Annotated in this window: 48 protein-coding genes, 1 tRNA gene, 1 other RNA gene and 1 pseudogene (1 of these 51 only partly in view); 24 read left to right on the top strand and 27 right to left on the bottom strand. The window is 64.8% G+C overall.

Going from position 1 to position 54,497, the window contains the following annotated elements; genetic code table 11:
* The first annotated feature begins 385 nt into the window (after positions 1–385).
* The 3 genes from ATB98_RS08805 (at position 386) to ATB98_RS08795 (ending at position 3,315) form a co-directional block, all read left to right on the top strand.
* The gene (locus ATB98_RS08805) at positions 386–1,540 is read left to right on the top strand and encodes a DUF262 domain-containing protein (RefSeq protein ID WP_066872077.1); all 1,155 of its coding nucleotides are present in this window, start codon (positions 386–388) and stop codon (positions 1,538–1,540) included.
* Between the two features lie 80 nt (positions 1,541–1,620).
* Complete coding sequence (locus tag ATB98_RS08800) at positions 1,621–2,409, top strand: YdcF family protein (RefSeq protein WP_066872074.1); 789 nt, start codon at positions 1,621–1,623, stop codon at positions 2,407–2,409.
* A 270-nt stretch (positions 2,410–2,679) separates the two neighbouring features.
* A complete protein-coding gene (locus tag ATB98_RS08795; protein WP_066872072.1) occupies positions 2,680–3,315 on the top strand; it encodes a trimeric intracellular cation channel family protein in 636 nt (211 codons plus the stop codon).
* Between the two features lie 47 nt (positions 3,316–3,362).
* On the opposite strand, the gene irrA is transcribed toward ATB98_RS08795, so the two are convergent.
* A complete protein-coding gene (irrA, locus tag ATB98_RS08790) occupies positions 3,363–3,785 on the bottom strand; it encodes an iron response transcriptional regulator IrrA (protein ID WP_066872069.1) in 423 nt (140 codons plus the stop codon).
* Between the two features lie 379 nt (positions 3,786–4,164).
* On the opposite strand from irrA, the gene fabA reads away from it, so the two are divergent.
* The 3 genes from fabA to fabI are packed head-to-tail and all read left to right on the top strand — an operon-like array spanning position 4,165 to position 6,765.
* Entirely contained in the window at positions 4,165–4,680 is a 516-nt protein-coding gene (fabA, locus tag ATB98_RS08785; RefSeq protein ID WP_066872066.1) for a 3-hydroxyacyl-[acyl-carrier-protein] dehydratase FabA, read from the top strand.
* A gap of 53 nt (positions 4,681–4,733) precedes the next feature.
* Positions 4,734–5,954 carry a beta-ketoacyl-ACP synthase I gene (gene fabB, locus ATB98_RS08780; RefSeq protein WP_066872064.1) on the top strand — a complete coding sequence of 407 codons (1,221 nt, stop codon included), beginning with the start codon at positions 4,734–4,736 and terminating at the stop codon, positions 5,952–5,954.
* 4 nt (positions 5,955–5,958) lie between these two features.
* Positions 5,959–6,765 carry an enoyl-ACP reductase FabI gene (fabI, locus tag ATB98_RS08775; RefSeq protein ID WP_066872061.1) on the top strand — a complete coding sequence of 269 codons (807 nt, stop codon included), beginning with the start codon at positions 5,959–5,961 and terminating at the stop codon, positions 6,763–6,765.
* A 266-nt stretch (positions 6,766–7,031) separates the two neighbouring features.
* Here the strand turns inward: fabI and ATB98_RS08770 are convergent, their stop codons facing one another.
* The 10 genes from ATB98_RS08770 to rimP all read right to left on the bottom strand — a co-directional run bounded on the left by ATB98_RS08770 (position 7,032) and on the right by rimP (position 20,691).
* Entirely contained in the window at positions 7,032–8,048 is a 1,017-nt protein-coding gene (locus tag ATB98_RS08770) for a class I SAM-dependent methyltransferase (protein WP_066872058.1), read from the bottom strand.
* A 206-nt stretch (positions 8,049–8,254) separates the two neighbouring features.
* Positions 8,255–10,408 (bottom strand): polyribonucleotide nucleotidyltransferase, encoded by a 2,154-nt coding sequence (pnp, locus tag ATB98_RS08765; protein WP_066872055.1) that lies wholly within the window; start codon positions 10,406–10,408, stop codon positions 8,255–8,257.
* 409 nt (positions 10,409–10,817) lie between these two features.
* Positions 10,818–11,087, bottom strand: a complete 270-nt coding sequence (gene rpsO, locus ATB98_RS08760; protein WP_066872052.1) for a 30S ribosomal protein S15 — start codon at positions 11,085–11,087, stop codon at positions 10,818–10,820.
* 192 nt (positions 11,088–11,279) lie between these two features.
* Positions 11,280–13,004, bottom strand: coding sequence for a sensor histidine kinase (locus ATB98_RS08755; protein ID WP_066872050.1), 1,725 nt, complete (start codon positions 13,002–13,004; stop codon positions 11,280–11,282).
* A 342-nt stretch (positions 13,005–13,346) separates the two neighbouring features.
* Positions 13,347–14,282 carry a tRNA pseudouridine(55) synthase TruB gene (gene truB / locus ATB98_RS08750; protein WP_066872047.1) on the bottom strand — a complete coding sequence of 312 codons (936 nt, stop codon included), beginning with the start codon at positions 14,280–14,282 and terminating at the stop codon, positions 13,347–13,349.
* A gap of 9 nt (positions 14,283–14,291) precedes the next feature.
* Positions 14,292–14,699 (bottom strand): 30S ribosome-binding factor RbfA, encoded by a 408-nt coding sequence (gene rbfA / locus ATB98_RS08745; protein WP_066872044.1) that lies wholly within the window; start codon positions 14,697–14,699, stop codon positions 14,292–14,294.
* A gap of 224 nt (positions 14,700–14,923) precedes the next feature.
* Complete coding sequence (gene infB, locus ATB98_RS08740) at positions 14,924–17,593, bottom strand: translation initiation factor IF-2 (protein ID WP_066872041.1); 2,670 nt, start codon at positions 17,591–17,593, stop codon at positions 14,924–14,926.
* Positions 17,594–17,698: 105 nt separating this feature from the next.
* Positions 17,699–18,406: an RNA-binding protein gene (locus ATB98_RS08735; RefSeq protein WP_066872037.1), complete on the bottom strand. Its 708-nt coding sequence runs from the start codon at positions 18,404–18,406 to the stop codon at positions 17,699–17,701.
* Positions 18,407–18,411: 5 nt separating this feature from the next.
* Positions 18,412–20,028, bottom strand: coding sequence for a transcription termination factor NusA (gene nusA, locus ATB98_RS08730; protein ID WP_066872034.1), 1,617 nt, complete (start codon positions 20,026–20,028; stop codon positions 18,412–18,414).
* Between the two features lie 45 nt (positions 20,029–20,073).
* A complete protein-coding gene (gene rimP, locus ATB98_RS08725) occupies positions 20,074–20,691 on the bottom strand; it encodes a ribosome maturation factor RimP (RefSeq protein ID WP_066872031.1) in 618 nt (205 codons plus the stop codon).
* Between the two features lie 315 nt (positions 20,692–21,006).
* Here rimP and ATB98_RS08720 point away from each other — a divergent pair, with 315 nt between their 5' ends.
* The 3 genes from ATB98_RS08720 (at position 21,007) to ATB98_RS08710 (ending at position 24,785) form a co-directional block, all read left to right on the top strand.
* Positions 21,007–22,635, top strand: coding sequence for an MFS transporter (locus tag ATB98_RS08720; protein ID WP_066872028.1), 1,629 nt, complete (start codon positions 21,007–21,009; stop codon positions 22,633–22,635).
* Between the two features lie 268 nt (positions 22,636–22,903).
* The gene (locus ATB98_RS08715; RefSeq protein WP_084435379.1) at positions 22,904–24,295 is read left to right on the top strand and encodes an HD domain-containing protein; all 1,392 of its coding nucleotides are present in this window, start codon (positions 22,904–22,906) and stop codon (positions 24,293–24,295) included.
* Positions 24,282–24,785 (top strand): hypothetical protein, encoded by a 504-nt coding sequence (locus ATB98_RS08710; RefSeq protein ID WP_066872022.1) that lies wholly within the window; start codon positions 24,282–24,284, stop codon positions 24,783–24,785. The genes ATB98_RS08715 and ATB98_RS08710 overlap by 14 nt, the downstream gene beginning before the upstream one ends.
* 87 nt (positions 24,786–24,872) lie before the next feature.
* Here the strand turns inward: ATB98_RS08710 and ATB98_RS08705 are convergent, their stop codons facing one another.
* The 5 genes from ATB98_RS08705 to ffs all read right to left on the bottom strand — a co-directional run bounded on the left by ATB98_RS08705 (position 24,873) and on the right by ffs (position 29,266).
* On the bottom strand, positions 24,873–26,165 hold the full coding sequence (locus ATB98_RS08705) for a lytic murein transglycosylase (RefSeq protein ID WP_066872113.1): 1,293 nt from the start codon (positions 26,163–26,165) through the stop codon (positions 24,873–24,875).
* 10 nt (positions 26,166–26,175) lie between these two features.
* On the bottom strand, positions 26,176–26,781 hold the full coding sequence (gene recR / locus ATB98_RS08700; RefSeq protein ID WP_066872019.1) for a recombination mediator RecR: 606 nt from the start codon (positions 26,779–26,781) through the stop codon (positions 26,176–26,178).
* Between the two features lie 103 nt (positions 26,782–26,884).
* Positions 26,885–27,208, bottom strand: a complete 324-nt coding sequence (locus ATB98_RS08695; protein WP_066872016.1) for a YbaB/EbfC family nucleoid-associated protein — start codon at positions 27,206–27,208, stop codon at positions 26,885–26,887.
* Positions 27,209–27,265: 57 nt separating this feature from the next.
* Complete coding sequence (locus tag ATB98_RS08690) at positions 27,266–29,125, bottom strand: DNA polymerase III subunit gamma/tau (protein ID WP_066872013.1); 1,860 nt, start codon at positions 29,123–29,125, stop codon at positions 27,266–27,268.
* A gap of 43 nt (positions 29,126–29,168) precedes the next feature.
* Positions 29,169–29,266, bottom strand: an RNA gene (ffs, locus tag ATB98_RS08685) — signal recognition particle sRNA small type.
* A 184-nt stretch (positions 29,267–29,450) separates the two neighbouring features.
* Here ffs and ATB98_RS08680 point away from each other — a divergent pair.
* The 4 genes from ATB98_RS08680 (at position 29,451) to ATB98_RS08665 (ending at position 32,015) form a co-directional block, all read left to right on the top strand.
* A complete protein-coding gene (locus ATB98_RS08680; protein ID WP_066872010.1) occupies positions 29,451–29,891 on the top strand; it encodes an HIT domain-containing protein in 441 nt (146 codons plus the stop codon).
* 2 nt (positions 29,892–29,893) lie between these two features.
* Positions 29,894–30,874, top strand: coding sequence for an NAD(+) diphosphatase (gene nudC, locus ATB98_RS08675; RefSeq protein ID WP_066872007.1), 981 nt, complete (start codon positions 29,894–29,896; stop codon positions 30,872–30,874).
* Positions 30,875–30,880: 6 nt separating this feature from the next.
* Positions 30,881–31,573, top strand: coding sequence for a helix-turn-helix transcriptional regulator (locus ATB98_RS08670; RefSeq protein ID WP_066872004.1), 693 nt, complete (start codon positions 30,881–30,883; stop codon positions 31,571–31,573).
* Positions 31,574–31,646: 73 nt separating this feature from the next.
* Positions 31,647–32,015 (top strand): VOC family protein, encoded by a 369-nt coding sequence (locus ATB98_RS08665; protein ID WP_066872001.1) that lies wholly within the window; start codon positions 31,647–31,649, stop codon positions 32,013–32,015.
* A 123-nt stretch (positions 32,016–32,138) separates the two neighbouring features.
* On the opposite strand, the gene ATB98_RS08660 is transcribed toward ATB98_RS08665, so the two are convergent.
* The 3 genes from ATB98_RS08660 to ATB98_RS08650 all read right to left on the bottom strand — a co-directional run bounded on the left by ATB98_RS08660 (position 32,139) and on the right by ATB98_RS08650 (position 34,276).
* Positions 32,139–32,276 (bottom strand): DUF1127 domain-containing protein, encoded by a 138-nt coding sequence (locus tag ATB98_RS08660; RefSeq protein ID WP_066871998.1) that lies wholly within the window; start codon positions 32,274–32,276, stop codon positions 32,139–32,141.
* 378 nt (positions 32,277–32,654) lie between these two features.
* Positions 32,655–33,509 (bottom strand): prephenate dehydratase, encoded by an 855-nt coding sequence (locus ATB98_RS08655; RefSeq protein WP_084435377.1) that lies wholly within the window; start codon positions 33,507–33,509, stop codon positions 32,655–32,657.
* Between the two features lie 14 nt (positions 33,510–33,523).
* Positions 33,524–34,276 (bottom strand): 3-deoxy-manno-octulosonate cytidylyltransferase, encoded by a 753-nt coding sequence (locus ATB98_RS08650; RefSeq protein WP_066871995.1) that lies wholly within the window; start codon positions 34,274–34,276, stop codon positions 33,524–33,526.
* 156 nt (positions 34,277–34,432) lie between these two features.
* Here ATB98_RS08650 and ATB98_RS08645 point away from each other — a divergent pair, with 156 nt between their 5' ends.
* Both ATB98_RS08645 and ATB98_RS08640 read left to right on the top strand, forming a co-directional pair.
* Positions 34,433–35,065 carry a c-type cytochrome gene (locus ATB98_RS08645; protein ID WP_066871992.1) on the top strand — a complete coding sequence of 211 codons (633 nt, stop codon included), beginning with the start codon at positions 34,433–34,435 and terminating at the stop codon, positions 35,063–35,065.
* Between the two features lie 298 nt (positions 35,066–35,363).
* Positions 35,364–36,461: a branched-chain amino acid aminotransferase gene (locus tag ATB98_RS08640; RefSeq protein ID WP_066871989.1), complete on the top strand. Its 1,098-nt coding sequence runs from the start codon at positions 35,364–35,366 to the stop codon at positions 36,459–36,461.
* 202 nt (positions 36,462–36,663) lie between these two features.
* Here ATB98_RS08640 and ATB98_RS08635 read toward each other — a convergent pair whose 3' ends face one another.
* A complete protein-coding gene (locus ATB98_RS08635) occupies positions 36,664–37,608 on the bottom strand; it encodes an AEC family transporter (protein WP_066871986.1) in 945 nt (314 codons plus the stop codon).
* A gap of 148 nt (positions 37,609–37,756) precedes the next feature.
* Between ATB98_RS08635 and ATB98_RS08630 the strand changes: the two genes are divergently transcribed.
* From ATB98_RS08630 to otsA, 4 genes and pseudogenes are all read left to right on the top strand, one after another.
* Complete coding sequence (locus tag ATB98_RS08630) at positions 37,757–38,023, top strand: BON domain-containing protein (protein ID WP_066871983.1); 267 nt, start codon at positions 37,757–37,759, stop codon at positions 38,021–38,023.
* A 69-nt stretch (positions 38,024–38,092) separates the two neighbouring features.
* Positions 38,093–38,536 (top strand): annotated as a pseudogene (locus ATB98_RS08625) (SRPBCC family protein).
* A gap of 69 nt (positions 38,537–38,605) precedes the next feature.
* On the top strand, positions 38,606–39,403 hold the full coding sequence (gene otsB, locus ATB98_RS08620; protein WP_066871980.1) for a trehalose-phosphatase: 798 nt from the start codon (positions 38,606–38,608) through the stop codon (positions 39,401–39,403).
* A 46-nt stretch (positions 39,404–39,449) separates the two neighbouring features.
* Positions 39,450–40,823, top strand: coding sequence for an alpha,alpha-trehalose-phosphate synthase (UDP-forming) (gene otsA / locus ATB98_RS08615; RefSeq protein WP_066872106.1), 1,374 nt, complete (start codon positions 39,450–39,452; stop codon positions 40,821–40,823).
* Positions 40,824–40,832: 9 nt separating this feature from the next.
* Here the strand turns inward: otsA and ATB98_RS08610 are convergent, their stop codons facing one another.
* Positions 40,833–41,741 carry a LysR family transcriptional regulator gene (locus ATB98_RS08610; RefSeq protein WP_066871976.1) on the bottom strand — a complete coding sequence of 303 codons (909 nt, stop codon included), beginning with the start codon at positions 41,739–41,741 and terminating at the stop codon, positions 40,833–40,835.
* A gap of 150 nt (positions 41,742–41,891) precedes the next feature.
* Here ATB98_RS08610 and ATB98_RS08605 point away from each other — a divergent pair, with 150 nt between their 5' ends.
* Positions 41,892–43,346 carry an MFS transporter gene (locus ATB98_RS08605; RefSeq protein ID WP_066872103.1) on the top strand — a complete coding sequence of 485 codons (1,455 nt, stop codon included), beginning with the start codon at positions 41,892–41,894 and terminating at the stop codon, positions 43,344–43,346.
* Positions 43,347–43,409: 63 nt separating this feature from the next.
* Here ATB98_RS08605 and ATB98_RS08600 read toward each other — a convergent pair.
* Positions 43,410–43,499: transfer RNA gene (locus tag ATB98_RS08600), tRNA-Ser, on the bottom strand.
* A 304-nt stretch (positions 43,500–43,803) separates the two neighbouring features.
* On the opposite strand from ATB98_RS08600, the gene ATB98_RS08595 reads away from it, so the two are divergent.
* The 3 genes from ATB98_RS08595 (at position 43,804) to ATB98_RS08585 (ending at position 46,135) form a co-directional block, all read left to right on the top strand.
* Complete coding sequence (locus tag ATB98_RS08595) at positions 43,804–44,121, top strand: hypothetical protein (RefSeq protein WP_066871973.1); 318 nt, start codon at positions 43,804–43,806, stop codon at positions 44,119–44,121.
* A 49-nt stretch (positions 44,122–44,170) separates the two neighbouring features.
* Positions 44,171–44,848 carry a peptide-methionine (S)-S-oxide reductase MsrA gene (gene msrA / locus ATB98_RS08590; protein WP_066872100.1) on the top strand — a complete coding sequence of 226 codons (678 nt, stop codon included), beginning with the start codon at positions 44,171–44,173 and terminating at the stop codon, positions 44,846–44,848.
* A gap of 294 nt (positions 44,849–45,142) precedes the next feature.
* Positions 45,143–46,135 carry a BMP family lipoprotein gene (locus ATB98_RS08585; protein WP_066871970.1) on the top strand — a complete coding sequence of 331 codons (993 nt, stop codon included), beginning with the start codon at positions 45,143–45,145 and terminating at the stop codon, positions 46,133–46,135.
* Positions 46,136–46,237: 102 nt separating this feature from the next.
* Here ATB98_RS08585 and ATB98_RS08580 read toward each other — a convergent pair whose 3' ends face one another.
* Positions 46,238–46,447: a SlyX family protein gene (locus ATB98_RS08580; protein WP_084435383.1), complete on the bottom strand. Its 210-nt coding sequence runs from the start codon at positions 46,445–46,447 to the stop codon at positions 46,238–46,240.
* A gap of 424 nt (positions 46,448–46,871) precedes the next feature.
* Between ATB98_RS08580 and purU the strand changes: the two genes are divergently transcribed.
* Positions 46,872–47,726 (top strand): formyltetrahydrofolate deformylase, encoded by an 855-nt coding sequence (gene purU, locus ATB98_RS08575; RefSeq protein WP_066871967.1) that lies wholly within the window; start codon positions 46,872–46,874, stop codon positions 47,724–47,726.
* A 205-nt stretch (positions 47,727–47,931) separates the two neighbouring features.
* On the opposite strand, the gene ATB98_RS08570 is transcribed toward purU, so the two are convergent.
* The 4 genes from ATB98_RS08570 to ATB98_RS08555 form a co-directional block, all read right to left on the bottom strand.
* A complete protein-coding gene (locus ATB98_RS08570) occupies positions 47,932–48,567 on the bottom strand; it encodes a TetR family transcriptional regulator (RefSeq protein WP_066871964.1) in 636 nt (211 codons plus the stop codon).
* Positions 48,568–48,619: 52 nt separating this feature from the next.
* Complete coding sequence (locus ATB98_RS08565) at positions 48,620–51,757, bottom strand: efflux RND transporter permease subunit (protein ID WP_066871961.1); 3,138 nt, start codon at positions 51,755–51,757, stop codon at positions 48,620–48,622.
* Between the two features lie 10 nt (positions 51,758–51,767).
* Positions 51,768–52,967: an efflux RND transporter periplasmic adaptor subunit gene (locus ATB98_RS08560; RefSeq protein ID WP_066871958.1), complete on the bottom strand. Its 1,200-nt coding sequence runs from the start codon at positions 52,965–52,967 to the stop codon at positions 51,768–51,770.
* A gap of 282 nt (positions 52,968–53,249) precedes the next feature.
* Positions 53,250–54,497, bottom strand: the 3' portion of a protein-coding gene (locus ATB98_RS08555) for an FAD-dependent oxidoreductase (RefSeq protein ID WP_066871955.1). It continues 276 nt past the right edge of the window; only the last 1,248 of its 1,524 coding nucleotides appear in the window; its start codon lies beyond the right edge, outside the window; the stop codon is at positions 53,250–53,252.

The following is a 54,497-nucleotide window of genomic DNA, read 5'->3' as shown; positions in this document are numbered from 1 at the left end:
GTATTACGCCATGCTGGACGAGCCAGCCATGGCCGCATAACTTAAACCAACCGGCCTCCGGCAAACCCGGCGCGGTTCAATAGCGGTCTCTTTCAGAGATATTGGCAATACGTCTTATCGACTACCTACGCCTTCAACGACCTAAGCCGGTTCACGGAACCGAGCCACGCGGAACGACTCAAGGATCAGCTGCTCCGTCGAGGTATGATATTCACCAAGTATCTTCCAAAAGGCGAGTTACGCGCCGAGACGCTTAAATTCTTGAATTCCCTGAGCGTGCAACATCGGTCGCTTTTCAAATCAATCACGCTGGCGATCTATGTAAATGAGTACTCTTTTTGTTGGAAGCAAGGATCGGCGCTCGATCATATCGTAGGTGAAAGTCATGCAAAATGAACTTAAATACCAAGTGAGGTCCAGGGAAATTGGAGATCTCATCGCAATGTTGCGTAGCGGGCGACTAATAATATCGCCTTACTTTCAGCGTAATTTGGTTTGGCGGGAAGCCCACAAACACGACTTCATAGACACCATTCTGTCGGGATTACCGTTTCCGCAGATATTCTTGGCACGCGGCCCAATCGACGTAAACACGATGACTGCCTACACGTGCGTCGTAGATGGACAACAGCGGTTGAGTGCAATTAGGGAATTCGCGGCTGACGCTTTCCCGGTGAATGGTCGTTACTTTTCCCAGTTGGAGAACGAGGAAAAAACGGCGTTCATCAAGTATGAAGTACCTGTGATTGACTTTGATCTTGATGCAGGAGATTCGCGCCTTAAGGACGTCTTCAAACGTCTTAATCGCACGTTCTATTCGCTGTCCACGATTGAGCGCATCGCTACAGAGTACAGCGCTTCTGAATTTCTCCTTTTAGCTCGGGTTTTGTGTGGGGACATCTCCTCGCCAGAAACCGCCCAGGAGGAAATGCAGGCAGCACTGGATGTATTCGACGCAAACGAGTTGCCGGACGCGAAAGATGACGTGGACGCGAATTCCTTCCTACGGGACCCCGGTATTTCGGAAGAAAAGTGGGATTTTCTTATGACGAGAGTGGGGGGTGACTTTGCCCGCGTCATGGCTGAGCACGACGTTTTCTCGCCCTATGAGTATCAACGTAAAGTACCACTTATGTTTGTTCTCAACGTGATGGCAACTATTTTAGGAGGATACTACGGTCGAAATTCAAAGGTAAAGGAGTTTCTTGAAACGTATTCGGAGAGTTTTGAGGAAGCCGACGAGGTTCTCGAAAAAATGAACCGCGTGGCTCGGATCATTGAAGAATTCAACCTGCCACAACGTAGTATCTGGTGGAACAAGGCGAACTTCTTCTCCATGGTTTGTGAGCTCGCATTTTTGGATAACAGACTTGCGAACCTGGATACGGCAGATACAAGGGAAAAACTGCTTGCTTTCGAAGCCGATCCTCCGAGGGAATTCCAAATCGCTGCTCGAGAAGCCGTGAACAATCGGCCCGAGCGGGTTTTACGAGGGGACGCCTTTAGGGATCTTCTGGTATTTCCAACCGCTGGCACCTGAGGTTTTGCAAGCTCGGAGAATGATCTTGACATTTGGCTTCGCGAACTCATAGCCAACTTAGCAGAAGAGTTTTGGACCCCATGTTTCTCGCCTCCAAGATCTTCTGGCTCGTCGCTCAGCCGCTGTCCCTCGCCTTCATGAGCGTACTCATCGGCGTGCTGCTGATCTTCGCCCGGTTCCGCCGCAGCGGCGGTGTCTTCGCCTCGCTCGGGCTCGTCGTCCTCTTCGTCACCCTCTTCACCACCGCCGGCTCCTACTTCCTGCAGATCCTTGAAAATCGCTTTCGGCGTCCCGCGCCGGAGCCGGCGGAGCTCTCCTGCATCATCGTGCTCGGCGGCGCCTTCGAGAATGTGGTGATCGCCAGCCGGGGCGGGATGGAGTTCAACCAGGCGGCGGAGCGCTTCGTCGAGACCTTGCGGCTCGCCCGGGCTTATCCAGCCGCACGCATCCTCGTTTCGGGCGGCGACGGGTCGTTGAGCGGGCTCTACGAGGGCGATGCGCAGGCGTCGGAGGGGTTCTTCAAGACCTTCGGCATCGGCGCCGATCGGCTGATCCGCGAGGGAGAATCGCGGACGACCTTCGAGAATGCGCTCTATACCCGTGATCTGCTCGCCAAGCACCGGATGGAGCGCTGCGCGCTCGTCACATCGGCCTATCACATGCCGCGCTCGGTCGCGCTCTTCCGCGCCAATGGCATCGAGGTCCTGCCCTGGCCGGCGGATTATCGGACGAGCGGCAAGGTGCGGCTCGGCTTCGATTTCACCCAGCCCTCGCTCAATGCGCAACTGGCGACGACCGCCGCCAAGGAATGGACCGGGCTTCTCGCCTATTATCTGCTCGGCCGGACGCAGACGCTGCTGCCGAGATAGGGGCGGCCGTTGTGGCCCGACGAGGCGCCCCCTCATCCGCCTGCCGGCACCTTCTCCCCGCAGGCGGGGCGAAGGGATACGCGGCCGCCTCTGGCGTCCCCTCTCCCCGCCAGAACGGGTCAGAACGGAGAGAGAGCGGGGCGAGCGCTTCGCCTCGAGCGGTGACACATATGCTTGCAAGGCAAGGCGTGCCCCGGACTTATTCCCGCCATTGCGCTAAGGATCGCGGATCGCGCCGAGCCTCTCGGCGCAGTCCAGAGCGGAGCGTCCATGCCGATCCTTGAAATCCTCGACTATGCCGGCGTCGCCGTGTTCGCGGCGACCGGAGCGCTTTCGGCCTCTCGCAAGCAGCTCGACATCATCGGCTATCTGTTCCTCGCCTCCGTCACGGGCATCGGCGGCGGTACCATGCGCGATGTGGTTCTCGGCGCGACGCCGGTCTTCTGGGTGCGGAACCCCGCCTATCTCATCGTCTGCGCTTCGGCCGGGCTTTTGATGTTCCTGACCGCGCACCGCTTCGAATCGCGCTACCGGATGCTCGTCTGGCTCGATGCGGTCGGCCTCTCGGCCTATTGCGTGATGGGTGCGGCCAAGGGGCTGGCGGCGACCGGCTCGCCGACCGTGGCCGTCGTCACCGGCATGCTGACGGCGACCTTCGGCGGCATCCTGCGCGACCTGCTCGCCGGCGAGCCGTCGGTCCTGCTGAGGCCGGAAATCTACGTCACCGCCGCGCTCGTCGGCGCCAGCGTCTTCGTCTGCGCGACGATCGTCGGCATGCCGCTGGCCGCGACCTCGGCGCTGGGCGTCGTCACCGCCTTTGCCGTGCGCGGCGGCGCGCTTCGATACGGCTGGACGCTGCCGACCGGCAAGGCCGGCCCCGGCCGCGACCCGAGCGACGTGATGTGACGAGGGTTCCGAGTGTTACGAAGCCTGACGCTCCGCTGCCCGAACGATCAGCGCTCGGACTTGCGGCGCAGGCGGATCACCACGTCGACATGGGAGATCTCCATGCCGGCGGGCGGCTCGGGGAGATTGTCGATCTGGATGTTGCTCACCGGAATGTCGAGGACCTCGTTCTGCCCCTCGATGAAGAAGTGGTGGTGGTCCGAGACGTTGGTGTCGAAATAGGTCTTGGCGCTCTCGACGGCGAGAACGCGGATCATGCCGGCTTCGGTGAACTGGTGGAGGGTGTTGTAGACGGTCGCGAGCGATACCGGCACGCCGGCGGCGACGGCTTCCTCATGCAGTTCCTCGACCGTCAGGTGGCGGTCGCCCTTGGCGAAGATCAGGTCGGCGAGCGCCACGCGCTGGCGCGTCGGGCGCAGGCCCGAGTTGCGCAGCCTTTCCTGCGAGGACATGTCCGTTGCTTTCGTCATGCGCAGCCCGTTCCGATATTCCTGCCGAAATCCCTGGATTATCTGTCTGCGATATAACTTCTGGCGCCGGCGCTTTCAATAGATTCCGGTCCTCCAACGGCCGCAAACGCCTGAAAATCGGCCCAAAGCAGGGGAAGGGCGGCATTTAACTCTGGTCGCCGCCACATTCATACTGTAAGCGACGGCAAAGCGATGTCGCCACGGAGAGCGGGAGGCGAGGCGTCCGGCGGGGGTTTTTTCGCCGGCATTCCGCCCTACTTGGAAGAGATCACGAACTGCAGCCGGCACGGTAGCCGCGGATACAGGCTACGCTTCAATTCAGACCGAACTTGCTCTAAAGCAGTTCGCAGAACACGTACTATCGGGGAAGCAACCACTGATGACCACCAGGCAATCCAGCTTCAGCTATGAGGAAATCCTGACCTGCGGCCGAGGCGAAATGTTTGGCCCCGGCAATGCGCAGCTGCCGCTGCCGCCGATGCTGATGTTCAACCGCATCACCGAGATTTCCGAAACCGGCGGCCCGCACGACAAGGGCTATGTCCGTGCCGAGTTCGACATCACGCCGGACCTCTGGTTCTTTCCCTGCCATTTCATGGGCGACCCCGTCATGCCCGGCTGCCTCGGCCTCGACGCCATGTGGCAATTGACCGGCTTCTTCCTCGGCTGGCTCGGCGAGCCCGGCAAGGGCCGGGCGATCTCGACCGGCGAGGTGAAGTTCACCGGCATGGTGACGCCGAAGACCAGGCTGGTAGAGTACGGCATCGACTTCAAGCGCGTGATGCGCGGCCGCCTGGTCCTCGGCATCGCCGACGGCTGGATGAAGGCCGACGGCGAGACGATCTACAAGGCCACCGACCTCAGGGTCGGCCTCTTCCAGGAAAAGGCCGACTGAACGGCGGGCCCTCTGTCCCCGCACGGATCCAATCGAAGAAAAGGTCATCTACCATGAGACGGGTTGTTGTAACGGGCCTCGGCATCGTTTCCTCGATCGGCAACAATGCCGACGAAGTCACCGCGTCGCTGCGCGATGCGAAGTCCGGCATCACGTTTTCGCCTGATTTTGCCGAACACGGCTTCAGGTGCCAGGTCTGGGGCGCACCGACGCTCGACCCGACCGATCTCGTCGACCGCCGCGCCATGCGCTTCCTCTCCCAGGGCGGCGCCTGGAACCACGTGGCGATGAAGCAGGCGATCGCCGATGCGGGGCTCGAAGCCTCCGACATCACCAACGAGCGCACCGGCATCATCATGGGCTCGGGCGGCGCCTCGACGCGCGCTATCGTCGAAGCCGCGGAGATCACCCGCAAGAACAACAGCCCCAAGCGCATCGGCCCCTTCGCGGTGCCGAAGGCGATGTCCTCGACGGCGTCGGCCACGCTTGCGACCTGGTTCCAGATCCACGGCGTCAACTACTCGATCTCGTCGGCGTGCTCGACCTCGGCGCACTGCATCGGCAATGCCGCCGAGATGGTCCAGTGGGGCAAGCAGGACGTGATGTTCGCCGGCGGCCATGAGGATCTCGACTGGACCATGTCCAACCTCTTCGACGCGATGGGCGCGATGTCGTCGAAGTACAACGACACGCCCTCTTCCGCCTCGCGCGCCTATGACGTCAACCGCGACGGCTTCGTGATCGCCGGCGGCGCCGGCGTCGTCGTGCTCGAGGAACTGGAACGCGCGAAGGCACGCGGCGCCAAGATCTATGCCGAGATCGTCGGCTACGGCGCGACCTCCGACGGCTACGACATGGTCGCCCCCTCGGGCGAAGGCGCCGTGCGCTGCATGCGCCAGGCGCTCGCGACCGTGAAGGGCGACGTCGACTACATCAATACCCACGGCACCTCGACGCCGGTCGGCGACCAGAAGGAGATCGGCGCGATCCGCGAGGTCTTCGGCGGGAAGATACCGCATATCCAGTCGACCAAGTCGCTGACCGGCCATTCGCTGGGTGCGGCCGGCGTGCAGGAATCGATCTACGGGCTGTTGATGATGCAGGCCGGCTTCATCGGCGAAAGCGCGCATATCAGCGAGCTCGACCCGGAATTCGAAGGCGTGCCGATCGTGCGCAAGCGCATCGACAACGCCAAGATTGACACGGTCCTGTCCAACTCCTTCGGCTTCGGCGGCACAAACGCGACGCTCGTCTTCCAGCGCTATAACGGATAACACGATGAACGGACTGATGAACGGAAAGCGCGGCCTCATCATGGGTGTCGCCAACAACCATTCTATTGCCTGGGGAATCGCGAAGGCGCTTGCCGCCGAGGGCGCCGAGCTTGCCTTCACCTACCAGGGCGAGGCTCTCGGCAAGCGCGTCAAGCCGCTCGCGGCCGAGGTCGGGTCCGACTTCGTGCTTGCCTGCGACGTCGAGGACATCGCCTCCGTCGATGAAACGATCGCCGCGATTGCCGAGCGCTGGGGCAGGCTCGACTTCATCGTCCACGCCATCGGCTTCTCCGACAAGAACGAGCTCAAGGGGCTCTACGCGGATACCACGCGGGAGAATTTCAGCCGCACCATGGTGATCTCCTGCTTCTCCTTCACCGAGATTGCGAAGCGCGCGGCCGAGTTGATGAGCGACGGCGGCACGATGCTGACGCTCACCTATGGCGGCTCCGTCCGCGTGATGCCGAACTACAATGTCATGGGTGTCGCCAAGGCGGCGCTCGAAGCCTCGGTGCGCTACCTCGCCGCCGATTACGGCCCGCGCGGCATCCGCGTCAACGCGATCTCCGCCGGCCCGATCCGCACGCTCGCCGGCGCCGGCATTTCCGACGCGCGCGCCATGCTTTCCTGGCAGCAGAAGAACTCGCCGCTCCGCCGCACCGTCACCATCGAGGACGTCGGCAGCTCGGCACTCTACCTGCTCTCGCCCCTTTCGCGCGGCGTCACCGGCGAGATCCATTACGTGGACTCCGGCTACAACATCACCTCGATGCCGACGCTCGAGACGCTGCGGATAGCCGACGCCGAATAGCGAGAAAGAAGACCCCTCCCCAGCTCCTCCCCACAAGGGGGAGGGGCTTGCCGCCGCGGCATGCGCCGACATTCTTTCGCACAATTCGATTTCGCGGGAAGCGGGATGCGCTCACATGCGTTCGCGCCGCCGCTCTATCTCTTGTGTTCGCCAGGTGATCCCACCTGACTGCAAATGCTCGGTCAAACTCGAATGAGGCGGTGCGGCAGATCAAGCCCCTCCCCCTTGTGGGCCCTTGTGGGGAGGGGTAGCGCCCTATCCCAATCTCAGCGCTTCGCCCAGAGCACCTTGAAGCGTGCGTTGCGGCAGGTCTCGCCGCTTTCCTTGAAGTTTTCGGCCAGCACCTGCTCGTAGGGCAGGCCGCGATTGGCGACCAGCATCACCCGGCCGCCGTGCTTGAGCGCCTTGGCGGCGGCCTTGATCATCGCCGCTCCGAGCGCCGGCTCGGCGGCATGGCCCTCATGGAAGGGCGGGTTCATGACGATCAGGTCGTATTTGTCCCGCGTCTCCTCGGCCGTCAGGTCGTGCCAGTAGAAGCGGGCGGGCGTCGAGGGGGCGTTCGCCGCCATGTTGGCGCGCGCAGCCTCGAGGGCCGTGTAGTCCGCCTCGAACAGGTCGATGCCCTTGAGCTTCGGCGCGGCCTCGGCGAGCTTCACCGAGAGATAGCCCCAGCCCGCGCCGAAATCCGCGGCATGGCCGGTGAAATCGCTGGGCAGACGCGAGGCGAGCAGTTCCGAGCCGGCATCGACTCGGTCATGCGAGAACATGCCGGGCGCCGCCTCGAAGAGGCCGTCGACGCGCACCGGAACCTTCGCGAGCTTCGCCACGGCCTCGGAAACGTCTTCAGGACGTGTGAACCAGAAGGCGACGCCGTGATATTTGGGGAGCGAATCCCCCTCCCAGCCGAACTTGCCAATCTTCTTGCGCAGCGGCAGGATGCCGTCCTCCTTGCCGCCCGCGACCATGACCAGGGCGCCCGCGCGGGTGCGCTTCAACGCCTCGGCGATGCGGTCCTCATTTTCGCCCTTGTGCTTGCCGCAGAGCACCAGCGCCGCGTCGTAGCCCTCCCCGGCGGCGACCGGCGCCACCTCGGCGCCAGCGCCCTGCAGGGCTCGATGGAGGGACTTCAGCGGCTGGACCGCGGAGAGCGACGCGGCAAAGCCCTCGGGCAGCCGGTAGCCCGCCTCGGCGCCCAGAAAGAGCACCCGCCCGCCCTCGCCCGGCGGATCGACGATGCCGGTGGCAAAGGGGTGGAACAGGGTTTTCAGCGCGTCGCGGCTCATGGATCCATTTCCGTCGTTCGGAAGAATCCCTCCCCAACCCCTCCCACAAGGGGCGGGGCTTCGTTGACGCGGCCGCTCGTTCCTCAATCAACGGTGCCGCATGCGCGGTCGTCGCGATTGCCACGGAGGGCGAGGCGCAAAAAGCCCCTCCCCCTTGTGGGGAGGGGTTGGGAAGGGGTGTTTTCGGAGCAGGGGTGGCTTGCGGCTTACTCGGCCGCTTCGCCACCGTCCTTCTTCTCGGCCTTCTCGGCGGCGATTTCCTTGCCGGTCGCCTGGTCGACGACCTTCATGGAGAGGCGGACTTTGCCGCGCTCATCGAAGCCCATGAGCTTGACCCAGACCTTGTCGCCTTCCTTGACGACGTCCGTCGTCTTGGCGACGCGCTCGGAGGCGAGCTGCGAGATGTGGACGAGGCCGTCGCGGGCGCCGAAGAAGTTGACGAAGGCGCCGAAATCGGCGGTCTTGACGACCGTGCCCTCGTAGATCTGGCCGACTTCCGGCTCGGCGACGATCGAGTGGATCCACTTGCGGGCCGCTTCGATCTCCTTGCCGGAGGCCGAGGCGATCTTGACCGTGCCGTCGTCCTCGATGTTGATCTTGGCGCCGGTCTTCTCGACGATTTCGCGGATGACCTTGCCGCCGGAGCCGATGACTTCGCGGATCTTGTCGACCGGAATATTCATGACTTCGATGCGCGGTGCGAATTCGCCGAGCTGGCCGCGGCTCTCGGAGATCGCCTTGGCCATCTCGCCGAGGATGTGGACGCGACCGGACTTCGCCTGATCGAGCGCGACCTTCATGATCTCCTCGGTGATGCCGGCGATCTTGATGTCCATCTGCAGCGAGGTGACGCCCGCCTCGGTGCCGGCGACCTTGAAGTCCATGTCGCCGAGGTGATCCTCGTCGCCGAGAATGTCGGAGAGGACGGCGAAGCGGTCACCTTCCTTGATCAGGCCCATGGCGATGCCGGCGACGGGCTTGGCGATCGGCACGCCGGCGTCCATCAGCGCCAGCGAGGTGCCGCAGACGGTCGCCATCGAGGAGGAGCCGTTCGATTCGGTGATCTCGGAAACGACGCGCAGCGTGTAGGGGAACTGCTCCGCCGTCGGCAGCATCGGGTGAATGGCGCGCCAGGCGAGCTTGCCGTGGCCGATTTCGCGGCGACCCGGCGAGCCGAGGCGGCCCGTTTCACCGACCGAGAAGGGCGGGAAGTTGTAGTGCAGCATGAAGTTTTCCTTGTACATGCCGGTCAAGGAATCGACATACTGCTCGTCTTCGCCGGTGCCGAGCGTGGCGACGACGATCGCCTGCGTCTCGCCGCGGGTGAAGATCGCCGAGCCGTGCGTGCGCGGCAGGAGGCCGACTTCGGCAACGATCGGGCGGACCGTGACGAGGTCGCGGCCATCGATGCGGCTCTGCGTGTCGAGGATGTTCCAGCGGACGATCTTGGCCTGCAGGTGCTTGAAGACCGCGGCGATCTCTTCCGCCGTATGCGCCGGGTTCTCGATGCCTTCCGGCAGGAAGTGTTCCTTCACCTTGGCCTTGACCGCATCGACGGCGGCATAACGCGCGGTCTTCTCGGTGATCTTGTAGGCTGCGCGCAGGTCCTGTTCGGCAATCGCCAGCATGGCCTGCTCGAGAGCGGAGGAATCTTCCGGCTCGAATTCGCGCGGCTCCTTGGCGGCGACTTCGGCGAGCTTGATGATCGCGTCGATTACCGGCTGGAAGCCCCTGTGGCCGAACATGACGGCGCCGAGCATGGTGTCCTCGGCAAGCTCCTTGGCTTCCGATTCGACCATCAGCACGGCGTCCTGGGTGCCGGCGACGATGAGGTCGAGCGCCGATTCGTCCATTTCGTCGATATGCGGGTTCAGGACGTATTCGCCGTTGATGTAGCCGACGCGGGCGCCGCCGACCGGGCCCATGAAGGGGACGCCGGAAAGCGTCAGCGCAGCGGAGGCGGCAACCATCGCGACGACGTCCGGATCATTCTCGAGGTCATGCTGCATGACCGTGATGATGACCTGGGTGTCGTTCTTGTAGCCTTCCGGGAAGAGCGGGCGGATCGGCCGGTCGATCAGGCGCGATACCAGCGTCTCGTTTTCGCTGGGGCGGCCCTCACGCTTGAAATAGCCGCCCGGGATCTTGCCGGCCGCATAGGTCTTTTCCTGGTAGTTGACGGTCAGCGGGAAGAAGTCCTGGCCGGGCTTCGGCGCCTTGGCCGAAACCACCGTGGCGAGCACGACCGTCTCGCCGTAGGTGGCGAGGACGGCACCGTCTGCCTGACGGGCGATCTTGCCGGTTTCGAGCTTGAGCGGACGCCCAGCCCATTCGATTTCTACCTTGTGGGTCTCGAACATGTTCTGTCCTTCGTGTGCGGCAGACCTTCCGCGGCTCATGAAGCGCGGACGATCTCGAAACCGCCTGGTGTGGCGCATCACGGGCAAGACAACGGGAGGCTTCAAAAAGAACCGGCCGCTTAACCGCATGCCGCACTGCCCGCGGCAGCCGCTCCGGCAAGCAGGCGCCGAAGCACCCTGCAATCCTGCCCCATGACGGGCCATCGGTTGATCCGCGATCCCGGCCCATCCGGTCCGCTGGACGGCTCCCCCGCTCATCGCGCCTTCGGCGCCCCTGGGGAGAGACAAACGATCGGGCGACCAAGCGCCCGTGAAAGTGCTGCAGCGACGTTTCGCGTGCCAGACGCGTGGGCGCTGCATTTAGAAGAAAAGCCGGCGGACCGCCGAAGCGACCCGCCGGACAAGTCGTTTAGCGACGGATGCCCAGGGCACCGATCAGCTTGGTGTAGCGCGCTTCGTCTTTCTTCTTCAGATAGTCGAGGAGCGAGCGACGGCTGGAAACCAGCGCGAGAAGACCACGGCGGGAATGGTTGTCCTTCTTGTGGTCCTTGAAGTGTTCGGTCAGGTTGTTGATCCGTTCCGTCAGGATCGCAACCTGTACTTCCGGAGAACCGGTGTCGCCTTCGGCGGTTGCGAATTCCTTGATGAGCTGCGCCTTGCGCTCGGCAGTGATCGACATCGGATGATCCTTTCGTCTCGAGGATTTTGAGGGTCGCCGGCAGCCGGGATGTCGTCCAGCCGCGGCCGTTCACGCGAAGAGGCGGCGCCTTTCGCTGGCGTGCCTATAGCCGAAACCGATCCAAAAGGAAAGGGTCATGAAAAAGGGGCAAGTTTGCGCCGGGCGCCCGGCGCCCGGCCGCCCGACATTTCGCTACCGCGCCTCGCGATCCGGCGACGCTTCACGCTCGCCGGCGCGCGGCACGCGGATGCACCATTCGATGCCGTCCGGATGCATCGTCCTTTCAAGCTCAGCGTGGAGCGCCTTGCCGAGCATGCGCTCGAGCACGACGGTTCCGAAGCCCCGGCGGGCCGCTTTCGCCGTCCGGGGAATGTCCGCGCCGGCCTCGCGCCAGCAAATCTCGATCGCGCCCGCCGACAGCGACCATTCGAGCGTGATCGTACCCTGTGCATTGGCGAGCGCCCCATGCTTGATGGCATTCGTCGCCAGTTCATGGAGCACCATGCCCAGCGTCTGCGCCATCTGCGCGTCCAGCCGCAGGTCGGGGCCGGAGAGGACGACGCGATCGGGGTCCTCCGGCATGAAGGGCTGAAGCTGGTTGCGCGCAAGCTCGCGGAAGTCGACACCGAGGGTCGCGTTGGCGATCATCAGGTCGGTCGAGCGGGCAAGCCCCGAGAGGCGCTTGTTGAACGCCTCGACGAAATCCGTGGTGTCCTCCGCCGCATTGGCAGATTGCGTCAACATCGACTGGATGACGGTGAGCTGGTTCTTGGCGCGATGCACGACCTCGCGCATCAGCAGGCGGATTTCTCCCTCGGCTTTGGCACGGGCGGTCGCGGCGCGTGCCAGCTCCGCCGACACCGCCTCGACTTCCGTGATCATGTAGCGGCGGGCCTCGACCGGCTCGCCGGCGCCAAGGCGGCGGGCGTCCATGGCGAGCAGCCGGACGCCTTGCGTGAGCAGCCGCGCAATCGTCAGCGAACCGGCGACGGCGATGCCGGCAAAGAGGAGGCCGCCGAGCGACAACCACAGAAACGACCAGCGCACCGGCGCGTCGATGATCTCGCGCGGGGCCCAGGCGATGATGCGCCAGCCGGTAACCATCGAGAATTCGGCCGCCACACGGTAGCTCACGCCGTTTTCCCGGACATTGCCGACGCCGATGCTGAGCGGCGGAAGCTTATCGAGAAAAAACGGGGCGCCGGTCTTCACGGCCGCGTCCGACGAGAGGATCACCTTGCCCTCGCCGTCGATGAGCGCTGCTTCCCACCCGGGCGGGAGGGTCGCCGGATTGACGGCCTTGGCCATGGTGGCGGCATCCTGGGTCAGGCCGAGGATATAGGACGCGCCACCCGCGGGCCGGACCGGCAGGTAGACGCCGAAGACCCAGCGCCCTTCCTCACGGCCGAAGAACACGCGTGAAACCAGAGGCCCCTTGCTGTTGAAGGCAAGCTCGATCGTTTTCGGATCCCCGGCGGGCCCGAGCGGCGTGCCGAAGGGGAGGCCCGTGTTCAACCTTTGCCGGAGATCGCGATCGATGACCACCAGATCGGCACCCGTGCTCGCCAGCGCGACGGAGGCGTGATCGTAAAGCGCCTGCATGTCGCCGCGCTCCACGACGCCGGACGTCGACAGCACCTTGAGCGTCGTCAGCTTGCCCTCGACCTCGCGCTCGACGATGCGCGTGACGGAGCCGGTCGAGGCCTTGAGCAACGCGTTGACGACCTCTTCCTGCGCATCGACGTTGCGCTTGAGGATCACGAGGGAAAAAATGAAGGGGGGAACGATCGCGACCAGGAGCAGCGAGAGCAGATAGAAGCTGAACGGCCGCCGGAGATAGTGGCGGACGAATCTGGCGGCGGCCTGCAGGCCGCCGGGCGGAGCGCTTTCCAGTTTCTTCCCTGTCACCTCGTCCACCGGGGCTGCCTTTCGCGTCGTCACGCTGCCAGCGACATCCGCCTGTGCCCCTCATCCGCCCGCCGGCTTCACAGCACAAGTATACGCCGCCTGTGCCGGATATAGCGACCTTAAAGCGAAACGCCACCCTTAGGCGCGTCGCAATTTCACAGGGCACGACAACAGTCCATTGCCGCCCAGCGGTTGCAGAAGAGAGCGAAAAGCGGCATCCGCCACCCCCGGTTACGCTGCTGTGGTGCACCGGGAATGAACGCATGGGACGGCTTGAAGTTCTCGTTTTCGTGCATGCCGCTGCCGAAAAACGCTGCACACTTTTGGGACATGCATGAGCCAGCGGCGCGATCAGCTGCCGGCAAACACCCGCTTCGGCCGGAACTCGCCCTCCGCGACCTCGCCGATCGCGACGAGCTTGCCCCGGGCGGTGGCGTAGGCCTCGGGCGCCGGCAGCGGCGCGTCGCGGCCGCGCAGGATGATCGGATTGCCCATCCTCAGGCGGTGCGCCTGGTCGTCGTTGACGGCGACGTGCGGCAGGTCGGAGAGGGCCTCGCCGGTGTCGATCAGGAACGCGTCGAGCGCAGCGAGCCGTTCGGCATCGTCCTCGATCTTCTCCAGGGCGACGAGATCGGCGAGCGGCACCATGTCCTCCTCGCCGAAGGGCGCGACGAAGGTGCGGCGGAGCGACGCGATGTGCCCGAAGCAGCCGAGGTCGCGGCCCATGTCGCGGGCGAGCGAGCGGACATAGGTGCCCTTGCCGCATTCGATCTCGAAATGGGCGAGATGCGGCGTCGCGCCGATCAGCGCCAGGCGGAAGACCTCCACCTCGCGGGCCGGAATCTCGACGGTCTCGCCGTCGCGGGCAAGATCGTAGGCGCGCTCGCCGTCGATTTTGATAGCCGAGAACTGCGGCGGCACCTGGCTGATCACGCCGGTATATTTCGGCAGCAGCGCCCGGATCGCCTCCTCGCCCGGACGCTCGGACGATGAGCGGACGACGTCGCCTTCGAGGTCGTCGGTCGAGCGCTCCTCGCCCCAGGCGACGGTGAACTCATAGATCTTGCGGCCATCCATCACATAAGGAACGGTCTTCGTCGCGTCGCCGAGCGCGATCGGCAGCATGCCGGAGGCGAGCGGGTCGAGCGTGCCGGCGTGGCCCGCCTTCTGTGCCTTGAACAGCCACTTGATCTTGGAGACGGCCTCGGTGGAGCCGAAATCGAGCGGCTTGTCGAGGATCAGCCAGCCCGAGATCGGCCGGCCCTTGGGTTTGCGCGGTTTGGACATGGATCTTTCTTATTCTTCGTCGCCGCCATCGCGATCGAGGTCGCGGCTGACTTCCGGCGAGCGCAGGAGCTCGTCGATCTTCTGGTAGTTTTCGAAGCTGGTATCGTCGCGGAAACGGACGTCCGGCATGTATTTCATCTGCCGGAGCTGCGGCCCGAGCCGGCCGCGGATGAACTTGGCGTTCCGGTTCAGCGCCTCGATCACCGAGGCATGGTCGGCGACGCCGAGCGGCGTCACATAGGCCGTGGCGATCTTGAGATCGGGCGACATGCGCACCTCCGAGATGGAGATCACCGTCTTTTCGATCAGCGGATCGCGCACTTCGCCGCGCTGCAGCACCTGCGTGATCGCGGCGCGCACCTGTTCGCCGACGCGCAGCATGCGCTGGGACGGGGCGGAGGATGTGGATCTGGTCATGATGCTTGTCCTGGACCGCCACGATCCCGGTTCAAGATCGCTTCGGTCGGTTCCCTACAGCGCCGCGCTTCCTATCAGACGCGCAAAGGTCGCCGTAGCACTTTGATTTGCAGAGACGCGGGATGGGGCGACGCGAAAACCGCTTACGCCCTCCCATCCCGCTCCTAAAAAACGAGCGCCGGAACTGATCCGGCGCCCGCACAATCTCATTTGCGGGATCGGGCTTACAGCGTCCGCGTCACATGCTCGACGCGGAAGCACTCGATCGTGTCGCCGGGACGGATGTCCTCGTAGTTCTCGAAGGCCATGCCGCATTCCTGGCCGGACTGGACTTCGGAGACCTCGTCCTTGAAGCGCTTGAGCGTCTTGAGCTTGCCTTCGTGGATGACGACGTTGTCGCGCACCAGGCGGACGCCGACGCCACGCTCGACCTTGCCCTCGGTGACGCGGCAGCCCGCGACCTTGCCGACCTTGGTGATGTTGAACACCTCCAGGATCTCGGCATTGCCGAGGAAGGTCTCGCGCCGCTCGGGCGAAAGCAGGCCGGACATCGCCGCTTTAACGTCATCCACCAGATCGTAGATGATGTTGTAGTAGCGGATTTCGATGCCGGAGCGCTCGGCCGCATCGCGCGCCTGCTTGTTGGCGCGCACGTTGAAGCCGATGATCGCCGCGTTCGAGGCCTCGGCGAGCGAGATATCCGACTCGGTGATGCCGCCGGCGCCGGAATGGACGATGCGCGCGCGCACCTCGTCCGTCCCGAGCTTCTCGAGCGCACCGGCGATCGCTTCGATCGAGCCCTGCACGTCGCCCTTGATGACCAGCGGGAACTCCTTCAGGCCGGAGGCCTGGAGCTGGCTCATCATCTGCTCGAGCGAGCCGCGCGAGCCGGACTGGCGCGCGACCATCTTCTCGCGCGCAAGCCGCTGGCGGTATTCGGAGATCTCGCGCGCACGGCTTTCGTTCTCGACGACGGCAAACTTGTCGCCGGCCGCCGGCGTGCCGGAAAGGCCGAGAACCTCGACCGGCATCGAGGGGCCTGCTTCCTTGACGTGTTCGCCCTTGTCGTTGACAAGCGCGCGCACGCGGCCCCACTGGTCGCCCGCGACGATGATCTGGCCGGGCGTCAGCGTGCCCTTCTGGACGAGAACGGTGGCAACCGCACCGCGGCCGCGGTCGAGCTCGGCTTCCACCACCGTGCCTTCGGCGGTCCGGTTGGGATTGGCCTTGAGGTCGAGGATTTCGGCCTGCAGCAGGATCGCTTCGAGCAGCTTGTCGAGGTTGGTCTGGTTCTTCGCCGAAACCTCGACGTCGAGGACCTCACCGCCCATGGATTCGACGAAGACCTCGTGCTGCAGCAGCTCGGTGCGGACCTTCTGCGGGTTCGCCGTCGGCTTGTCGATCTTGTTGATCGCCACGATGATCGGCACGTTGGCCGCCTTGGCGTGGTTGATCGATTCGATCGTCTGCGGCATCACGCTGTCATCGGCCGCGACGACGAGGACGGCAATGTCCGTCGCCTGGGCGCCGCGGGCGCGCATCGCCGTGAAGGCGGCGTGGCCGGGCGTGTCGATGAAGGTGATCTTTTGGCCGTTCTGCTCGACCTGGTAGGCGCCGATATGCTGGGTGATGCCGCCCGCTTCGCCGGCGACCACATTGGCGTGCCGGATCGCGTCGAGCAGCGAGGTCTTGCCGTGGTCGACGTGGCCCATGATCGTCACGATCGGCGGACGCGGCACCATGTTCTCCTCCACGTCGGCGACGTTGAAGATGCCCTCTTCGACGTCCGACTCGGAGACGCGCTTGACCGTATGACCGAATTCGCCGGCGATGAGCTCGGCGAGGTCCGCATCGATCAGGTCGCCCGGCTTCATCATCTGACCTTCCTTCATCAGGAACTTGATGACGTCGACGGCACGTTCGGACATGCGCTGCGACAGTTCCTGGATCGTGATGGTCTCCGGCAGGACGACCTCGCGCGAGATCTTCTCGCGGGTTTCCTGCATCTGGCTGCGCTTGAACTTCTCCTGGCGGCGGCGCATGGCGGAAAGCGAACGGCCGCGCTGACCGCCGTCCTCGTCGACGGCAGCCGTCAGCGTCAGCTTGCCCTGGCGGCGGCCTTCGTCGCCCTTGGCGCGGGGCGCAGGCTTTGCCGGCTCGGGACGCGTGACCTTGCCGCGCGCCGGCCCGGCTCCGCCGCGCGGGCGCTCATCCTCCTCCTCCTGACCGCGGCGACCGCGAAGGGCCGCCCCGGGAGCAGCCGGCGCCTGGGGCGCCGCGGGCGCCGGACGGGCGGGCTGCGGACGCGCCTCGGCACGGCGCTCGGCAACGACCGGACGCTCTGCCTCGACCGTTTCTTCGGCCCTCTCCGCTTCGACGACGGCCGGCCGCGCGGCCTCCTCGGCGGCGCGGCGAGCGGCCTCTTCCTTCTCGCGTGCGATGCGTTCTTCTTCCTCGCGACGGCGGCGGGCCTCCTCTTCGGCGCGGCGCTTGGCCTCCTCGGCATCGCGCACCTGGGCTTCGGCCAGTGCGCGGCGGCGGGCTTCCATCTCGCCGGCCGAGAGGTCGTTGAGCACGACGCCGACGCGGGGCCGGTTCTGCTCGGCACGCGGCTGGTGCGGCTGCGGCTGCGGCGCCGGGCGCCCCGACGGCTGCGGCGGAACCGGCCGCTGCTCGGCCGGCCGGGCGGCAGGCGTCGCGCTCACCGGCGTGATCGGCCGCTCGTCCTTGTGCCGGGTCAGGCCGCGTGTCTTCTTGGTTTCGACCACGACCGCCTTGGTGCGACCGCGGCCCATGTCCTGGCGCACTGTCCCCTGCTGCACCCCGGAGGGCTTGAGGGTCAGCGTCTTCTTGCCCGCTACGCTGAGAGTCTTGTCGTCTTTGCTGTCGGTCATTCCGTTCCGTTCCTAGCGATCAGGGCCGGATACGAAACTCCTGACCCCGTCTTCCAAATTGTCTCAAACGACGCTCGCTATGCCGGCCGCTGCCGGTGACGCGCGTCATTGCTGTGGCTTGTCAGCGCCGCTTTCGGCCCGGACCGGGACGGATCCTCGGTACTTTTCGAGCATGATTGCGCGCTTCACTACACCTTCACCCGCCTGCCCCGCAAGCGCTGCGGCATGGATAAAGGCATTACTTCCCAAAAGTCCCTCCATTTCCGCCGCCGTGAAGGGGCGGAAGGCGGGTATCTCCGTTTCGTCGTCGCTCACGAAGCTCATCGCCTTGCGAGCCTGGTCAATCTTGCGCACGCCGTCGGCGGCGGCATCGATCGCATGGAAGACGGCGAGCGCCGCGAGACCCCGCACCGCCTGTTCCGTCTTCGTCGCGCCGGAGACGAACTGGCCCGCCTTGCGCGCCATGTTCATCATCCCGGCAAGCTGCTCGGCGAGCAGCCGCTCCACCTCGCCGGCAAGCGCCGCATCCGCCTTGACGTCGGCCCTGAGCGCGCGGGCGAAGAGCTTCTTCGCCACCGCCTTCTCGACCAGCCGCCGCTCTGCCCCGACCCAGCAGCCGCGCCCGGGAAGCTGCCGCTTCAGGTCCGGAACGACACGTCCGTCGGGTCCGGCAACGAAGCGGATCAGCTCATCGGGGGAGCCGTTCTGGCGCGTGACGATGCAGGTCCGGCTCGCCGCGCTCCGGTCCTTCGGCCCCCTGTCCGAGGGCAGGGTGTCCGAAGGAAGCGCACCGGCTTCGGTTTCCATGATCATCGCGATCAGGCGTCCTGATCCGCGCCTTCAGCGACGTCGAGCGGCTCTTCCTGCTCCTCGTTCCTCGCAAGATCCTCTTCCGTGATCCAGCCGGCCGCCAGCCGCGCCTGGACGATCATCGCCTCGGCCTCTTCACGGGTGACCTCGAGCTTCGAGAAAATGCCCTCGAAGCGCTTGGTCTCGCCGTCCTTGCGTTCGGTCCAGCCGACGAGATCGTCGGCGGCGCAGCCGGCGAAATCCTCGACCGTCTTGATGCCTTCCTCGCCGAGAGCCACCAGCATCTGGCCGGTGATGCCCTCGATCTGGCGCAGCTCGTCGGCAACGCCGAGTTCCTTGCGCCTCGCGTCCATCTCCGCCTCGATCTTCTCGAGATACTCGCGGGCGCGGGTCTGGATCTCGGTGGCGGTCTCCTCGTCGAAGCCCTCGATCGAGGCGATCTCGTCGAGTTCGACATAGGCGAGCTCTTCCACCTGGGCAAAGCCCTCGGAGGCAAGCACCTGGCCGACCATCTCGTCGACGTCCAGCGCGTCCATGAAGAGCTGGGTGCGCTCGTTGAATTCCTTCTGGCGGCGCTCGCTCTCCTCCTGCTCGGTCAGGATGTCGATATCCCAGCCGGTAAGCTGCGAAGCGAGCCGGACGTTCTGGCCGCGGCGGCCGATCGCCAGCGAAAGCTGCTCGTCCGGAACCACGACCTCGATACGCTCGGCATCCTCGTCGAGGACCACCTTGGTCACTTCGGCCGGCTGCAGCGCATTGACGATGAAGGACGCCGGATCGGGCGACCACGGGATGATGTCGATCTTCTCGCCCTGGAGTTCGCCGACGACCGCCTGGACGCGCGAGCCGCGCATGCCCACGCAGGCGCCGACCGGGTCGATCGAGGAATCGTTGGAGACGACGGCGATCTTGGCGCGCGAACCCGGGTCCCGGGCGACCGACTTGATCTGGATGATGCCGTCGTAGATTTCCGGCACTTCCATGGTGAAGAGCTTGACCATGAACTGCGGATGGGTGCGCGACAGGAAGATCTGCGGCCCGCGCTGCTCGCGGCGGACGTCGTAGACGAAGGCGCGGACGCGGTCGCCGTAGCGCATGTTCTCGCGCGGGATCATCTCGTCGCGTCGGATGATGCCTTCGCCACGGCCGAGATCGACAATGACGTTGCCGTATTCGACGCGCTTGACGGTGCCGTTGACGATCTCGCCGACGCGGTCCTTGAATTCCTCATACTGGCGATCGCGCTCGGCCTCGCGCACCTTCTGGACGATCACCTGCTTGGCGGATTGAGCGGCGATGCGGCCGAAATCCATGGGCGGCAGCGGGTCGGCGATGAAGTCGCCGAGCTTGGCGTCCGGGTTGCGGTCGCGGGCAAGCTCGAGCGGGATCTGCGTCGAGTAGTCCTCGGCGTGTTCGACCACTTCGAGAAGGCGCTGGAGACGGATTTCACCGGTCTTCGGATTGATGTCCGCACGGATGTTCGATTCCGAACCGTAGCGCGAGCGAGCCGCCTTCTGGATCGCATCGGCCATCGCCGCCAGAACGATCTCGCGGTCGATCACCTTTTCGCGGGCGACGGCATCTGCGATCTGCAGAAGCTCAAGCCGGTTAGCACTGACTGCCATATCTTGTCTCCGTCTGTTGCAGAGGCCACGAAGGCGCCTTCTGCCTTATTCGATGTCCTTGTCTTCGTCTTCGAAGTTTTCGTTGGCGGCACGCGCAGCCTTGGCCTTCTTGTCGGCCGTGAGCGCATCGCGGATCAGGTCATCCGTCAGGATCAGCCGCGCTTCCGAAAGGGCGGTGAACGGAACGGCGACGGTCGCCTCCTCGCCATAGGCAGGCTGGTCGCGCTCGAGGCTGAAACCCTCCTCGGTGACCGCCACGATCTTGCCGCGGAACCGCTTGCGCCCCTCGACCATGACCGAGGTCTCGCACTTCATCAGATGGCCCTGCCAGCGGATGAAGTCGGAACGGCGCACCATCGGGCGATCGATGCCCGGCGACGATACTTCGAGATGATACGCCTTGTCGATCGGATCTTCCACATCGAGGACCGGCGAGATCGCCTTCGAGACTTCCTCGCAATCCTCAACCGTCATGGTGCCGTCGTTGCGCTCGGCCATGATCTGCAGCGTCAGGCCGTTCTGGCCGGACATGCGCACGCGCACCAGGCGGAAACCCATCTGCACCAGCACCGGCTCGATGATGTCGGCGATGCGCCGGTCGAGACCGGTCTCGGTGATCAGCCGCGGTTCATTCTGATTTTCAGCCGTTGTCGGATCGGACAAACGCTCGTCTCCTCATCGGACCGGCTAATAAAAAAGAGCGGGTCCTTCCGGCCCCACTCTTCATCTACCGATCAAGAATTTGAGGCTCATATACGCTTCATCGCCGGAAATTGCAAGGCTTGTGGCGGCGATGCGCAATCGGCCGGACCTTTGCCGCACGTCTCCTTCAATCGACCAAGATTCAAGGACAAGGAGATTGAGCAATTCAGAGCGCCACAGCGGGCCCGATCGCAAGTTTCAGCGGCTGGCGCATCGCATTTCGAGGTTTATAACGAGAGCACCCCGGCTTCATCGTCAAATGAAAGAGATCACGAGGTGACGAACCGCATTTCGCCGCTGGCCCCGTTCAGAAACGACATCTTCCGAACCATCTGGATCGCAAGCCTCGCCTCCAACTTCGGCGGATTGATCCAGGCGGTCGGTGCTGCCTGGCTCATGACCTCCATCTCGCAATCGGTGAACATGGTGGCGCTGGTGCAGGCGTCGACCTCGCTGCCGATCATGCTGTTCTCGCTCCTGTCTGGCGCGCTCGCCGACAATTTCGACCGGCGGCGGATCATGCTTACGGCGCAGGGCTTCATGCTCGCGGTCTCGGCGCTGCTGACGGTCTGCGCCTATTTCGGGCTGGTGACGCCGTGGCTGCTGCTTGCCTTCACCTTCCTCATCGGTTGCGGCACCGCGCTCAACAACCCGTCCTGGCAGGCTTCGGTCGGCGACATGGTTCCGCGCGACGACCTGCCGGCGGCGGTCGCGCTGAACAGCATGGGCTTCAACATCACCCGCAGCGTCGGCCCGGCGATCGGCGGCGCGATCGTCGCGGCCGCCGGTGCTGCGGCCGCGTTCGCCGTCAACGCGCTCAGCTATTTCGCGATCCTGTTCGCGCTTTTCCGCTGGCGGCCGGCCGTTCAGGAGAGCCGGCTGCCGCGCGAAACGCTCGGCCGCGCCATCTCGGCGGGCCTGCGCTACGTGGCGATGTCGCCGAATATCGCCAAGGTGCTCATGCGCGGCTTCGCCTTCGGGCTTTCGGCAAGCGCCATCCTGGCACTCCTGCCGCTCGTCGCCCGCGATCTCGTCGGCGGCGGGCCGCTCACCTATGGCATCATGCTCGGCGCCTTCGGCCTCGGAGCGATCGGCGGCGCGTTGCTGAGCGCACGGCTGCGGGAGTTTCTCTCGAGCGAGGCGATCGTGCGGCTCGCCTTCGCCGGCTTCGCCCTCAGCGCGGCGGTCACGGCGACCAGCTCGGAGGCCTGGCTCACCTCGCTCGTGCTCACCGTTTCCGGCGCCTCATGGGTGCTGGCGCTGTCGCTCTTCAACACCACCGTGCAGCTTTCCACGCCACGCTGGGTGGTCGGCCGGGCGCTCTCGCTCTACCAGACCACGACCTTCGGCGGGATCGCCGGCGGCAGTTGGCTCTGGGGCGCGGCGGCCGAGGAATACGGCGCCGCCAATGCGCTCTTCGGCTCCTGTCTCCTGATGCTCGCCGGCATTGCCATCGGCTTGCGGTTTTCGCTGCCGGAATTCAAGTCGCTGAACCTCGATCCGCTCAACCGCTTCAACGAGCCGCTGCTCGAGCTCGACCTCAAGCCGCGCAGCGGCCCGATCGTCGTGATGATCGACTACGATATCGCCGAGGAGGACATCCCGGAATTCCTGAAGACTATGGCGGAACGGCGCCGCATCCGCATCCGCGACGGGGCGGGGCACTGGGCGCTGATGCGCGACCTCGAGAACCCGACGACCTGGACGGAAACCTATCACGTGCCGACCTGGGTCGAATATGTCCGCCACAACCAGCGCCGCACGCAGGCGGATGCGGCCGTGGGCGACAGGCTCACGGCGCTCCACCGCGGCGAACAGCCGCCGCGCGTCCACCGCATGATCGAACGGCAGACGATCGTTCCGGGGCACTACGAGCGCTACAAGCGGCCGGTGGAGATGCATTGAGGGCGGGCACGAAATAACCTGGCGTTCAGTATCGGAGTCGCGTGCCGGTTGCTGCCGCTCGTGGTTACAAGCCGGGAGTTCCGGTGACGGCCCGAAGCGGAAGTCCAAGCATCGCGATCATCCGTTGGATGAGGTATCGGGGAGCGCTGGCTGCCGCGGATTTGCTAAAGGAATGATCGCAACCACAGACTTAAATGCATTTTAAGAGCGAATCAGGGAGAATTTCACTTGAAATCGAAACCGGAACAAACTAGGAACAAATCTGATTATGAGACAGCGAATTCGTGATCCGCTGCATGATCTCATCGAATTCGATACCGAGCGAGACGAGTTCGAAGGGGTTCTTTGGAAGGCCATCCAAACGAAACCTTTTCAACGGCTTCGACGTGTGAAGCAGCTTGGATTTTCCGATCTGGTCTATCCAGGTGCAACGCACTCGCGGCTGGCCCATAGTATCGGAGTATTCCACACCGCGCGCATGTTGATGGACGTCATCGGCAGGCACGTGCCTAAGGTAGAAGTTTCTAAGATGCGACAGGCGCTTGCTGCTGCTTTGGTGCACGACCTCGGGCACGGACCCTTTAGCCATGCCTTCGAGAGCGTCGGGAAGCGCCTTGGCCTGAAGATGGCCGACCACGAACATGTTAGCGACGTCCTCATCCGCGATAGCGAAGTCGCAACGGTTCTAAATGAACTCGGAAGCGGTTTCGCAAATGACGTGGCCGATATCATTCGCGGGCGTGGCAAGAAAAACGTCTACAGAGCGGTGGTTTCGAGCCAGTTCGATGCCGATCGTCTCGATTATATGCGCCGCGATCGTCTGATGACGGGGACGCAGCACGCAGGAATCGATTTCAAGTGGCTGATCGCGAATCTACAGATCGCCAGCGTACCTTTTGGTGTTGACGAATCCTCGATTGGCGAGATCGAAACCTTCGTCCTGGGGCCCAAAGCAATTTTCGGCGCTGAGGCTTATGTTCTTGGTCTCTTCCAACTCTACCCGACTGTCTATTTCCACAAGGCAACCCGTGGCGCTGAGAAGATTTTTGGCGAGTTGCTCTACCGAACAATCATGCTTATTCAAAATGATAGCTTGGATGCAACTGGGCTGCCGAACAACCATCCGATAGTCCGGTTTGCCAGGCACCCTGACGATGTGGAGTCCGCACTCGGTCTCGATGACACTTCTGTGTGGGGGGCTTTGCCGCTCATGTGCGAAGCAAGAGATGGTGCGATCGCCAGCCTCGCTCAATCGCTGAGGTATAGAGAATTGGGGAAATGCGTAGATATTCGAGAGAGGGTCGCGCACGCTATTGAAGACTCAGGTAAGGCCGACGATGAGATCGATGCATGCTGCGCAAAAATTAAGGAAAAGCTGACCGATTGGCTAGGAAGGCAGGATGCGAATATGCCACCAATCCACCTGGATGAGGCCCAACGGTCGCCTTACAAAGTGGTCGAGGAGACACAGGGGCCGCTTGATCGGATCAACATTTATACTAATGGCGGAAAGCTCGTGGATCTGAAGCAACGATCAGCCGTCGTCGCTGCTGTGAAACCGTTCAAACTGTTCAGAGTTTATTGCCAGCGGAGTGACATGGAAACGCAGAAAGTCGTCAACGCAATAGTTGATGGGGAGATCGGCAATGCGAGACAGTGAAAAGGTCAAAAGTATTATTAGAGATGCTGGGGGCCGTATAGTTGGACGCACAAAGCTCCAGAAGGTTTCCTTTTTTCTGGAGATGGCTAGCCTCGGCGACGGTTTTCGATTTAAGTACAAGCATTACGGTCCATTCAGCGAGGAACTCGCGACTGCGACCGAAGATGCAGTGGCGTTGAGAAATGTTTGCGAGAAAGTTTACCCTGCCTCATGGGGTGGCTTCTATTCAGATTTTTCGCTCGCCGCCCCTGAGGCACCGAACGGTCCGCCGGAGCGTCTGAAACTCGCGAGGACGGCTGCTGAAGCCGACTCGGTAGAGCTGGAGCTCGCCGCAACAGCACTTTTCCTGTCGGCCGAATTCGAGGATCCATGGGCGGAGACAGCGAGGCGCAAACCGGAGAAGGCGGATGGAGATCGTCTTTCCAAAGCGAAAGAACTATATCGCAGACTTTACGCCGTAGTGCCCAGCAGGCTCCCTGCTATCGTGTGAAGAGTAACGGCCGGCAAAGTAATAATACAGCCGCCTAATGGTGGCACTGGCCGACCTCCGCTCCTGGCGCGAAGCTGCCGTCCGGGATCAGCGCAGCTTCGCCTTCAGCGAAGCATCCGGAAAGCAGGTCGGCGCCAGGCCGTTCTTCGCCTGCCAGTCGCCGAGCGAGCGGCGGGTCTTGTAGCCGGGCAGGCCGTCGACCTTGCCGACGTCGTAGCCGATCGCGACGAGGGCCTTTTGCATGCCGAGCACGTCGGAGCGCAGCATCTTGCCGACGTCGCCCCACGCGCCGCGGAAGGGGCCGGCGCCGGCGGCGATGCGGTCGGCGAGGTTGCCGATATAGAGCGCGTAGAGATCGGAATTGTTGTATTCCTTGATCACGTAGAAGTTCGGCGTGACGATGAACTGCGGCCCGTGGATGCCGGCCGGAACGAGCATCATGCCCGGGGCCGCGCCTTCGCCCGCCGGAAAGGGCTTGCCGGAGACACGGCCGATCCCCATGCCTGCCCAATCGGCGATGGGGCGGGCGAGGTCCGGGCCTTCCTGGGCGCAGGAGACGCCTGCCGGGATCGCCACCTCGAAGCCCCAGTCGCGGCGGCCCTGCCAGCCTTTTTGGGCCAGATAGTTGGCGATCGAGGCGAGGCTGTCCGGCACGGAGTTCCAGATGTCGCGGCGGCCGTCGCCGTCGAAGTCGACGGCATATTTCAGGAAGCTCGACGGCAGGAACTGCGGCTGGCCCATGGCGCCGGCCCAGGAACCGCGCATCTCCGCCTCCTTGATGTCGCCGCTCTGCAAGATCTGCAACGCCGCGACCAGTTCGTGGCGGAAGAGCTCGGGACGGGTGGACATGAAGGCCTTGGTCGCCAGCACGTCCATGATCGGATGCGGGATCTTCGCCCGGCCGAAGCCGGATTCCTTGCCCCAGATGGCGAGAACGATCGGGCCCGGAACGCCGTAGGTCCTCTCGATCCGCTTCAAGGTCGAGGCGTGGGCGGAGGCGAGGCTGCGGCCGGTCGCCGCCAGGCCCTGCAGGCGCTTTTCCGAGAAATAGGAGCCGGGCGAGGAGAACTCGGCCTGGCTCTGCTTGCGCGCCTTCGGCTTCGGGAACCCCGGCGGCGCGAGGTCGGGCAGGTCCCAGTTGAGCTTCACGCCGGCAAAGGCCGCCTTGAAGGCGGCGCTCGATATGCCCGCCTGGCGCGCCTCCGGCCAGAGATCGACCTCAATCCAGCGGCGGAATTGCGCCTCGACGTCGGCCTTGGAGGCGGCATGCGCGGGAAGGTGGAGGGCGAGGAATGCAGCGAGGGCGGCTATGAGGCGGAGAGGGGTGACCCCGGCGGTACGACCGGCAAACCACGAGCGAAGGCGAGATTTCAGACGCATCGGCATCCCTTCAAATGGTGGTGCGCGCCCGAAGCGCCGCGGCGAGCGTGCCTTCATCCAGATAGTCGAGCTCGCCGCCGACGGGCACGCCATGGGCAAGGCGGGTGATCTTCACCGCCATGCCTTCGAGCTGGTCGGTGATGTAATGCGCGGTCGTCTGGCCCTCGACGGTGGCGTTGACGGCGATGATCAGCTCGCGCACGCCGCCCTTGGCGACGCGGTCGATGAGGCCCCTGATGTTGAGATCGTCCGGGCCGACGCCGTCGAGCGGCGACAGCGCGCCGCCGAGCACGTGATAGGCGGCGTTCATCGCGCCGGCCCGCTCCAGCGCCCAGAGGTCGGCGACATCCTCGACGACGATGATGACCGACTGGTCGCGGCGCTCGTCGGTGCAGACGGTGCAGGGATCGATGGTGTCGACATTGCCGCAGCAGGAGCAGATCCTGACCTTGCGATGCGCCTCGCCCATGGCCTCGGCGAGAGGCCCGAGCAGTTGCTCCTTCCTCTTGACGAGATGCAGCGCCGCCCGCCGCGCGGAACGGGGCCCAAGCCCCGGCACCTTCGCCAGGAGCTGAATGAGCTTTTCAATTTCGGGACCGGTGACTCGCTTTGCCATGGCCGGCTTTTAGCTCAATTCACCGGCAAACGGAATCGCATTCGCCTGACAACGAACGACCGGCGCAGGTGCAAGCACCCCGCATCCCACCCGTGGCCGCCGATCAGAACGGCAGCTTCATGCCGGGCGGGATCGGCAGGCCGGCGGTCAGTTCGCGGGTCTTTTCGGCCTGCACCGCCTCGGCCTTTTCCTTGGCGTCCTTGTGGGCGGCGACGATCAGGTCCTCGAGGATCTCGACATCGTCTTCCTTGAAGAGCGAGGGGTCGATCTTCAGGCTCTTCATGTGGCCCTTGCCGTCGAGCCGGACAGTGACGAGGCCGCCGCCGGACGTGCCGTCGACTTCGAGAGCGGCGATCTCCGCCTGCATCTTCTCCATCTTGGCCTGCATTTCCTTGACCTTGCCCATCATGCCCATGATGTCGCGCATCGTCGTCTCCTGTCTTTTCGCTGTCTTCAAAGCGCTGCGTCGTCGCGATGCGCCGTGTCATTCGATGTCTTCACCGGGAACGATATCGCCGTCCTCGGATTGCGCCGCCGCCGGAGCGAGGTTTTCCACCTCCTCTTCCGCCGCACGGATGCGCACGTCGGTGATTCGGGCGCCCGGAAACCGCGCCAGGATGGCGGCGACATCGGGGTCCTGGCGCGCGTCGTTGACGCGCTGCTCCTGGGCGCGCTGCTCGGCCTCGACCAGCGTCGGCTCGCCCGGCTCGCGGCTGTAGCTCACGACCCAATGGATGCCGGTCCATTCCTTGAGCTTGACGGCGAGTTCGCCGAGCAGCGTCTTCGGCGCGTCGTCGGGAAGATTGACGTCGAGCCGGCCCGGCTCGATATGCACGAGCCTCAGGAAGCCGCGCACGAGCGTCTTCAGCTTGATGTCGCGGTTGCGGGCGCAAAGGTCGGCGATGTCGCTGACCGAATTGACGTGAACCTTCGGCTCCGGCTTCGGCGCGGCAACGGCGACCGGCCGCTCCTCGATCCGGCCGACTTCGATCGGCTGGGGGGCCACGTCAGGCACGGCGCGCAGCATCGTCGCGCCGTTGGCGCCCGGCCGCTGAACGGCCGCCGTCCCGACCGCACGCGCCTCGACCGGCGCGCTGGCCTGGGCTTGCACGCCGCCACCGCCGTTCGGCGTCGGGCGTGTTCCGGCGGTTTCGCCGCCGGAAAGCTCCAGCAGCCGCCGCGCCGCCTCTTCCGGCGCGGGCAGATGTGCCGCATGGGCGAGCCGGATCAGCACCATCTCGGCGGCACCCGCCGGCCGCGAGGAGCTTTCCGTCTCGGGGATGCCCTTCAGAAGCATCTGCCAGATGCGCGAAAGCGTCGTCACCGCGACGCTGCCGGCGAACTCGGCGCCGCGGGTGCGCTCGATCTCGCTCAGCGACTGGTCGTTCACCGCGTCCGGGACGTATTTGAGCCTCGTTACGAGATGGGTGAAATCGGCAAGGTCGGTGAGCACCACGGTCGGATTGGCGCCGGCTTCGTACTGGCCGGCGAATTCGCTGAGCGCGCCGGCGACGTCGCCCTTGATGACGTGCTCGAAGAGATCGACGATGCGGGCGCGGTCGGCAAGGCCGAGCATCGAGCGCACGGTTTCCACCTCGACCGAACCGCCGCCATGGGCAATCGCCTGGTCGAGCAGCGACAGGCCGTCGCGCGCCGAGCCCTCCGCCGCGCGCGCCACCATCGCCAGCGCCTCCGGATCGAAGGCCACGCCCTCCTTGCCGAGGATGGTCGAGAAGAGGCCGACGAGCTCCGAGGCGCTGATACGCCGAAGGTCGAAACGCTGGCAGCGCGACAGGACGGTAATCGGAACCTTACGGATTTCGGTGGTCGCGAAGATGAACTTCACATGCTCCGGCGGCTCCTCGAGCGTCTTCAGCAGGCCGTTGAAGGCCTGGGTCGAGAGCATGTGCACTTCGTCGATGATGTAGACCTTGTAGCGGGCGGAAACCGGCCGGTAGCGCACCTGTTCGATGATCTCGCGGATGTCGTCGATGCCGGTGTGCGAGGCGGCGTCCATCTCGATCACGTCGACATGGCGGCCGTCCATGATGGCCTGGCAATGCTCGCCCGGCGCCCGCAGGTCGATCGTCGGCTTGTCGATCTCGGCCGTCTTGTAATTCAGCGCCCGCGCCAGGATGCGCGCCGTCGTCGTCTTGCCGACGCCGCGAACGCCGGTCAGCATATAGGCCTGGGCGATGCGGCCGGTCTCGAAGGCGTTGGTGAGCGTGCGCACCATCGGCTCCTGACCGACCATGAGGTCGGAGAAGTCCTTGGGGCGGTATTTGCGCGCCAGAACTCGGTAGGCGGCCGGCTTATCCACGGATGAAATGGGCGTTTCGCTCATCGACCCTGCCGCTGTTCACTCTTGTCCCGACAGGACGGAGAAGGTGGGAGGCTGGCACGGTGACCCGTGCCGGGGCTCGTTAGGGCTGCTTCCTTCCGGACCTGACCCGGTTGGCGAGTGGCTCGTCCACCACCAACCTCCCGGCCCTCATATCGGCAATATCCGAACCAAATGCAAGCCAAGCCGTCAAAAAACTGATATCGATATGCAAAACAAGGCGAATCCGCCCAAGGACCTTGATGATTTCTAAAGCGAATCGACGCAAGGAATCATCAAGGCGATCGAACCTGAAGAGCTGGAGAGGGATGCGGGCGGAGAGCCGGTCATGTTTCCTCATCCCGCTCCGGCCGAGGAGATTTTATTGACGACCTTCACCCTCGACGAGCGACTTCGGCGTGACGGCATCCCGATCTGCAGGCTCGGGCTCTGCGAGATCAGGCTGATGAACGACCGCCGTTGGCCCTGGCTGATCCTCGTTCCCCAGCGCGCCGACATCTCGGAGGTGTTCGAGCTGACGCCGCTCGACCAGGCGATGCTGACCTTCGAGACCAATCTGGTGGCGACAGCCTTGAAAAAGGCGGCGGACGCCGAAAAGATCAATATCGGCGCGCTCGGCAATATCGTCCGGCAACTGCACGTGCATATCATCGCCCGGCGGGCGGGCGATCCGAACTGGCCCGGCCCCGTCTGGGGCTTCGGCAAGGCCGAGCCTTGGCCGGAGGAAGACCATCGCGCATTCGCGGCACGCATCCTGGAAAATCTTTGAGCATGACGAAAACGATCTTCGACCTTCAAAACCCCCATCCGGAGCCGAGCACCTTCGTCGCCTTCGCGGAGAACCACCTCGATCGCCAGTCCGAGCACCGGCCCGACAATTGCATCGAGACGGCGCTGAAGCATCCGGGCGCGCACTTCCTCGCCTTTTCCGGGGCGAAGCTGATCGTCAAGCACGACGAGAAGATCATCGATCCGCTCTTCGCGCCCTATGAGCTCGCTGGGCTCGAACCCAATCTCGACGAGACCGTTCTGCTCGGCTACCTGCCGAACGGCGAGCCGCGGCTCGCGGTGCCCTCTGGCCTGACGGAAGAGACGGTGCCGGAGCCGTTCAAGATCGCCGATGCCCGCATGCTCTACCGCCAGCAGATGCTGCCGGAGGAGTTGCTCGGCCAGTTCGCGCAAGGGTCGAGCCTCATCGTCTGGAACGCCAACAACCGCTTCTGCGGCCGCTGCGGCGGGCCGATGGACGGCGCGGCGGGCGGCTACCGGCGCGTCTGCACCGCCTGCGGCCACCTGGTCTTTCCGCGCACGGACCCGGTCGTCATCATGCTGACGATCGATCTTGAGCGCGATCTCTGCCTGCTCGGCCGCAGCCCGCATTTCGCGCCGGGCATGTATTCCTGCCTCGCCGGCTTCGTCGAGCCGGGCGAGACGATCGAGAATGCCGTCAGGCGGGAGACGCAGGAGGAATCCGGCATCCGCGTCGGCCGCGTGCGCTATCACGCCTCGCAGCCCTGGCCGCTGCCGCATTCGCTGATGATCGGCTGCTATGCCGAGGCGAAGTCGACCGCCATCCGGCGCGACGAGCAGGAACTGGAGGACGTCCGCTGGTTCACCCGCGCCGAAACCGAGGCGATGCTGGAGCGCACCACCGGCGTCGCCGACACCGGCGACGAACACATCCCGCCGCCGAAGGGCGCCATTGCGCACCAGCTCATGCGCGATTGGATCGCCTGGCCGGAACGCGGCTGAGCCGGCATGTCGCGTTCGGAACGCCTGCTCGATCTCATGCAGGTGCTGAGGCGCCATCGCCGGCCGGTGAGCGGCCGGGTGCTGGCGGAGGAGACCGGCGTCAGCTTGAGGACGCTCTACCGCGACATTGCCAGCCTGCAGGCGCAGGGCGCGCACATAGAGGGAGAGCCGGGCGTCGGCTATGTCCTCAGGCCCGGCTTCATGCTGCCGCCGATGATGTTTTCCGAGGAGGAGATAGAGGCGCTGGTGCTCGGGTCGCGCTTTGTGGCGAAACGCGGCGACGAGAGGCTCGCGGCCGCCGCGACCGATGCGCTGGCGAAGATCGGCGCGGTGCTGCCGGCGGACCTCAAGGGAAAGCTCGAGGGCTCGACCCTGCTCGTCGGCGCGCGGCGAGCGAGCGCCGACAGGGTCGATCTCGGCCTCTTGCGCAAGGCGATCCGCAGCGAACACAAGCTCGACTTGCGCTATCTCGACAGCGACGGCCGCGACAGCCGCCGCACGGTCTGGCCCTTCGCGCTCGGTTTCTTCGAAGAGGTGCGGGTGCTCGCCGCCTGGTGCGAGCTGAGACAAGATTTCCGCCATTTCCGGACCGACCGGATTACGGAAGCGGCAATGCTCGACCATCGCTATCCGCGCCGCCGCCAGGCGCTGCTCAAGGACTGGCGCGCCATGCACGGCATCAACCCCGTCGGCGCCTGACCGCCGAACACTGCTGACAAAAACTGACAGTGGTTCAGCCTAGTTTCGAGGTCCCGAAACAAAGGAGACCATCATGGCAAAGGCAAATCTCATCGTCCTTTATGTCACCGACCCGCTGGCAAGCGTCGAGTTCTACCGCAAACTTCTCGGCAAGGAGCCGATCGTCACCTTTCCGACCTTCGCCTCCATCGAGCTGCAGGACGGATTCGTGCTCGGGCTGTGGGGAAAGGCAGGCGTGCAGCCCCAGCCGGTCGGCGAAGGCAGCCGCGCCGAGCTCGCCTTCATGGTGAAAGGAGAAGAGGACGTCCGCGTCCATTACGAGGAGTGGCGGGCTATGGGCCTGCCGATCGCGCAGGAACTGACGCGGATGGATTTCGGACCGACCTTCGTGGCGCTCGACCCGGACGGCCACCGCCTGCGGGTCTGCCTTGACGACGAATGATGCACGTCCGAAGAGGGGCGGAAGCAGATTGGTGAAGGTTCCGCCCACACCCCGCGCGAAGAGCGGCGGGGTGCGGGAGACCTCAATGCCGCGCGCTCAATGAGGCGCGCGGACTTCTTTCTATCAGCGGCCGTAGACGGCGGCGTGAATCTGGGAACGGGAAATACCGATGTCACGCAGGGCGTGATCGTTGAGTGCGCTCAACTCGCGAACCGCGCGGCGCATCTTTGCGTATTCCATGATCTTCTGACGGATCTTCATCTTTGACACTCCATATCTTGACGAAGGTCAAATAGGCATTCGCCCAAAAATTAAGTAGCGCGATGATTGCAAATTAGGCATGCGCCAGACGAATGGCGGGTGACCGCATTTTTGCCACCTTTGCCAGTTCGCCGGGGAGCGGAACGCGGGAAAGCGAAGGACGCCGGGATGGTGCGGCATTCGCAACCCCCTCTGGCCTGCCGGCCATCTCCCCCACAAGGGGGGAGAATATGTGCGGCATGGGCTCGCTCTAACCGATAGGCTACTGCAAGCGGAACGCTGTGATGGAGGCGTCGGGCGCGCCACATCTATTCTCCCCCCTTGTGGGAAAGATGGCCGGCAGGCCAGAGGGGGTATCCCCGCGAGGCACAAACAAGCCTAGAGCACGCCGCGCATCGGATGCGCCCGGTAGGTGCCGAGGATGCGCACGTTTTCCGAGAAGAAGCGCAGTTCGTCCATGGCGTGGCGGACGCCGATGTCGTCCGGATGACCCTCGATATCGGCGTAGAACTGCGTCGCGTAGAACTTGCCGCCGAGCTGGTAGCTTTCGAGCTTGGTCATGTTGATGCCGTTGGTCGCGAAGCCGCCGAGCGCCTTGTAGAGGGCCGCCGGGATGTTGCGGACCTTGAAGACGAAGGTGGTGATGACCAGTTCGTCGTCCGACGTCCGGGCGATCGGGCTCTCCTCGCGCGAAAGCACGACGAAACGCGTGACGTTGCTGTCGGTGTCCTCGACGTTTTCGGCGATGATCTCGAGGCCATAGAGATCGGCGGCAAGGCGCGGGGCGAGCGCCGCCATCGAACGGTCGCCGGTTTCCTGGACGAGCTTGGCCGCGCCCGCCGTGTCACCGGCCACGACCGGCTTCCAGCGATTGGCGCGGACGATCTTGCGGCACTGGCCGAGCGCGTGGATATGGCTGTGCACCGTGCGGATCTCGTCGTGCTTGACGCCCGGCAGCACCATCAGCTGGAAGCGGATCGGCATGAAATACTCGCCGACGATATGGAGGCGCGATTCCGGCAGGAGGTGATGGATGTCGGCGACGCGTCCGGCGATCGTGTTCTCGATCGGGATCATGGCGAGGTCGGCCTCGCCGTTCTCCACCGCCAGGAAGGCATCCTCGAAGGTCTGGCAGGGCAGCGGCTCCATGGCCGGGAACATGTCGCGGCAGGCCATGTCGGAATTGGCGCCGTAGTCGCCCTGGAAGGAAATCCGGTTGGTCTTGGCGGTCACGGTGGCTCCCCTTCTCAAAGTCGGGCGGAAAGGATGCGGCGGGCCTTTTCGAGATCGGCCGGGGTGTCGACGCCGAGCGGCACGGAATCGACGATCTCGACGTCGATGCGCATGCCGGCTTCGAGCGCCCGCAATTGTTCGAGCGATTCGCGCCTCTCGAGCGTCGACGGCTTCAGCGATACGAAGGTCTCGAGCGCCCTGCGGCGATAGGCGTAAAGGCCGATGTGATGATAGAGCGGGCCTTCGCCATGGGGCGCGGTGGCGCGGGTGAAGTAAAGCGCCCGCAGCCGGCTTTCGGAGATCGGCGAACCGACGACCTTGACGACGTTGGGATTGGTCTTTTCGTGCTCGTCGGTGATCGCCACGGTCAGCGTCGCGATATCGGTCGATCCGTTTTCGAGCGGCTTCAGCGCCGCGCGGATCGGTTCCGGCTCGATGGTCGGCAGATCGCCCTGGACGTTGATGACGATCTCGGCCCTGCCCTCCGGATCGGCCTTCAGCAGCGCCTCATGGATGCGGTCCGATCCCGACTGGTGGTCGACCCGGGTCATGATCGCCTCGAAACCGGCGTCGCTGACGGCCTGAAACACCTCCGGATGGTCGACGGCGACGACGATCCGGCCGACATCCGCCTCCGCCGCGCGCCTTGCCACCTGAACGATCATCGGCAGGCCGCATATGTCGGCGAGCGGCTTGCCGGGGAGGCGCGTCGACGCCATGCGCGCCGGGATGAGCACGAGGGATTTGCCCGATTGTTCACGATTCATGTCCAGGCCTTCAAAAACCCCGCGGAAAGTGTCAAAAGGTCTCACGCCGGGGTCGATAATCTCTGTTGCAACGCAGAGCCAAAAGACATAGGTTCCGCGCGATTTCAAGATGGGCCGGTTTTTTGTTTGCGCCGGTGGCAAAGGGAGCGTTTGCAGATGAATCCATATGTGAACATGGGTGTGGGTGCCTTGTTGGGTACGGTCTTCGTGCTGATGACCGTGTCCATTGCTTCAGAAGGCATCTTCCATTCCGAAGCTCCCGAGAAGGAAGGTTTCGCGATCGTCGCCGAGGAGACGGCGGGCGAGGCCGAGACCGCGGGCGGCGGTGAAGCGGCGCCCGAGCCGATCGCGCCGCTGCTGGCCAAGGCGGATGCCGCCGCCGGCGAGGCCGTTTTCAAGAAATGCGCAAGCTGTCACACCGTGGAGAAGGGCGGCCCGAACAAGGTCGGCCCGAATCTCTGGGGCGTCGTTAACCGTCCGGTCGCCTCGCATGAGGGTTTCGCCTACTCCGCCGGCATGAAGACCTTCTCCGAGGGCGGCAAGGTCGTCTGGGACTACGACCACCTGAGCTTCTTCCTCGAAGCGCCGAAGAAGCACGTGCCGGGCACGGCCATGGGCTTTGCCGGCCTCAAGAAGGCGGACGAACGCGCCAACCTGCTCGCCTGGCTGCGCCAGCAGGCGGACAGCCCGGCACCGCTGCCGGAGCCGGGTGCTGCCGGCGCGAGCGAAGCGACGCCGGCCGAAGGCCAGGCGGCACAGGGCGGCGAAGCCGCGGCGCCGGCGAACTGAGCCTCGGCGGAAGGACGCACCAACCCTTATCGAAACCCGGCCGAGCGGCCGGGTTTTTTGTTGCTCGCTCCAAAGCCCTGCGCGAACCCATCGAGGCATACGAACCGGCGCGGCGCCGATGCTGCGTGGCCTGCGTTTCTCGACGGCGGCTCGATCTTGCGCAAATGTGTCGCCTTTGGCTGTTGCGGATGGCTGCAAATGTGTAAGACAGGACAGACGCAACCAAATGCCACCCGATCTGAGCCGATCCGCCTTCGATCGCGAGCGGATCCACTCGGATGAAGGGAGGGGACGACAGATGACCGAGAGCGACACACAGACTTTCCTGTTCGAGAAAAACCCGAATCCGGTGCCGGCGAGCGAGCGCGAGGCGCTGCTGCAGAACCCGGGTTTCGGCCGCGTGTTCACCGACCACATGGTCACGATCCGCTATTCCGAGGAACGCGGCTGGCATGATGCGAAGGTCGGCCCCCGCAAGGGCTTCGATCTCGATCCGGCGACCGTGGTGTTCCACTATGCCCAGGAGATCTTCGAGGGCATGAAGGCCTATCGCCTGCCCGATGGCGGCGCCACGCTGTTTCGCCCCGACGCCAATGCGCGCCGCTTCCGCAACTCCGCCCTGAGGCTCGCAATGACGCCCCTGCCGGAGGAATTGTTCGTCGAATCGGTGCGCGCGCTGACACGCGTCGAGCGCGACTGGATCCCGGCCGCCGACGGTGCGGCGCTCTATCTCCGGCCGTTCATGTTCGCGACCGAAGTCCTCCTCGGCGTGAAGCCCTCGGCCGAATATGTCTATTGCGTCATCGCCTCCTCCGTCGGCTCCTATTTCAAGGGCGGCTCGCCGGCGGTGACCCTCTGGGTTTCCGAGAACTACACGCGGGCAGCACCCGGCGGCACCGGCGAGGCGAAATGCGGCGGCAACTATGCCGCCAGCCTCGCGGCGCAGGCGGAAGCGATCGAGCAAGGCTGCGAACAGGTGGTCTTCCTCGATGCGGTGGAGCGGCGCTACATCGAGGAACTCGGCGGCATGAACGTCTTCTTCGTCTTCAATGACGGCTCGCTGCAGACGCCGCCGCTCACCGGCACGATCCTGCCGGGCATCACCCGCGATTCGCTGATCACGCTCGCCCGCGACCTCGGGCTGACGGTGCGCGAGGAACCCTATGCGATCGACCAGTGGCAGGCGGATGCGCAGAGCGGACGGCTGACAGAGGCCTTCGCCTGCGGCACGGCGGCTGTGGTGACGCCGATCGGCAAGGTGAAGGGCCGGAAATACGGCTTCACCATCGGCGACGGCGGCGCCGGCCCCGTCGCCAGCCGCCTGAAGGCGGCGCTGCTCGACATCCAGAACGGCCGCGCGGCCGACCGCCACGGCTGGCTCGACCGGCTGTTCTGAGCCGCGGCGTTACGGCCAGGAGCTCCGCCCCTCATGCCGCTGCCGCGACCTTCTCCCCGTTCTGACGGGGAGAAGGGATACGCCGCGCCGTCGCAGTCCCTCTTTCCGCTTGCCGTGAGCCGTTGCGGCTCTCCCCGTGCTCACGTCGTGCTCACGGGGAGAAGGTCGCGGCAGCGGGATGAGGGCGGCCCGACAGCCCACGTCACATCAAAAGATAGGCCCAGGCGGAGACGCTGACGACGCCGAGGGCGGTCGTCAGGGTGATCGTCGAGGACGCGAGCGCGTGGCCGACGTTGAAGTGGTTGGCGATCAGCCAGGCGTTGACGCCGGTCGGCACCGACGAGGTCAGGACGAGTGCGGAGGTCCAGCTGTCGCTGAGGCCCAAAAGGTGGCAGGCGGCAAAGACGGCGCCCGGCAGCACCAGGAGCTTGAGCGTGCTGGTGACGGTCGCAAGCCCGGTGTTGCCGGCAAGGCCGTATTTGTCCAGTGCCATGCCGATCGAGACGAGTGCCGCGGGTGCGGCGACGCCGGCGAGCTGGTCGACGACGATCTTCGCCGGTCCGCCGAGCGGCCGGCCGATCAGATGGAAGAGCGCGCCGAAGGCGAGCCCGATGACCAGCGGATTGCGCACGAGATTGCGGACGACGCCGCCCATGAGCCTCCATAGCCCCTGCCCCGGCTTGCCGCTCGTCTTGCGTTCCGCACGCTCCATCAACAGCGTGCCGGCGATCATCATCACCGGCAGGTGGACGGAAAGCAGGATCGACAGCGCCACCACGCCCTCCTGGCCGACCACGCGCGAAACCAGCGGCAGGCCGATGAAGACGGTGTTGGCGAAGGCCGAGGAGACGCCGGCAAGCACACCCATGCGCGCGTCGCGGCCGAAGCCGAGGGTGGCGGCGAGATGGCCGATCGTCCAGGTCACGGCGACGCCGGAGAAATAGGCGACCCAGAGCGGCCAGGGCGAGCCTTCCTCGAAGTCCGCCTCGGCGATGGTGCGGAAGAGAAGCACCGGAACCGCGACCCGGAAGACGAAATCGCCGAGGGCGTCGCCGACCGCCGCCTTCAGGTAGCCGAGGCGGACGACGAGCCAGCCGGTGAGGATCAGGATGAAGATCGGGACGACGTTCAGGAAGGTTTCGGACATCAGCGAGCCTTGGGTGGGAGATCGAGGCATAGACCCGTTATGCAGTCACAGGCAAGGGTCGAACGACCGCCGCTGGAGGATCCGCTCGCGGCTCGGCCGGAACATTCGTCGGGCCGCAGGCGTTGCATTCGGCGACCGGAAAGCGAATATGTCGACGGAACATCCGATCTATTCCCACAGGGACGACGACCCGCACCTGACCGACGACGCGCTGGCGGAGAAGGTCATGCATTTCCTGCGCTACGCCACCCAGATCGACACGAGCGAAATCTCCGTGATCGCCCTTCGCGGCATGGTCGTGCTTTCCGGCGAAGTCCCACGGGAGGCGGACATCGCCGCGGCCGGCGAGGCCGCCGCCTCGGTGATCGGCGTCGTGAGCGTCGAGAACCGGCTGACGGCGCGGGCGGCGGATTAGGACGGCCGAACGGAATGCCGCCCTGCGGCCGCGGCCGCATCACCACGAACACTATCAGGAGGCAGACTCATGGCGAATCGCATCGAGAAGACGATCGAGATCGCCGCCCCGGCCGAAAAGGTCTGGGCGGCGCTGACCGATCACGAGGCCTTCGGCGAATAGTTTCGGGTGCAGCTCGACGGACCTTTCGTCGTCGGCGAAGAGACCACCGGCCGGATCACCTATCCCGGCCATGAGGGCGCCAAATGGACATCGGTGACGGAGCGGATGGAGGCGCCGCGGCTCTTCGCCTTCCGATGGCCGCACTACAATGACCCCGAAGCCGATGTCTCGAAGGCGCCGTCGACGCGGGTGGAATTTCGCCTCGACCCGACGACCAATGGGACCCGCCTGACTGTCACGGAATCGGGCTTCGAGTCGCTGCCCGAAGGTGAGCGCGACGAGGCGCTGCACAGCAACGAGGAGGGCTGGGAGATCCAGGCCGAAAACATCAAGGCCTATGTCGAAGACTGAAGGCGCCGGGGACCACGAAACCCCCTCGATGGGGTTGCCGGTCACGGGGTCTGACATAGATAGGCCTTCATGTCATACAAGAAGCAGCCTCTCAGCGCCCCGAAACCGGATGCGGTTTCCGGCATGGACTTCATTCTCTCCGCGCTCTCGTCCGACCTCGAAAGCTGGGCCCTGTTCCTCGATATCGACGGCACCTTGCTCGACATTGCCGAAACGCCGGACGCCATAGTCGTACCGCCTTCTCTGCCCGCCGATCTCGATCTCCTGTCGGGAAAGCTCCAAGGTGCCCTGGCGCTCGTGACCGGTCGCGACGTCGATTATGCCGACCAGCTTTTTTCGCCCTTCCATTTCCCGATCGCCGGCCTTCATGGCGCGGAGCGCCGCGACCCGGACGGCCAGGTCCACAGAGCCGCGGCGAGCGCCGAATTCGAGCGGCTGAAGGCCGACCTCGTCGCCGATACCGCCAACTGGGCGGGCGTCCTGATCGAGGACAAGGGAGCGGCCGTCGCCGCCCATTACCGGCTGGCGCCCGATAGAAAACTCCAGCTCGAACCGCTGATGGAGCGGGCGCTGATCCGGGCAGGACCGGAATGGACGATCCTGCACGGCAAGATGGTGATCGAAATCCGCCCGGCCAGCGCCGACAAGGGCCGCGCCGTCACGGCATTTCTCGCGCAGCCGGTCTTTGCCGGCAGGCGTGCGATCGCGATCGGCGACGACGTGACCGACGAAGCGATGTTTCGCACCGTCAACCGGCTGGGCGGCTATTCGATCCGCATCGGACCGCCTTCGCCTGCGAGCGAGGCGCTCGGATTCATCCCTTCCGCCGAGGCGCTGCGGGGCGTCATCGCGACCCTGGCCTCCTGACTGTTCGAGCACCTGACATATTTTCCTCATGGGAAAGGAATTCGGCATGGGCCGTCTCGTCATCGTCTCCAATCGCGTACCGGTTCCGGACAAGGGGGGCATTGCGCCCGCCGGCGGGCTGGCGGTCGCACTGAAGGTCGCCCTCGAGGAGCATGGCGGCATATGGATGGGATGGTCGGGAAAATCGAGCGGCGGGGATGAGCCGGCGCCGCTCGCGCGCCTGCGGCAGGGCAACATCACCTATGCCCTGACGGACCTGACCGATACCGATGTCGAGGAATACTATCACGGCTTCGCCAACCGCGTTCTCTGGCCGATCTGCCACTACCGGCTCGACCTCGCCGAATACGGTCGAAAGGAAATGGCCGGATATTTCCGCGTCAACCGCTTCTTCGCCCATCGGCTGGCGCCGCTCGTCGAGCCCGATGACGTCATCTGGGTGCACGACTATCACCTGATTCCGCTGGCCGCGGAACTGCGCCAGATGGGCTTGAAGAACCGCATCGGCTTCTTCCTCCACATCCCCTGGCCGCCTGCGGACGTGCTCTTCACCATGCCCGTTCACGAGGAGATCATGCGTGGCCTGTCGCACTACGAGGTCGTCGGCTTCCAGACCGATCATGACCTCGAGAATTTCGCAGGCTGCCTCAGGCGGGAAGGCATCGGCGACGAACTCGGCGCCGGCCGCTTCAGCGCCTATGGCCGCATATTCAAGGGCGGCACCTATCCGATCGGCATCGAGACGGCGGCCTTTGCCGAATTCGCCAAAAAGGCATCGACGAGCAACACGGTCAGGAAAGCGCAGCAAAGCATCGAGAACCGCAGCCTGATCATCGGCGTCGATCGCCTCGATTATTCCAAGGGACTGACGCAGCGCATCGACGCCTTCGAGCGCTTCATCCTGGCCAATCCGGCGCAGCAGGGCCGCGTCACCTATCTCCAGATCACGCCGAAATCCCGCTCCGAAGTCCCGGAATACGAAGCCATGCAACGGACCGTCGCCGAGCAGGCCGGCCGGGTGAACGGCGCGCTCGGCGCCGTCGACTGGGTTCCCATACGCTACATCAACCGCTCCGTCGGCCGCCACATCCTTGCGGGGCTCTACCGGCTTGCCAAGGTCGGCCTCGTGACGCCGCTTCGGGACGGGATGAACCTGGTCGCAAAGGAATACGTCGCCGCGCAGGATCCGGACGATCCCGGCGTGCTCGTGCTTTCGCGCTTCGCCGGAGCCGCACGCGAGCTCAAGGGCTCGCTGCTCGTCAACCCCTACGACATGGAAGGGACCGCGAACGCCATGGCGCGCGCCCTGACCATGCCGCTGGACGAGCGCAAGGAGCGCTGGAAGACGATGATGGACCACTTGCTGGAGCACGACGTCTCGCGCTGGTGCCGGGATTTCCTGGTCGACCTGAGGGACTGACGGCGACCCTCAATCGGAGCCTTGCCCGGCGCAGACGTCGCGAACCAGGCTCCGCAGCCAGCGATGCGCCGGATCGGCATCGAGCCGCGGATGCCAGAGCAATGAAACCGTGATCGGGGAAAGAGCGACGGGGAGCGGAAAGCTGAACATTCCGGCGCGCAAGGCTTCTGTGTGCCGTTCGGGAACGGTGGCGATCAGGTCGGAGCTGCGGGCGAGTGCGAGGGCGGCCGAGAAGCCGCCGACGATCACCGCGGTCTCCCGTTCCAGCCCAAGCGGCTTCAGCGCTTCATCGATATCGAGCGGCGCCTTGTCGAGACCTCGCCGCGAGACCAGGATGTGGCGGCCGGCCGCGTAGCGGGCGGGGGTGATCTTCCCCTCGCCGAGCCCGTGCTCCCTGTGCACGACGCCGACGAAACGGTCTCGGAACAGAGCCTGCGTGCGCAGCTCCGAGCCTGTCCTTTCGCCGACGACGCCGGTTTCGAGATCCACGGTTCCTTCGCGAAGCGGCGCGCTCTCCCTGTCGGGCTTCTGCACGAAGCACAGCCGCACGCCGGGCGCCTGGCTGGCGATCCGGGTGATCAGGGCTGGTCCGAAATTCTCGACGAAGCCGTCGCTGGTGCGCAGCGTGAAGGTTCGCGCGAGCCGTTGGAGATCGAGCCGTTCGGCCGGCCGCAGAACCGCCTCGACCTCCTCGACGAGCTCACCGACGCGCTGGCGCAGTTCGATTGCCCGCGGCGTCGGCACGAGGCCGCGCCCCGCCCTGACGAGAAGCGGATCGCCCGTCGTCTCGCGCAGGCGCTGAAGCGCCCGGCTCATCGCCGAAGGGCTGAGCCGCAGCCGCCTGGCGGCACGGGCCACGCTGCCCTCGTCAAGCAGCACGTCAAGGGTCACGAGGAGGTTGAGATCGGGTCTTGCCATGCTGCGACCGTAGCACGGTTTTTTCCATGACATAGCGTCAGATGCACGAATGACCTGCAAATCATGCGCGTTCCGCCATGTCTCACGGCGCACTACCCTCTCCGGCAGTCGAGAAATGCTGCCCCAGAAATGCTGCCGAAGGAGACATTGATGCCGCAATCGATTCTTGCCGAAGGAGAGGAGCGCACGCTCCGTCCTGGCGCCCGGACGCCATCCCGCCGGTTGGCGCTTGCCAGCCTGTCCTTCGCCATCCTGCTTTCGTCCCTCGCCACCAGCATCGCCAATGTCGCGCTGCCGAGCCTCGCCGAAGCCTTCGCCGCCTCCTTCCAGCAGGTCCAGTGGGTCGTTCTCGCTTATCTCCTCGCCATCACGATCCTGGTGGTCGGCGTCGGGCGGATCGGTGACGTTGTTGGCCGCCGGCGATTGCTGCTCGCGGGAATCATGCTTTTCACTATCGCTTCGGCAGCCTGCGGCGTCGCGCCTAGCCTGCCGTTGCTGATTGCCGTGCGCGCGGTGCAGGGCCTTGGAGCGGCGATCATGATGGCGCTCGGCATGGCGCTCGTCGGCGAGACGGTCGCGAAGGAGAAGACCGGCAGTGCCATGGGCCTGCTCGGAACCATGTCGGCAATCGGCACGGCTCTCGGACCATCGCTCGGCGGGCTGCTGCTTGCGGCGTTCGACTGGCGGGCAATCTTCCTCGTCAACGTCCCGCTGGGGCTCCTTGCCTTCCTTCTCGCCCATCGCAGCCTCGCCGCCGACCGGCCGGTCACCGGGCGCACGGGCTTCGACCTCCCGGGCACCTTGCTGCTCGGCTTGGCGCTGGCCGCCTATGCGCTGGCGATGACGGCGACCCGCGGCAGTTTCGGCCTCGTCAACTTCGCCCTCGTCGCCGGCGCCCTCGCCGCTGCGGCTCTTTTCGTCTTCGCCGAGCGCAAATCGGCATCGCCCCTGATCCAGCTCGAAATGTTTCGCCACCGCCTGCTCGGCGCAGGGCTCGCCATGAATGCACTCGTCTCGACGGTGATGATGGCGACGCTTGTGGTCGGGCCGTTCTATCTCTCCCGCGCGCTCGGGCTGGAGGACTCGATCGTCGGAATGGTCATGTCGGCCGGGCCGATCATTGCGGCGGTAAGCGGCGTTCCGGCCGGGCGGCTGGTCGACCGTTTCGGCGCGCCGTTGATCGTCAGCCTCGGACTTGCCGCAATCGCCGCCGGGGCGTTCGGCCTTTCCCTGCTTCCGGGGCTATTCGGCGTCGCGGGCTACATCGCGGCCATTGCCGTGCTGACCCCCGGCTACCAGTTGTTCCAGGCGGCCAACAGCACGGTTGTCATGATCGATGTCCAGCCCGGGCAGCGCGGCGTCGTCTCGGGGATGCTGAACCTGTCACGCAATCTCGGGCTCGTCACCGGTGCTTCCGTCATGGGAGCGATATTCGCCTTCGCATCGGCCGCGCCCGATATTGCGACGGCACCCGCCGACGCGGTCGCGACCGGCATGAAAGCGACGTTCGCGGTGGCCGGGGTGCTGATCGCAGGAGCACTCGTCATCGCACTCTGGAGCCGCGCTCCAGCACGCGCTTCGCGCCGCCGTGAGGTCATCCGATGAAGCTACGGGCGGGTGCCGTTATCGGCACATCGTGTTGCGAGATTGACTCGGGAACTTTGAAGATGGCGGACAGAGAGGGATTCGAACCCTCGATACGCTTTCACGTATACACGCGTTCCAGGCGTGCGCCTTCAACCACTCGGCCACCTGTCCATCCGAAAGCAGCCGATGGTCAGTCCGGCTGGATGGGGAGGAGCGGGGCTCCTCCGCGTCGCCGGGAAAACCGGCGGACGGGCGCGATATATACCGATGATACGCGCCGGATCAACTGGTTTCTGACAGATTGTTGACATGGCGTGAAAAGCGTCGGGCGCAGGCGCCATTGCGCATCCGCAGCGACGCGCCTATCTCTTGGTGCGAGACGCCGCGCGTGAGGCGGTCTCGCCGCGTTCGGAGCACGGAAGTGCACCTGGAGCGGAGAGACGTGAGGGCGCATGCGGGCATTGGAGAGGACGGAATGCGGTTGCTGCTGAGGTTCGCAAGCTTTCTCGCGCTGGTCGCCGCCGTGCTCGCCGGCACCGTCGATTCGATTCAGTCGGTCGCCGCATCCGAACCGGTCATGACCTCGCTTGGCGACGGGATCGCGGCGCTCGGGCCGGAGGCGCTCAATTGGGTGCAGTCGCTGCAGCGCACCGGAGCCGGGCCCGCCGTCTGGTTGACCGTGCTGCATTGGCTTTTCATGCAGCCGGCCTTTGCCGTGTTCCTCGTCATCGCGCTTGTCCTGTGGATGGCGGGGTACAGGAAGAGGCCGGCCGCCGGGCGCTTTGCCGCCTGAGGGCGGTCCGCTCAACCTCGATCGCTTCGGCGCACGAAAGGAGCCGCAGATGTTTCTGATCGACATGTTCAACAAGAAGACGATTCTGCCCGATGCCGCGACGGCGCTGCCGGGGCGCGAGGAGGAAATCCCGACGGCCGAGACGCATTTCGTCTCCGGCCGGCCGCTGAAGGGCCCCTACCCGGACGGCACGAAGAAGGTGCTTTTCGGCATGGGATGCTTCTGGGGCGCCGAACGGCTCTTCTGGCAAATCCCCGGCGTCCATGTGACCGCCGTCGGCTATTCCGGCGGCCTGACGCCCAACCCGACCTACCAGGAGACGACGACCGGGCTGACCGGCCACGCGGAGGTCGTGCTGGTGGTCTATGATCCCGCCAGGGTTTCCTTCCAGCGCCTGCTCAAGACCTTCTTCGAGGAGCACGACCCGACCCAGGGCATGCGCCAGGGCAATGATGTCGGCACGACCTATCGCTCGGTGATCCATGTCTACGACGAGGAACAACTCGCCGAGGCGAACGCCGCCCGCGACGCCTTCCAGCAGGCGCTGAAGGCCTTCAATCACGGTCGCGAGATCACCACCGAGATCGCCATGGCCGGGCCGTTCTATTTTGCCGAGGACTATCACCAGCAGTACCTCGCCAAGAACCCGGACGGCTATTGCGGGCTGCGCGGCACCGGCGTGAGCTGCCCGATCGGCGCCTCGCCCTCGGCGCCTGCGGCGCCATAGGGCCCGGGGCCTCGGGTGACTGCTCCCGGGGCTGTTGCGCCAAGCCTCGTGCACGCAATGGTCGCCGTAGCGCGTTGAATTGCTGGGTGATTTCCCGCCGGGCCGATGGCGGTGGCGGCAACCATGCGGTGCCGGCATCTTTTTTACCATTCGAAAAATTTCGAGTGTTTTTTTGCCGAAGCCGTGCAAGGATGCGGCCACCCGAGCCTTAAGAGAGGGGGCGGGCTCCGCCGCGAGGCTCACCTCGTGACCGGCGGACCCGAAAAGATCAAATAGCGACGACAGGGCTGCACGATGAAAAAAACCATTCTCGGTCTCTTTGCTTTCACGATGATGTCCGCGACGGCACTGGCCGCCGACATCAAGCCGGCGATCATCTATGACCTCGGCGGCAAGTTCGACAAATCCTTCAACGAGGCGGCCTTCAACGGCGCCGAGAAATTCAAGACCGAAACCGGCGTCGAATACCGCGAATTCGAGATCGCCAACGACGCCCAGCGCGAGCAGGCGCTGCGCCGCTTCGCCAGCGACGGCAACAGCCCGATCGTCATGGCCGGCTTCAACTGGGCCGCGTCGCTCGAGAAGATCGCGGCGGAATATCCGGACACGAAGTTCGCCATCATCGACATGGTGGTCGAGAAACCGAACGTCAAATCGATCGTCTTCAAGGAACAGGAAGGCTCCTATCTCGTCGGCGTGCTCGCCGGGCTTGCCTCCAAGTCGAAGACCGTCGGCTTCGTCGGCGGCATGGACATCCCGCTGATCCACAAGTTCGCCTGCGGCTATGTGGGCGGCGCCAAGTCGACCGGCGGGGACGTCAAGGTGCTCGAGGCCTATACGGGCACGACGCCGGACGCCTGGAACGACCCGGTCAAGGGCGGTGAGATCGCGAAGTCGCAGATCGACCAGGGCGCGGACGTCGTCTATCACGCCGCCGGCGGCACCGGCGTCGGCGTGCTGCAGGCGGCCGCGGATGCGGGCAAGCTCGGCATCGGCGTCGATTCCAACCAGAACATGCTGCAGCCGGGCAAGGTGCTGACCTCGATGCTGAAGCGCGTCGACGTCGCCGTCTACGAGGCCTTCAAGGCCGCCAAGGACGACAAGTTCGAGTTCGGCGTCTCCAACCTCGGTCTCAAGGAAGACGGCGTCGGCTACGCGCTCGACGACAACAACAAGCCGCTGATCACGGCGGAAATGCTCGACGCGGTCGAAAAGGTGAAGGCCGACATCATTGCCGGCAAGGTCAAGGTCCACGACTACATGACCGACGAGACCTGCCCGTACTGAATGCATGCCGCCCAAAAGTGCGCAGCGGTTTTGGGCCAACGACATTCGCAATAGCGCAAAGCCGCCGGTTCGCAACGGGCCGGCGGCTTTTTGCTGCCTTCGTCAAAAATGCGGCGGCCGCGTCACCGGGATCGCCTCGCGCGCCTGCTCCTCGAGGTTCAGGAAGCGCTCGGTCAGCCGATCGAGCTTGGCGCGCGTCTGCTCGACCACCTTCCATTGCTCGGCGAGCTGGTCCGAGAGCTCCTCGATGGTCTTGGCCTGATGGGCCACGGTTTCCTCGAGACGGGTAATCCGGTCCTCTGTCCCACTCATGCAGTCCTCCAGGTTCAAACGTGCGCGCAGAATGTCCGCGCCCGCGCGGGTGTCAAGCATCATCCGCTCGGAGGCGTGAGCGGCGTGGCATGGCCCCATCCCGCTGGCGCGACCTTCCCCCCGTTTTCTTGCCGTTTTCTTGCAGCAGCCGCACAGCCCCTCCTACCTGTCGGGAGGGGTCTTTTGCCACGCCGATACAAGCAGCCTGGTCACTGAAGAACCCATCAGCATTCCTCTCATCCCGTATGCGAAAAATCTTTCACGGCCGCCCGTTCCTGCCCGTCTTCTCCCCCGGTCCCATCACGATGATAGAAACTGCACCGCGTCGCGAATGGAACGGTTGCGGTCGCAGGGCGTCCGCGTCTAGGGGATCACCCGTGGAGGAGGGCAAATGCCTTCCGGGGTTTCTCTACGGGAGCGGATCATGGCGTCGAACACCTTCATCCTCGTGCTGTCCTGCGAAGACAGGCCGGGCATCGTGGCGGCAATCTCGACGGAGCTCGCCGGCCTCGGCGCCAATATCGCCGAAAGCAACCAGTTCTGGGACCGGAGCACCAACAGCTTCTTCATGCGCATCGCCTTCGAGGCGCCGGAGCGGGTCACCCGCGAGGATGTCGAGCGGGCGCTGCGGCCGGCGGCGGAGCGGTTTCAGATGCGTACCACTCTGACGGAGGCCGGCCGCCGGCCGAAGATCGTCGTGATGGTGTCGAAATTCGACCATGCGCTTCTGCACCTCCTCTACCAGATCCGGGTCGGCTGGCTGAACGCCGCGGTGGTGGCGATCGTCTCCAACCACGAGGACAGCCGCCGCACCGCCGAACTGGAGGCGATCCCCTATCACTGCTGGCCGGTCTCGAAGGACAACAAGGGGGAGCAGGAGGAAAGACTGCTGCAGCTCGTCCAGGAAACCGGCGCCGATCTCGTCGTCCTCGCCCGCTACATGCAGGTTCTCTCCGACCGGCTGTCGAAGCGGCTCTACGGCAAGGTGATCAACATCCACCATTCCTTCCTGCCGAGCTTCAAGGGGGCAAAGCCCTACCACCAGGCGCATGAGCGCGGCGTCAAGCTGATCGGCGCGACCGCCCATTACGTGACGCCCGATCTCGACGAGGGGCCGATCATCGAACAGGAGACGGAGCGCGTCAGCCACGCCCTGACGGCGGAAGATTTCGTCGCCACCGGACGCGACATCGAGAGCCGCGTCCTCGCCCGCGCCGTCAAGCTGCATCTCGAAAGCCGGGTCATGCTGAACGGCCACAAGACGGTCGTGTTCAGTTGAGGTAAAGCGGTTTTCTGCCGCCTTTGACCCTCATCCCGCTGCCGCGACCTTCTCCCCTCAGAACGGAGAAGGGGCGATGCCGCGCCGCCGGGTTCCGCAGCAGGCGGCGGCGAGCAATTCCCCGTCCCCTCTCCCCGGGCGCGACCGCGCGCGGAGAGGCCAGGGTGAGGGGCAAATTTCACCGCAACCCCACTTTTCTGGCATATTATGAGACTTCCAGCGTCTCGGCCCGCACCTGCCGGAAACTGGTGAAGAGGCGGCGGAGCGCGTCGCGTCCCTCGGCGACGAGGTCGAAGCGGCGGCCGAAGAGCAGCCATTCGGTGCAGAGCCCCATCATCATCCAGCGCAGCGCCCGGGTGGCGGAGGACGGTGTCCAGCTCTCCTGCAGCTGCCCCCTTTCGAGCGCACGCGTAAAGGCGAGCTCGAGCGTCGCATCATGGCGCTCGTCGATTTCCCTCTGGCGTTCGAGGACCATGGACATGTCGTTGTCGTAGTCGCAGCGCAGCATGATCGCGAGGATGCGCTGCCGCTGCTCGTCTCTCGCAAGCGTCTCGAGCCAATCGCTGGTCGCGCTCTCGACGATGGCGAGCGTGTCGAAGGCTTCGGTTTCGATCTCGCGGGCGATCATGTCCTCATGCGGCAGCGGCACCGCCTGGTAGAGGGCGAGGAAGAGATCGGTCTTGTTGGCGAAATGCCAGTAGATGGCGCCGCGCGTGACGCCGGCTTCCTTCGCGACGTCTTCGAGCGTCGTGTTCGAGACGCCCTTGAAGTAGAACATTCGCTCGGCGGCGTTCAGGATCTTCTGTCGTGTTGCCTCGGCATCGGCCTTGGTTCGGCGCATGCTATTCTCCTTGCAGAACGGCCCGCCGGTGAAGGCGGGCCGTCATCGATCGTCATTCGGCGGGGCTTACGGATTCGTCCGTAGCTGTTTCATCCGCCTTTCTCCGCCCGAAGAACTTCATGATGAACACGAAGAAGACCGGCACGAAGAGGACCGCCAGCACCGTCGCCGAGATCATGCCGCCCATCACCCCGGTGCCGATGGCGCGCTGGCTGCCGGAGCTCGCCCCCGTCGCGATCGCCAGCGGCAGCACCCCGAGGGTGAAGGCGAGCGAGGTCATCAGGATCGGCCGGAAGCGCAGATGCGCCGCCTCCAGCGTCGCATCGACCAGCGACTTGCCCTGTTCGCGGAGTTCCTTTGCGAACTCGATGATCAGGATGGCGTTCTTCGCCGAGAGCCCGATGATGGCGATCAGGCCGACCTTGAAGTAGACGTCGTTCGGCATGTCGCGGAGCGTCACCGCGAGCACGGCGCCGATTACGCCCAGCGGCACGACCATGATGACCGAGACCGGGATGGACCAGCTCTCGTAAAGTGCGGCCAGGCACAAGAAGACGAGCAGGCAGGAGAGCGCGATCAGGAGCGGCGCCTGCGAGCCGGACTGGATTTCCTGCAAGGACTGGCCGGTCCACTCGTAGCCGAAGCCCGCCGGAAGCTGAGCCGCCAGGCGCTCCATCTCGGCAATCGCATCGCCGGAGGAATAGCCGGGCGCCGCCTGGCCGCTGAGGCGCACCGCCGGGTAGCCGTTATAGCCGACCGTCTGCGTCGGCGCCTTGACCCATTCGACGCTTGCGAAGGCGGAGAGCGGGACCATCCCGCCATTGGAATTGCGGACGTTCAGGTTCAAAAGGTCCGCCGTCTGCATGCGCTTCGTCTCGTCGGCCTGCACGGTCACCCTCTGCATGCGGCCGGCATTCGGGAAGTCGTTGACATAGGACGAGCCGAGATTGGTCGAGATGGTCGAGTTGATATCGGCAAAGGTCACGCCGAAGGTGTTCGCCTTCTCGCGGTCGATCGTGACGCTCACCTGCGCCGCATCGGGCATGCCCTCGAAGCGGACGCCGGCCAGCACCTTGCTCTGGGCGGCAAGGCCGAGGAGCTGGTCGCGTGCCTCGGCCAGCGCCGTTTCCCCGAGACCGCCGCGATCCTGCAGGCGGAAGGAGAAGCCGCCGGTGGTGCCGAGGCCCTGGATCGCCGGAGGCGACAGCGCGAAGCTGATCGCATCCTTGATCTGGCTCATCGCCATCGTCGCGCGGCCGGCGATCGCCTGGGCGGCGTTGTCGGCACCGCGCTCGCTCCAGTCCTTCAGCGTCACGAAGGCGAGGCCGGCATTCTGGCCGGTGCCGAAGAAGGAGAAACCGTTGATCGCGACGATCGTGTTGACCGCCGGCTCCTGGCCGAAGATCGTTTCCGCCTGCTCGATCACCTCCGTCGTGCGGTTGCCGGTCGCCTCCGACGGCAGTTGCATCATGACGATGACGTAACCCTGGTCCTCGTCCGGCAGGAAGGAGGAGGGCAGCCGCATGAACGCCCAGCCGAGGCCGACGAGCAGCGCCAGGTAGATGATCATGAAGCGGCCGGTGCGATGGACCACGCCGTGCACGAGGCGCGTATAGCCATGCGAGGTCCGGTCGAAACCGCGGTTGAACCAGCCGAAGAAGCCGCGCTTGGCGTGATGGTGGCCCTTCGGCACCTGCTTCAGGAAGCTCGCGCAGAGCGCCGGCGTCAGCGACAGCGCCAAGAGCGCGGAGAACAGGATCGAGACGACCATGGTCAGGCTGAACTGGCGATAGATGACGCCGACGGCGCCGGGGAAGAAGGCCATCGGAATGAACACCGAGGACAAGACCAGCGTGATGCCGATCACCGCACCGGTGATCTGCTTCATCGCCTTGCGGGTCGCCTCCTTCGGCGTCAGCCCCTCCTGTGACATGATGCGTTCGACGTTCTCGACGACGATGATCGCATCGTCGACGAGGATGCCGATCGCCAGCACCATGCCGAACATGGTGAGCACGTTGATCGAGAAGCCCATCGCCAGCATGACCGCCGAGGTGCCGAGAAGGGCGACCGGCACGACGATGGTCGGGATGATCGTGTAGCGGATGTTCTGCAGGAACAGGAACATCACCACGAAGACGAGCCCCACCGCCTCGAGAAGCGTATGCAGCACCTTTTCGATCGACACCTTCACGAAGGGCGATGTGTCGTAGGGGATGGAATATTCGAGCCCGGCCGGGAAGAATTCGGCGAGCTCGTCCATGCGCGCCTTGATCGCCGCGGAGGTCGACATCGCGTTGCCGCTCGGCGAAAGCTGCACCGCGATCGCCGCCGAGGGCTTGCCGTTGAGGCGCGTCGAGAAGGAATAGGTCTCGCCGCCGATCTCGACGCGGGCGACGTCGCGCAGCCTGACCGCCGAACCGTCGGCATTGGCGCGAAGAACGATGGCGCCGAATTCCTCCGGCGACGAAAGCTGGCCCTTGATCACCACCGGAGCGGCGATCTGCTGGGTGATCGGGTTCGGCTGCGCGCCGATCGAGCCCGAGGCGATCTGCGCGTTCTGCGCCTGGATCGCCGCGGTGACGTCGGCCGCCGTCAGGTTGAGGCCGAGCATCTTGTCCGGGTCGAGCCAGATGCGCATCGAGCGCTCGGTCGCAAAGAGCTGGGCGCGGCCGACGCCCGGCACGCGCTGGATTTCGCTCAAGACGTTGCGGCTGAGATAGTCGCCGAGGCCGACCGCATCCATCGAGCCGTCGGTCGAGGTGAGCGAGATGATCAGCAGGAAGCCTGAACCGGCCTCGTCCACCTGCACGCCCTGCTGCTTGACAGCATCGGGCAGGCGCGGCTCGACGCGCTGCACCCGGTTCTGGATGTCGACCGAGGCTTGGCTCGGGTCGGTGCCGGGGTTGAAGGTGGCGTTGATTTCAACCGAGCCGGAGGAGCTCGTGGTCGACTCGAAATAGAGCAGCCCCTCGACGCCGTTCAGCTCATCCTCGATCAGGCGCGTGACGCTCTGATAGGTGTCCTGCGACGAGGCGCCGGGATAGGTGGTGTTGATCGAGATCTGCGGCGGCGCGACGTCCGGATATTGCGACACCGGCAGCAGCGGGATCGCGATGATGCCGGCGACCATGATGAAGATCGCCACCACCCAGGCAAAGATCGGCCTGTCGATAAAGAAGCTCGGCATGATCAGGGTCTCACTTTACCTGGGTCGCAGCCTTGCCGCCGGCGGCTGCCTGCTCGGTCGCCGGCTTGGCGTTCGGGTCCCACGCCGTCGGCACCACCGCAGCGCCGGGGGCGACCTTCTGGAAGCCCTCGACGATGACCTTTTCCCCGGACGTGAGGCCGGAGGTCACCTGCCAGCGGTTATCGACCGTCCGCCCGAGCGTGACATTGCGGAATTCGACCTTGTTGTCGGCGGTCACGACATAGACCTGCGACTGGCCGGCATTGTTGCGCTGGACGGCCTGCTGCGGAACCGTGATGGCGTCCTTCTGCAGGCCCTGCTGGATCAGCACGCGCACATACATGCCCGGCAGAAGATCGTTGTTCGGGTTGGGGAATTCGCCGCGCAACGTCACCTGGCCGGTGGTCGTGTCGACGGCGGCCTCGGAAAAGAGCAGCCTGCCCTTGAGCGGATAAGACGTGCCGTCATCGAGGATCAGCCGCACCTCCGCCTCATCCCTGGCGCTCATCAGCTGGCCGTCCTGGAGCGCCTTGCGCAGGCGGATGAGGTCGGTCGCCGATTGGGTGAAGTCGGCATAGATCGGGTCGAGCTGCTGGATCGTCGCGAGATACTGCGTGTCATTGGTGTTGACGAGGGCGCCCTCGGTGATCAGCGCCCGGCCGATGCGGCCGCTGATCGGCGCGGTGACATTGGCATATTGCAGATTGAGCTTCGCCTCGGCGAGGCCCGCCTCGGCGATGCCGACATCGGCCTCGGCCTGCGCGAGGACCGCCACGGCATCGTCATATTGCTGCACGGCGGTAACCTGCGCCTCCTTCAGGCGCGACTGGCGGTCGAGCGTCTGCCGGGCCTGGTCGCGCACCGCGATCGCGCGCTTCAGCGTCGCCTCGGCACTGTCGACCTTGACCTGGAACGGTGCCGGGTCGATCCGGTAGAGCACGTCGCCCTCCTTGACCCTCGAGCCCTGCTCGAACACCCGTTCCACCACGATGCCGGAAACGCGCGGCCGCACTTCCGCGATGCGGGTCGCGGTGATGCGGCCCGGCAGCTCGTTGGTGATCGGCAGCGGTTCCGTCCTCGTCGTGTAGACGGCAACCGGCGCCGGAGGAAAGGCCGGCGTTGCGGCCTGCTGCTCTTCGTTCTTCTGGCAGCCGGCGAGAAAAATCACGGTAGCCAGCGAGGCGGCCAGTATCGGTCGGTTCATGCGCATCGCGAATGTCCATGTTTCGAGGACCGGCCGCAGCCGCTGCGCTCGGGCTGGCGCTGCGCGGTCCGAAAGGGAGGTGAAGCGGAGCCGGTATCGGTCTCGGGAAAATACCGGAAAGCTAATATACAAACACAAATGTATGTTAATTTCTGCCGCAGTGCAACGGAGTTTCTTGCCGGGGGCGCAACAGGACAACCAGAGAATTCGAGCGCGGCGCTTCGATGCACGCAACACCTGTCGCCCGGCGCCTGCTGCTCGTGGTCGGGACGCCCGGGGCTCACCGGGTCACGGGGCGACCTTTGCGAGCGGCTTGAAGGCCGGGCCCTGGAGCGGTTCGCCATCCACAGAAAAATGGGAGCCATGACACGGGCAATCCCAGCACCGCTCGAAGCGGTTCCAACGCACCACGCAGCCCATATGGGTGCAACTTGCGCTCAATAGCTTGAGATCGCCGTCGCCGTTCCGATAGGCGGCCGTCATTTTGCCGTCGAGCTTGACCAGGCCGCCCTCGCCGGGAGGTATCGCGTCGAGCGAGCCGACTTCCGCACTGCCGAGGTGAGCAGCCCAGTGCCTTGCAGCGTCGGCGTTCTCCTTCACGAACTCGACGGCGCCGCGCAGCATCAGGCGATCGGGGTCATAGACGCCGGACCAGCGGCTGCCGCCCTCGTCGATCAGCTCCCGGATCATGAGGGCTCCGGCCACGCCCGTGGTAAGGCCTTCGCCGCTGTCTCCGGTGATGAGATAGACCTGGTCGTGGCCGGGGCTTCTTCCCAGGAACGGCGCGTAGTCCGAGGGCTCGAAAACCTGACCGGACCATTTGTGTCCTATCGGGCCGAGTTCCGGGAAGCGCTCCCTGGTCCAGGCCTCGAGGCGACCGAGGCGCTCATCCATGTCGTCCGCCTCGCCGGTCTTGTGATCCTCACCACCGACGATCAGCGTGTCCGCTTCGGCTCCAGGCTGGATACGAACGTAATGGTAGGCGGGCTCCAGCGTGTCCCAGATGAGCGCATCCGGGGCGGCACCCCTGGGAACCGGGCCGGCGATCACATAGGTGCGGTAGGGAGCCTGCTTGGTGTGGATGGGGATGCGGAGGTGGAATGGCGAATTTGTCGCCACGACGACCTGAGCGGCCCTGATGGTCCGGCCGGCGCCGGTCACGGCATCAACGCGACCGTCCTTCTCCTCCAGGCCGACGATCGGGGTTTCCGGATAGAGAGCGGCGCCGTGACGTTCCAGGCTGCGGACGAGCCCGTCGAGGTATTTCAGCGGGTGGAAGCGACCCTGGCGCGGGAAGCGCAGCGCCGGTCCGGAGCTCCAGAAGCCGGGGCCGGCCGCGACCCATTCGGCATCGGCGAAGCCTGCGGCATGGGCCGCATCAAGCTCCTTTCGCAGATAGTCGACGTCCCTCCCTTCCGCCGGAACGAAGTAGCCGTCTATCCGCGCGAAATCGCAGTCGATCGCCTCCTCGCGGCAAATCTCCTCGATGCGATCGACCGCCGCGCATTGGCTTTCATAATACTGCCGGCAGGCATC

Source organism: Sinorhizobium saheli, assembly GCF_001651875.1.
Taxonomy (GTDB): Bacteria; Pseudomonadota; Alphaproteobacteria; order Rhizobiales; family Rhizobiaceae; genus Sinorhizobium; species Sinorhizobium saheli.
This window is presented reverse-complemented; position numbering and strand designations above follow the sequence as displayed.

Bases quoted from the DNA above. Each gene is read 5' to 3' on its own strand.
- ATB98_RS08670 (WP_066872004.1), top strand. From the start codon at position 30,881: ATGTCGCGTTCGGAACGCCTGCTCGATCTCATGCAGGTGCTGAGGCGC.
- msrA (WP_066872100.1), top strand. From the start codon at position 44,171: ATGTTTCTGATCGACATGTTCAACAAGAAGACGATTCTGCCCGATGCC.
- irrA (WP_066872069.1), bottom strand. From the start codon at position 3,785: ATGACGAAAGCAACGGACATGTCCTCGCAGGAAAGGCTGCGCAACTCG.
- ATB98_RS08560 (WP_066871958.1), bottom strand. From the start codon at position 52,967: ATGCGCATGAACCGACCGATACTGGCCGCCTCGCTGGCTACCGTGATT.
- recR (WP_066872019.1), bottom strand. From the start codon at position 26,781: ATGGCAAAGCGAGTCACCGGTCCCGAAATTGAAAAGCTCATTCAGCTC.
- ATB98_RS08665 (WP_066872001.1), top strand. From the start codon at position 31,647: ATGGCAAAGGCAAATCTCATCGTCCTTTATGTCACCGACCCGCTGGCA.
- nudC (WP_066872007.1), top strand. From the start codon at position 29,894: ATGACGAAAACGATCTTCGACCTTCAAAACCCCCATCCGGAGCCGAGC.
- rpsO (WP_066872052.1), bottom strand. From the start codon at position 11,087: ATGTCGATCACTGCCGAGCGCAAGGCGCAGCTCATCAAGGAATTCGCA.
- fabB (WP_066872064.1), top strand. From the start codon at position 4,734: ATGAGACGGGTTGTTGTAACGGGCCTCGGCATCGTTTCCTCGATCGGC.
- ATB98_RS08580 (WP_084435383.1), bottom strand. From the start codon at position 46,447: ATGAGTGGGACAGAGGACCGGATTACCCGTCTCGAGGAAACCGTGGCC.
- ATB98_RS08650 (WP_066871995.1), bottom strand. From the start codon at position 34,276: ATGAATCGTGAACAATCGGGCAAATCCCTCGTGCTCATCCCGGCGCGC.
- ATB98_RS08800 (WP_066872074.1), top strand. From the start codon at position 1,621: ATGTTTCTCGCCTCCAAGATCTTCTGGCTCGTCGCTCAGCCGCTGTCC.
- rbfA (WP_066872044.1), bottom strand. From the start codon at position 14,699: ATGACCAGATCCACATCCTCCGCCCCGTCCCAGCGCATGCTGCGCGTC.
- ATB98_RS08640 (WP_066871989.1), top strand. From the start codon at position 35,364: ATGACCGAGAGCGACACACAGACTTTCCTGTTCGAGAAAAACCCGAAT.
- truB (WP_066872047.1), bottom strand. From the start codon at position 14,282: ATGTCCAAACCGCGCAAACCCAAGGGCCGGCCGATCTCGGGCTGGCTG.
- ATB98_RS08735 (WP_066872037.1), bottom strand. From the start codon at position 18,406: ATGATCATGGAAACCGAAGCCGGTGCGCTTCCTTCGGACACCCTGCCC.
- ATB98_RS08570 (WP_066871964.1), bottom strand. From the start codon at position 48,567: ATGCGCCGAACCAAGGCCGATGCCGAGGCAACACGACAGAAGATCCTG.
- ATB98_RS08715 (WP_084435379.1), top strand. From the start codon at position 22,904: ATGAGACAGCGAATTCGTGATCCGCTGCATGATCTCATCGAATTCGAT.
- nusA (WP_066872034.1), bottom strand. From the start codon at position 20,028: ATGGCAGTCAGTGCTAACCGGCTTGAGCTTCTGCAGATCGCAGATGCC.
- fabI (WP_066872061.1), top strand. From the start codon at position 5,959: ATGAACGGACTGATGAACGGAAAGCGCGGCCTCATCATGGGTGTCGCC.
- pnp (WP_066872055.1), bottom strand. From the start codon at position 10,408: ATGTTCGAGACCCACAAGGTAGAAATCGAATGGGCTGGGCGTCCGCTC.
- ATB98_RS08770 (WP_066872058.1), bottom strand. From the start codon at position 8,048: ATGAGCCGCGACGCGCTGAAAACCCTGTTCCACCCCTTTGCCACCGGC.
- ATB98_RS08805 (WP_066872077.1), top strand. From the start codon at position 386: ATGCAAAATGAACTTAAATACCAAGTGAGGTCCAGGGAAATTGGAGAT.
- ATB98_RS08680 (WP_066872010.1), top strand. From the start codon at position 29,451: ATGTTTCCTCATCCCGCTCCGGCCGAGGAGATTTTATTGACGACCTTC.
- fabA (WP_066872066.1), top strand. From the start codon at position 4,165: ATGACCACCAGGCAATCCAGCTTCAGCTATGAGGAAATCCTGACCTGC.
- ATB98_RS08710 (WP_066872022.1), top strand. From the start codon at position 24,282: ATGCGAGACAGTGAAAAGGTCAAAAGTATTATTAGAGATGCTGGGGGC.
- otsB (WP_066871980.1), top strand. From the start codon at position 38,606: ATGTCATACAAGAAGCAGCCTCTCAGCGCCCCGAAACCGGATGCGGTT.
- ATB98_RS08565 (WP_066871961.1), bottom strand. From the start codon at position 51,757: ATGCCGAGCTTCTTTATCGACAGGCCGATCTTTGCCTGGGTGGTGGCG.
- ATB98_RS08595 (WP_066871973.1), top strand. From the start codon at position 43,804: ATGCGGTTGCTGCTGAGGTTCGCAAGCTTTCTCGCGCTGGTCGCCGCC.
- ATB98_RS08610 (WP_066871976.1), bottom strand. From the start codon at position 41,741: ATGGCAAGACCCGATCTCAACCTCCTCGTGACCCTTGACGTGCTGCTT.
- otsA (WP_066872106.1), top strand. From the start codon at position 39,450: ATGGGCCGTCTCGTCATCGTCTCCAATCGCGTACCGGTTCCGGACAAG.
- ATB98_RS08585 (WP_066871970.1), top strand. From the start codon at position 45,143: ATGAAAAAAACCATTCTCGGTCTCTTTGCTTTCACGATGATGTCCGCG.
- ATB98_RS08690 (WP_066872013.1), bottom strand. From the start codon at position 29,125: ATGAGCGAAACGCCCATTTCATCCGTGGATAAGCCGGCCGCCTACCGA.
- ATB98_RS08605 (WP_066872103.1), top strand. From the start codon at position 41,892: ATGCCGCAATCGATTCTTGCCGAAGGAGAGGAGCGCACGCTCCGTCCT.
- ATB98_RS08695 (WP_066872016.1), bottom strand. From the start codon at position 27,208: ATGCGCGACATCATGGGCATGATGGGCAAGGTCAAGGAAATGCAGGCC.
- ATB98_RS08645 (WP_066871992.1), top strand. From the start codon at position 34,433: ATGAATCCATATGTGAACATGGGTGTGGGTGCCTTGTTGGGTACGGTC.
- ATB98_RS08660 (WP_066871998.1), bottom strand. From the start codon at position 32,276: ATGAAGATCCGTCAGAAGATCATGGAATACGCAAAGATGCGCCGCGCG.
- ATB98_RS08630 (WP_066871983.1), top strand. From the start codon at position 37,757: ATGTCGACGGAACATCCGATCTATTCCCACAGGGACGACGACCCGCAC.
- ATB98_RS08635 (WP_066871986.1), bottom strand. From the start codon at position 37,608: ATGTCCGAAACCTTCCTGAACGTCGTCCCGATCTTCATCCTGATCCTC.
- ATB98_RS08795 (WP_066872072.1), top strand. From the start codon at position 2,680: ATGCCGATCCTTGAAATCCTCGACTATGCCGGCGTCGCCGTGTTCGCG.
- infB (WP_066872041.1), bottom strand. From the start codon at position 17,593: ATGACCGACAGCAAAGACGACAAGACTCTCAGCGTAGCGGGCAAGAAG.
- purU (WP_066871967.1), top strand. From the start codon at position 46,872: ATGGCGTCGAACACCTTCATCCTCGTGCTGTCCTGCGAAGACAGGCCG.
- ATB98_RS08705 (WP_066872113.1), bottom strand. From the start codon at position 26,165: ATGCGTCTGAAATCTCGCCTTCGCTCGTGGTTTGCCGGTCGTACCGCC.